Origin of the sequence: Aeromicrobium sp. JJY06 (assembly GCF_044069275.1) — a bacterium.
Taxonomy (GTDB): Bacteria; Actinomycetota; Actinomycetes; order Propionibacteriales; family Nocardioidaceae; genus Aeromicrobium; species Aeromicrobium tamlense.
In genome coordinates this window covers 504356-558023 of sequence record NZ_JBIMRD010000002.1, presented here as the reverse complement: position 1 = coordinate 558023, position 53668 = coordinate 504356, and the positions used below count along the sequence as shown (strand labels likewise).

Sequence of the window (53668 nt, the reverse complement as noted above, 5' to 3'; positions counted from 1 at the left end):
CGTCACCCCAGCCCGCCGGATCGACCAGCACCACGAGGTCGAACTCGAGACCCTTCGCGAGCACGGGTGGGAGGGAGCGGACGCGATCCGTCGCGGAGCGGCCCGGGTCGCCGATGACGCAGACCGTCCCTTCCTCGTGCTCGGACAGCCAGCGGTCGACGACCGCGTCGACGTCCGTGACCGGGACGCGTCGCACGGGGCGCCCGCTGGCGCGGACGGAGTCCGGGACGTTCGCTCCCGGGATCGCCGCGCGGATCAGCGGCCGCGCCTCGGCCATCACCTCACGTGGCGTCCGGTAGTTGACCGAGAGCGCGGCCTCGCGCACCGTCCCGACGCCCACGAGGGCGAGCCGCTCGGACCACGACTCCGGGAAGCCGCGGCGAGCCTGGGCGCGGTCGCCGACGACCGTGAGACTGCGCGAGGGGCATCGCCGGACGAGCATGGCCCACTGGGCATCGGTGAGCTCCTGCGCCTCGTCGACCACGACGTGGGCGAACGGTCCGGCCAGGACGTCGACCTCGCGACTCGGAACCGCGTCCTCGTCGACGAGCGCGTCGCGCAGGGCCTCCTGGCGCAGGGAGGTCCACAGTCCCTCACCGTCGTCGTGCTCCATGGCCGCGAGCAGGTCGTCGACGACGCGGTCCATCCCGGCTCGTTGCTCGGTGACGGTGGTGATGCGCTCGCGTGCCCGGCGCTCGTGCGACGGGTCACCGAGTCGATGCCGCGCCGCGTCCAGCAGGGGCAGGTCGGCGTCCGTCCAGCCGGCCGACTCCTCACGGCGCAGCAGTCCGACCTCGTCGGGCGTGAGCGAGGGTGCGCACCGACGGAGGTACGCCGGAACGGCCCACAGGTCCGCGACGACGTCGGTGGGCTCGAGGATCACCCACGACCGCTCGAGTGCGTCGACCACGTGCTCGGTCTGCTGCAGCACGGCTCTGACGTCGTCCGGATCGACGTCGTCGGCCAGACGGTCGCGGGCGATCTCGGCCAGCGCCTCCCACACCAGCGACCGTGCCTCGTTGTGCGGCACGTGGGGGCCGGGCGCCGCGAACGCCTCGGCCCAGTCGCGTGCCGTGAGCACCACGTCGCCCCACGGGGTCTCGACCTCGCTGTCGATCGTCGGCGGCTCCTCGTACACCGCGACCGCCGCGTCGACCGCGTGCACCAGGGTCAGGCTCGCCTTGAGTGCGGCCACCCTGGGGTCGGTCTCCCGACGTGCCTCGCCGGCCTCGGGCACGAGGTCGTCCGGCGTGCACGTGAGGACGCCGTCCTCGCCCAGGCTCGGCAGGACGTCGGCCACGTAGGCCAGGTACGGGTGGTGCGGGCCGACGAAGAGGATGCTGCCGTGACCGGGCGCGAGCCTCGGGTCGGTGTGAAGGAGGTAGGCGGCACGGTGCAGCGCCACCACGGTCTTACCGGTGCCGGGTCCGCCGTCGACGACGAGCGCTCCGCGACTGTCCGCCCGGATGATCGCGTCCTGGTCGGCTGCGATCGTGCCGAGGACGTCGCGCATCGCGGTGGTCCTGCGGCCCGCCAGTCCCGCCAGGAAGGCGGAGTCGTCGTCCAGGGCGAGGCCGTCCGTCGGTGCGGTGGGGGAGAGGACCTCGTCCCAGAAGTCGACGACCCGACCGTCCGCCCAGCGGTAGCGCCGTCGACTGCTCACGCCGAGGGATTGCGCGACCGTCCCGGCGAAGAACGGTGCGGCCGCGGGGGAGCGCCAGTCCACGAGCAGCCGGCCACCGCGTCCGTCGGACAGCCCCAGCCGGCCGATGTACGTGATCGTCCCGTCCTCGCCGACGATCCGTCCCAGGCACAGGTCGAGGCCGTACCGCCGCAGGAGCCGCAGGCGTGACTCCAGCCGGTGGACGTCCTGGTCGCGGTCCAGGGCGCGCTGGCCGGATCCCGCCGGACGCCGCCGTGCTTCGGCGAGGTCCGCGGCGGCGTGGCGCCGGGCCTCGTCCAGGCGGGCCGCGACCAGACGGAGATGGCGCTCGTCCTGCTGGACCAGAGCGAGGTGGGACGTGTCGGCGAGGTGCGGGCGGAGAGCGAATATGGCTGCCATGGCGGACGATTCTGGACCCGCCCGGGGGGCTTGTGGCAAGCCCCCATCCGCGATATACGTTGAAGAGGGAAGGGCGATCGCCCTTCCCTTCGTCATGCCCCTCCAGACAGGACGCCTCGCTCGTGGCCGTGATCCTCATGTGCGGACCGTCGGGGTCCGGGAAGTCCACCGTCGCGAGGCGACTGGAGGAGTCGGGCTGGACGCGGCTGTGCTTCGACGTCGAGACGTGGCGGCACGACGTCACCTCGCTCCCGGCACCGCGCGAGCTGCTGGCGCAGATCGAGACGGAGCTGCTCGGCCGCCTCGCGTCCACGGTCAACGCGGGGGAGGACGTGGTGCTCGACTACTCCTTCGCCACGCGCGGGCTGCGGGATCGGTACCGTGCCGTGGTCGCGGACCTCGGCGTGACGGCCGAGACCGTGTACCTCCCGGTCGATCGTGACGTCGCGCTCGAGCGTGTGCGGGGGCGACACGACGAGGGACCCGACGACTACTGGCTCGACGACGCCACGGTGCTCGCGCACGTGGACGGGTTCGAGCCGCCCACCTTCGCCGAGCACCCGCTGCGGGTGATCGACGGCGACGTCACCGTCCGCCACGCAGGTGCCGGCGACGTCGGCGCGCTGATGGAGTTCTGGGAGGGCTCGGCCGAGAACGCCGCCCGCCCGCAGGACTCGGCGGCCTTGGTCGAGGCCCTCGTCGGGCGCGACCCCGCAGCGATCCTGGTCGCGGTGCTGCAGGGGCGGATCGTGGGATCGGTGATCGCCGGCTGGGACGGCTGGCGAGCGCACCTCTACCGGCTGGCCGTGGCTCCCGAGGCGCGGGGGCGAGGGCTCGCCCGGCGACTGCTCGGGCACGCCGAGGACCGGCTCCGGTCCCTCGGCGCCACGCGGTTCGACGCGATGGTCCTCGACGACAACGAGGCCGGAGCGGCGCTGTGGCGGTCCGCCGGGTACGCGCCGCAAGGGGAGTGGAGACGGTGGGTCAAGCCCGCCTGATCAGCGACCCGAGAGCACGCAGAACTCGTTCCCGTCCGGGTCGCGCATGACGACCCAGCCGACCTGACCCTGACCGATGTCCGTGCGGGTCGCGCCGAGCGCCTCGAGCCGGGCGACCTCCTCGGCCTGGTCGCCACGCGGCCGCAGGTCGAAGTGCCAGCGGTTCTTGGCGGGCTTCTCGATCAGGGGAGGACCGCCCCAGGTCACCTTCGTGCCCCCGTGCGGCGACTGGATCGCGGTCTCCTCGTCCTGGTCCCACACGAGCGGCCAGTCGAGCGCCTGCTGCCAGAACAGGCCGACCTCACGCGTGCCGTCGCACGAGAGCGCGCCGATCGTGCCGCAGCCCGCCAGGAACCTGTTGCCGGGCTCGATGACGCAGAACTCGTTGCCCTCCGGGTCCTGCAGGACGACGTGCTCGGCGTCGGCCCCCTGACCGACGTCGAGGTGACTCGCGCCGAGCTCGAGCGCCCGTGCCACGGTGGCCTCCTGCGCGTCGGCGGACTCGCTGGTGAGGTCGAAGTGCATCCGGTTGGGGAGCGTCTTGGGATGCCGTGTCGGCTCGATGTCGATCGCGAAGCCGGCGCCGTCGACTGCCGCGAGCGTGATGACGCCGTCGTCGTCCGTGCCGGTGATCTCACGGTCCAGCAGCGCGCTCCAGAACCGGGCGAGGCGCTCAGGATCGTTCGCGTCGATGACCAGGGCTTCCCATTGGCTGCTCATCCACCCACGCTAGTACGCATGAGTGCCCACAGCGTCGTCGTCGGACTGCCGATCGCGGACCGCCGCACGTCACGTGACTTCTACCGCGACGTCCTGGGGCTCGAGGCCCCGGGCGAGCCCGCCGAGGACGGGGTGCCCGAGCCGCTGCAGCTCCGCCTGTCGGACGGCCTCAGCGTGATGCTGGTGCCGACGGGCGGCTTCGGCTGGGCGATCGGCGGGCGAGCGCTGACGCCGGCGGGACACCACGAGTGCGTCCTCACGCTGGCCGCGTCGTCGACGGCCGAGGTGGACGCGCTGCTGGAGCGTGCCCGTGCCGCCGGCGCGGAGATCGTCGTCGAGGCGGGACAGCAGCCGTGGGGCTACACGGGCACGTTCGCCGATCCCGACGGCCACCTGTGGTCCGCGGCGACCGCGTGAGGCATCATCGGCCGGTGGGCTGCACCGAGGAACCGTGGACGTCGGTCGAGGGCGGCTCCCACGACCTGAGTCTGGTCCGGGTGCCGCGCGACGTGCTGCGGGCGCTGGGATGCGGTGACCTCGAGTCGGCCGAGCGGCTGTCCGGCATCAAACTCACGACGTACATCGGAGGTCCGGACTGCCGCTGGCTGTGGGCGCTGCGTGCCGACCAGATCGCGCGGACGCCCGCCGATCACGTCTGGGTCACGCGGCTGGTGGTCGACCAGCGCACCGGCGCCGTCGTCGGCCTGGCGGGCTTCCACGGCGCGCCGGACGAGCGCGGCATGGTCGAGCTCGGGTACCGGATCGATCCGGACCGTCGACGCCTCGGCCACGCACGGGCGGCACTGGAGATCATGCTGGACGTCGCCCGAGCCGATCCACGCGTCGCCGTCGTGCGCGCCACCGTCAGCCCGGACAACCGGCCGTCGCGTGCGCTGCTCGACCAGTACTGCTTCGTCGAGGTCGGCGAGCAGTGGGACGAGGAGGACGGCCTCGAGACGATCCTGGAGATCCCGGCCTGACGCCCCTCTCGACCCGCCTGCGACATTGTCCGATAATGCACATTATGTCAATTACGTACGACGGGCGCGCCGAGAGGGGCTCCCCTGAGCCCCGATGCCTCACCGTGCTCGCGTGTACTCCTCGATGACGAGCCCGGAGCCGAATCGCCGCGTGTCCACGAGGTCGAACGGCAGGATCGACGCCTCGGTCGAGCCGAACAGCCCGATGCCGGCGCCCAGGACGATCGGATACCGCTTGAGGATCAGGCGGTCGATCTCCGGCAGCAGCGATCCGGCCAGCTCGCCACCGCCGCACAGGTAGATGCCCAGGCCGTCCTCCTGCTTGAGTTCGCGCACGGTCGCCACGGCGTCGGCCGTGTAGGTGACGCCGTCCGGTGCCGGGTCGCCCGATCGGGTCGCCACGAACTCGCGCAGGTGGGCGTACGGCCGCTCGACGCCCTCGTCGAGAGCGATGCGGTAACTCCTGCTCCCCTGCATCACCGTGTCGAACCGCGTGCGTGGCGGCTCGATGCCGAGCCCGTCCAGGAACTGCGTCGGCACGGCGTCCGCGAAGTCGCTGGTCAGGACCGCGGCATGGTCGCCCGTGACGGGAAAGGCGCCGAACGCACCGTCGGGCTCCGCGATGAGACCGTCGATCGAGACGGCGACGTAGTAGACGAGCTCGCGCATGACCTTCTCCATTCACTACAGATGTTGTGATCGGGAACGTATCACGACAGATGTCGTGATTGCGATACCCTGCTGCCATGGTCCGCAATCCCGAGCGCCGCGTCCGGCTCGCCGACGCCGCCGTGCGCGTCCTCGCTCGGCAGGGCTCCCGAGGCCTCACCCACCGGGCGATCGACGACGAGGCCGGCGTCCCGAAGGGCACGGCCTCGAACTACTTCTCCTCGCGTGAGGAGATCATCGACGCGATCCTCGCGCGCATCGCCGAGCGGCTCACCCCGGACCCCGCCGTGCATGCCGAGCTCGCGCGGCGCTCCCCCGGTGTCGACCTCTTCACCGACTACCTGCGCGACATCGTGCATCGGCTGACGTCCGACCCGGACTCCACGATCGCCCTGTTCGAGCTGCGCCTGGAGGCCACGCGCCGGCCGCACGTCGCCGCGGCGCTCGCCGAGTGGCGACGGGGAGGACTGGCCGCCGACGTCGAGTTCAACGCGTCGATGGGACTGCCCGGCGACGCCGCGGACATCGCCCTGTTCCACTACGCGATCGACGGCCTGGTGCTCGACCGGCTGACCGTCCCGCTCGACGAGCAGGCTGACGTCGACGCCCTCGTCGCGACGCTCGTTCGGCGGATCCTCGGCGACTAGTGGGAGCCTGCCTTCCCTCCCCCGTCCTCGCCGGGCCGGGTGGTCACGAACGCCCTAGGCTCGGCCTCATGGCGACACGTTCGGCGAAGTCCGCGGCACGCGCGGTCGACGACCATCCGGCTCTCGACCAGGTGGCCCGCATCGGCCTGGTCGCGTTCGGCGTGGTCCACCTGGTGATGGGCTGGCTGGCCATCCGGCTCGCGTTCGGCGACAGCGGCGGCGAGGCGGACAGCGGTGGCGCGGTCCGCGAGCTCGCGCAGCAGCCGTTCGGCGGTCCCATCGTGTGGGCCGTCGGCATCGGCATGGTGATGCTCGCGGTCTGGCAGGCCATCGAGGCCGCCGTCGGCCACCGCCGCGACGACGGCGCGAAGCGCCTCCGGAAGCGGCTGATCAGCCTGGGCAAGGTCATCCTCTACGGCGCGATCGCCGCGACGGCGTTCAAAGTGGTCACCGGCTCGAGCTCCTCCGGTCAGGACGGGACGACGTCGTTCAGCGCCGAGCTCATGGACCTGCCCGGTGGCCAGGTGCTGGTCGGCCTGGTGGCCCTCGGCATCGCCGCCGTGGGCGTCTACCTGGTCTACAAGGGCCTCACCGAGCGCTTCCTCAAGGACATCGAGGTCGGGGGCGCCAGCGGACGCGTGGGCTCGGCCTACGTGTGGCTCGGCAAGGTCGGCTACGTCGCCAAGGGTGCCGCGGTCCTCGGCGTCGCCGCGCTCTTCGGCTATGCGGCGGTCACCCACGAGCCCGACAAGTCCGGCGGCATCGACGAGGCGCTGCGCACCGTGCTGGACCAGCCCTTCGGTCCCGTCCTCACGGGGTTGGTGGGCGCCGGCTTCGTGGCCTTCGGGCTGTTCTGCTTCGCCTGGGCCCGCCACATCAACCGTTGATCCGGGCCGAACCGGCCGAACGTCGAACACCCGTTCTACAGTGGTCCCATGGGTCACAACCGGAGGTACGGCGACCGCCTGTCGGCGCTGGATCCCCCGGCCGTGACTCCCCCGCCGCGCATCCGGCCGCAGCACGTGTGGGTCAACCTCTCCACCGTGCAGCACGCCCCGGCGGTCTACCCGGGCGTGCTGGTCGAGTGGCGGCCGGTCGTGAAGGGCTGGGAGGCGCTGTGCACCTGGGCCTCGCCCGACGGCGTCGTGCACACCGGATGGCTGCCCGCGGCGCGCCTCAAGCCGGCCTCCGGGTGACGGATCCTGATGTGAGGATCCGTCCCCGGGGAGCGGTCAGCGGCGGACGAGGCGACCCGGGCCGCCCTCGCTGAGCGAGCCCTCGACATCGGCGCCGCGCCAGACGAGCAGGTGGCCGACACCGCGCTCGCGGACGCTGCCGTCGATCTCGGCGGCGCGGTAGACGCGGACGTGGCCGCGGTGCAGCTCGGTGACCGTGCCGTCCACGTCACCACTGACGGTGAGGTTGCCGTGGTCGCGCTCGACGATGTTGCCGTCCACCGAGCCGGAGCGCGTGACGGTGACCGAGCCGCGACCCAGCTGGCGGACGTTGCCGTCCACGTCGCCGCGGATCACGATGTTGCCGTGGCGGACGGTGACGTTGCCGTCGACATCGCCGTTGATGACGAGGTTCCCCTTGCGGATCGTGATGTTGCCGTCGATCTCGCGCCCCTTCTTCACCGTGTAGTCACCCGTGCGGTTGATGGTGCGGTCGCGGTCGTCATCGTCGTCCGCATGCGCCGCCGCGGGCAGGCCTGCCAGCAGGACGCCGCCGACCAGGGCGAGGGCGAGAGGCTTGGTCTTCATCGTGCGCTCCTTCGTTCGGTTCGTGGTGTCCCCCATCGTGGCGAGCCGAGGTGAGCCCGAGGTGAACGCAACGTGAGACGGCTCTCATGTTCGGACCCATCCGCTCGGCCGTCGGCGACGAACCCCTCCCATGAATCGCCACGAAGCCGCCCGCGGCGCCCTCGCCGGACTCGTCTCGGCCCTCGCCGGACTCGCCGCCGGGCACTTGGTGGGCGCGATCGTCGCACCGGCCGCCTCGCCCGTCCTGGCCGTCGGCAGCGCCGTGATCGACCGGACCCCCACGGCGCTCAAGCAGGCCGCCATCGAGCGGCTGGGGACGGCTGACAAGCCGGTCCTGCTGGGGACGGTGCTCGTCGCGACGCTGCTCCTGGCCGCGGTCGGGGGCGTCCTGGCGCGGCGCTCCCTCCCCGTGGGCGCCGCGGTCGTGGTGCTGCTCGTCGCGGCGGCCGGCTGGGCGGCGCTCGCCCGGCCCGCCGCGCGGCCGATCGACGTGCTCCCCGCCCTGGCGACGGGCGTCGCGGCACTCGCGGCCCTGCGCTGGCTGACCCCTCAGGACGAGGAGCCCGTGGACGGACCCGGACGGCGACGACTGCTCGTGCGCTCGGGCGTGATCGTCGGCGCCGCGCTCGTCGCAGGGACCGCCGGCCAGTGGCTCGTGGCCCGGGCCCGCGACGTCACGAACATCGCGCTCCCCCGTGCCCTGCGCCCGCTCCCGCCGCTGCCGCGCGGCCTGGAGGCGACCTACCGCGGGATCACGCCGTTCCAGACCGATCGCGACGACTTCTACCGCGTGGACATCAACCTGACGACCCCCGTCGTGGACCACGAGAGCTGGACGCTGCGGATCGACGGGATGGTCGACCGGCCCTACGAGCTGACCTTCGACGAGCTGCTCGCCCTCCCGCTGATCGAGTGCGACATCACGCTGACCTGCGTCTCGAACGAGGTCGGCGGGCCGTACGTGGGTGCCGGCCGCTGGCTGGGCGTCCGGGTCTCGGACCTGCTCGAGCGCGCGGGCGTGCGCTCGGGCGCCGACCAGATCCTGAGCACCGCCGTCGACGGCTTCACCATCAGCACGCCCCTGGCCGCCGCGCAGGACGGCCGCGACATGATCGTCGCCGTCGCGCTGAACGGTGAGCCGCTCCCCCGTGACCACGGCTTCCCCGCCCGCCTCGTGACGCCCGGCCTGTACGGCTACGTCGGCGCCACCAAGTGGCTGACGAGGCTCACCCTCACCACCTACGAGGAGCGCGAGGCGTACTGGACCAAGCGCGACTGGGCCATCGACGGCCCGATCAAGATCTCCTCGCGCATCGACACGCCCGCTGCGCTGAAGGAGGTCCAGGCCGGCCGGATCGTCGTGGGGGGCGTCGCCTGGGCGCAGGGCCGCGGTGTCGCGGCGGTCGAGGTGAGCGTCGACGACGGCGACTGGCAGCGGGCCGAGTTCGGTCCCGACGGCGGCGTCGACTACTGGCGCCAGTGGTACCTGCTGTGGGACGCCGAGCCGGGCCGTCACACACTCACGGTGCGGGCCCAGGCCTCCGACGGCGAGTACCAGACCGAGGAGCGCGCGACGCCTTTTCCCGACGGTTCCAGCGGTCTGCAGCAGATTGTGGTGCGCGTCACATGATTCGACCCATCCGCACGGCCGACCGCGCCGAATCACTGTCAACTTCGTCACCGACCCGAGAGGCACGATCATGAACCGCTTGCTCCCCCGCCGTACCGCCGCCGCAGCCGCCGCCGTCGTCATGTGCTTCGGACTGGCCGCCTGTGGCAGCGACAGTGGCGACGACGACTCGATGAGCAGCAACAGCGAGTCCAGCCCCTCCGCCTCGGCCTCCGAGGACATGATGGACGAGGCCAGCGGCCCGTTCGGTCCCGGCTGCGCCGGCGTGCCGACCGAGGGCGAGGGCTCCGTCGAGGGCATGGCCGACGACCCGGTCGCCACGGCCGCCTCGAACAACCCGCTGCTGACCACGCTGGTCAAGGCCGTCACGGCCGCCGACCTCGTGGACACCCTCAACAGCGCCGAGGCCCTCACCGTCTTCGCGCCCACCGACGACGCCTTCGCCAAGATCCCGGCCGACGACCTGAACGCCCTGCTGGCCGACAAGGACCAGCTGACGAAGGTGCTGACGCACCACGTCGTCGAGGGCAAGATGACGCCGGACCAGCTCGCCGGCGAGCACGAGACGCTCGCAGGTGACACGATCACCGTGGAAGGGTCGGGCGAGGAGTTCACGGTCGGCGACGCCGCCGTCGTCTGCGGCAACGTCGACACCGCGAACGCCAAGGTCTACGTCATCGACTCCGTGCTGATGCCCTGACCCCGTGAACGATTGAGGCCACTGTCGTGAACCACCTGCATGCCGTGCCCTCGGGCGGCGAGGACTCGCCGCCCGAGGCCATCGGCGACACGCTGAGGCGCTGCGGACGCGGCGACGAGGCCGCGTTCGCCACGCTCTACGACCAGACGTCGGCGCGCATCCACGGCCTCGTCCGGCGGATCGTCCGCGATCGGGCGCAGAGCGAGGAGGTCACCCAAGAGGTCTTCCTCGAGGTGTGGCGGCAGGCGGCGCGGTTCGATCCCGCCAAGGGATCGGCCCTGAGCTGGCTCATGACGATCGCCCACCGCCGTGCGGTCGACCGGGTGCGCAGCGCCGAGGCCGCGACGGCACGCGACACCCAGCACGTCCTGCGGGACGTCACGGTGGAGCATGATTCGACGAGTGAGACGGTCGAGGCCCGGTTGGACGCCCAGCGCGTCCGCCGGGCCCTGGCCGGCCTCACCGAGACGCAGAGGGAGGCCATCGACCTGGCCTACTTCCGCGGTTGTACGCACACCGAGGTCGCCTCGATGCTGGACGTGCCGGTCGGCACGGCCAAGTCCCGCATCCGCGACGGCCTCATCCGACTCCGGGACACGATGGGAGCAGACCGATGAGTGACGTGCATGCCCTCTCCGGCGCCTACGCTCTCGACGCCGTCACGGATGCCGAGCGCGAGAGCTTCGAGCGACACCTGGCCGGCTGCGAGGCCTGCCAGGAAGAGGTCGCCAGCCTGCGCGAGACGGCGGCGATCATGTCCGACCTGAGCGCCGAGGAGCCGCCTCCGGCGCTGCGTGCGTCGGTGCTGGCCTCGATCAGCGAGGTCCGCCAGCTGCCGCCCCAGCCCGTCGCTGCCCCCCGACGCCGCCGCTTCGACCCGCGCACCCTGCTGGTCGCCGCCGCGTCCGCCGTGGTGCTCGCCGGCGGGATCGGCCTCGCGGCCACCCAGCCGTGGAAGGACGACACGGCCTCGCAGACGCTGACGGCCGCCGACCGGGTCCTGCAGGACCCGCAGGCCGAGCGCGTGACGCAGACCTTCGACGACGGCGCCCGCGCCACCGTGGTGCGGTCGTCCGCCGAGCGCAAGGCGGTCATCGTCACGCACGACATGCCCGACGCCCCCGAGGGCCACTCCTACGTGATCTGGCTGCAGCAGGGCGACGAGATGGTCAACGCGGGCACGATGCCGCAGGGCCCGGACAACACCCTCCTGCTCGAGGGCGACGCCAGCACGGCGTCGGCCGCGGGCGTGACGGTGGAGACCGAGCCGGACGCGCAGGCGCCCACCACCGATCCGATCGCGCTGTTCGCGTTCTGAGCCGGCATCGGCCATGCTCGGCTCGTGTACGAGTTCGAGGCCACGGTGTGGCGCTGGCGCGAGGACGGGACCTGGCACTTCCTCACGCTGCCCGAGGACGTCACCGACGACATCGACGACCGCACCCCGCAGAAGGCGGGGTTCGGCTCGGTGAGGGTCGAGGTCACGATCGGCTCCAGCACGTGGAGCACCTCGGTGTTCCCGAGCAAGGAGCTCGGCTCGTTCATCCTGCCGGTGAAGAAGGCCGTCCGCGTGGCCGAGGGCTGCGAGGAGGGCGATCGAGTCCGGGTGCGCCTCGCCGTCCAGCCGTAGGCTGGAACCGTGAACGACATCATCACCGACAAGCGCGGGCGGCCGTTCCAGACCGTCTTCGGCTGGATCATCGCGATCGCCACGGCCGGCTACATGCTGCCGTGGGCGATCGCCGCGACGCGGGGGAAGTCCAACACCGGCGCGATCTTCTGGCTCAACCTGCTGCTCGGCTGGACCGTCGTCGGCTGGATCATCGCGCTGGTGATGGCTTGCACGTCGCACCAGGTGCTGGGGATCAGGAACCCCCGCTGAGCCGATGAGCGACGACGCCCGCCGCCGCGCCGCCCGGTACCGACTGGAACCGGACGCCGCCTCGACGGGCGCCGAGGCCGAGGAGGCGACTCCCCGCGCCCGCCGGCCCGAGGACCAGGCGCTGTGGGTCGACCATCAGGTCCGCGCCGCGATCGCCCGCGGCGAGTTCGACGACCTCCCGCTCGCCGGCAAGCCGCTGCCGCACATCGACACCGCCGCCGACCCCGACTGGTGGCTACGCCAGTTCATCGAGCGCGAGAACATCACGGGGGTCCTGCCCGAGGCGCTCCAGCTCCGCAAGGACGACGCGGTGCTGCCCGACGTGCTCGACGGCCTCAGGTCCGAGCGCGTGGTGCGCGAGGCCGTGGCGGAGTTCAACCGCCGGATCATCGCGGCCCGCCGCCAGCTCCAGGGCGGTCCCCCGGTGGTCACGCCGCTGCGCGACATCGAGGTCGAGGTCGCCGCGTGGCACGAGCGTCGGGCCGCCCGCGCCCGACGGCTGGCCGAGGCCGGACCGGCGGACGCCGCGCCTCCGGGTGCTATTCGAAGGGCGTGGGATCGCCTGCGCCGACGCGGGTGACCTCGGCGTAGCCCTCGGAGAGGTCGACCACGGTGGTGGGCTCGGCGATGATCTCCTCGCCGGAGTCCACGATCGCGTCCACGCGGTCGCCGAGCTCCTCGCCGATCTGCCACGCCTGCGTCATCGGCTCGGTCTCGCCGGGCAGGATCAGCGTGGACGACAGGATCGGCTCGCCGAGCTCCTCGACGAGGGCCCGCACGATCCGGTGCGTGGAGATGCGCACGCCGACGGTCTTCTTCTTGGCCTGCAGGAGGCGCTTGGGGACCTCGGGCGTGCCGGGGAGGATGAAGGTGTAGGGGCCGGGTGTCGCGGCCTTCACAGCGCGGAAGACGGCGTTGTCCACGTGGACGAACTGCCCCAGCTGGGCGAAGTCGCGGCACACCAGCGTGAAGTGGTGCTTGTCGTCGAGGCCGCGGATGTCGCGGATGCGGGCGATGGCGTCGGCGTTGCCGACCTGGGCTCCGAGCGCGTAGCCCGAATCGGTGGGATAAGCAATCAACCCGCCTCCCCGCAACAGCGCGACCGTCTGATCGACGGTGCGCTGCTGCGGGTCGACGGGATGAATGTCGAAGTAGCGAACCATGCTCGCCACCCTAGGCGCAGTCTCTTACGTGAAGAGGCTGACGCCGCCCGGCCCGACCAGCAGGGCGATGACGATGAGCACGGCGCCCATCACGAAGTCGCGCTGGACGAGGCGGATGATGCCGAAGATTCCGATGATCACTGCAGCAATCCACAAGATGGTGTCCCACATGGGGTGACTCCCTTCGTTCGGTTCGACTCCACCCTGCCGCTACTTCGCGATGTTCGCATTCTGGACGGCGTGGAAGTTTCCGCGCGCCCGAACGTAATGTCAAGGGGGTGAGCACTTTGAGCTTGGCAGAACGGCGAGAACGCCAGCTGGCCCACGACCGCGAGCGTCGCGATCATCTCGCGGCGCGGCCGGTCCGAGAGCCCCGTTCGCGCGAGGAGCTGAAGGCCCTGGCGGCCTCGGCGGCCAACCGGTTCTCCGACGGACAGACCGACGAGCTGCTCGCGTGGGTGGCCCAGGAGTTCGGTCACCTGACCGCCGTCGCGTGCTCGATGGCCGACGCCGTCCTGCCCCACGTCGTGGCGCGCCACCTCCCCTGGGTGGACACGCTCTTCCTCGAGACCGGCTACCACTTCGCCGAGACCGTGGGCACGCGTGACGCGGTCGAGTCGTCGATGCAGCTGACGATCGTCGACGTGAAGCCGCGCCAGAGCGTGGCCGAGCAGGACGCGCAGTACGGCGAGCGCCTCTACGAGCGCGATCCCGCGCTGTGCTGCCAGCTGCGCAAGGTCGAGCCGCTCACCGAGACGCTCGGCGGCTACGAGGCCTGGATCACCGGCGTGCGGCGCGACGACAGCCCGCTGCGTGCCGACACGCCGTTCGTCACGTGGGACGAGAAGAACGGGCTGGTGAAGATCAACCCGCTCGCGGACTGGACCTTCGACCAGCTCATCGACTACGCGAACGAGCACGACGTGATCCTCAACCCGCTGCTGAACGACGGCTACCCGTCGATCGGCTGCGCGCCGTGCACGCGCCGTGTCGCCCCGGGCGAGGATCCCCGGGCCGGCCGCTGGGCCGGGCTCGACAAGTCGGAGTGCGGCCTGCACACGTGAGCACCTTCCCCCTCGGACTGCGCCTCGAAGGTCGCCGCGTGGTCGTCGTCGGCGGTGGTCACGTCGCCACGCGCCGGGCCTTCGCCCTGCTCGAGGCGGGCGCCGACGTGCACGTCGTCTCCCCCGCCGTCTCGGACTCCCTCGCCTCGGCCATCGGCCGCGGCTCGATCACGTGGCACGAGCGCCCCTACCGCACGGGTGACCTCGACGGGGCGTGGCTCGTGCAGACGGCCACCGACGTCCCGCCGGTCGACGATCTCGTCGCGCACGACGCGGAGGCCGGACAGATCTTCTGCCTGAAGGGCGGCGACCCCGAGCGCGCCACGGCGTGGACCCCGGCGGTCGCGCGCGTGGACGACGTCACGATCGCCGTCAGCGGTGGCGGCGACGCCGGCCGGGCCTCCGCCCTGCGCGACGCCGTGGCCACCGCGCTGCAGACGGGCGACCTGCCGCTGCGCCACCGCACCCATGCGCGCGGGCTCGTCGCCCTCGTCGGCGGCGGTCCGGGCGACCCAGGCCTCCTCACGGCGCGCGGACGCCGGCTGCTGGCCGAGGCCGACGTCGTCGTGTTCGACCGGCTGGCGCCCCAGTCGGTGCTCGCCGAGCTCGCGCCCGACGTCGAGGTCATCGACGTCGGCAAGCAGCCCGATCACCACCCGATCCCCCAGGAGCAGATCAACGCGCTGCTCGTCGAGCGGGCGCAGCAGGGCAAGGTGGTGGTCCGCCTCAAGGGCGGCGACCCCTACGTGTTCGGTCGCGGTGGCGAGGAGCTGCTGGCCTGCCGCGAGGCGGGCGTCGAGGTCGAGGTCGTCCCGGGCGTCACGTCGGCCATCGCCGTCGCGGCCAACGCGGGCATCCCCGTCACCCACCGTGGCGTCGCGCGTGGCTTCTCGGTCATCACGGGCCACGAGGAGCTGGGCGAGCTCCCGCGCCGTGGCGACCACACGCTCGTGATGCTCATGGGCGTCAAGCGCCTGCGCAGCACCGCCGAGGAGCTCATCGCAGCCGGTCACGACCCGCACACGCCCGCGGCCGTGATCGAGCGCGGCTTCGCGCCCGACCAGCGCACGACGATCGGCACGCTCGGCACGATCGCCGACGCCGCCGCGCACGCGAAGGCGCCGGCCATCACGGTGATCGGCGACGTGGTCAGCCTCGCTGCCGCAACCACCGGTTCAGCCGCCGCTCCCCCGACCTCATGACGAGGTCGTGCGCCAGCTCGAACAGCGGGCGCAGAAGACGCTCCGAGCGGCGCATCCACGGTGCCGTGGCGTCCACGTGCCAGTCGATCGTCAGGTCGGTCCGGCCCGGGCTCCCCGCCGCGAAGTCCAGCGCGGCCGAGCCCTCCAGGTCGCCGCGCGAGCGGAAGCGCATCGACGTGGTCGGCTGCAGGTCGAGGTCGTACACCGTGAAGCGCAGCCGGTAGCCGAAAGCGCTGCGGGCGACGAGGTCGATCTCCTCGCCGTGGTGCCCCGTGACGGTGACGGCGTTCCACCACGGCAGCGGGTCGTCCTGCTCGAGGAACTGCTCGAGCGTGCGCCACAGGCGGTCCGGGGGCTCCGCGACGTCCCACACCGAGCGGAACTCGTACGCTCGATCGCTCATGGACCCGTGTCGCTACCGCGATCCCGGCCGGAGCCGGGTTTGAATGGGATCAGCCCCGGGCGGTATGAGCGCACGGGGCTCTCACGTGCTCCGGGTCCGGCGCAGCCACCACAGGCCGACGAACGGCAGCACGAGCGGCACGTAGCCGTAGCCGGCGCCGAAGCCCGACCACACCGTCTCGTCGGGGAACAGCGCGCCGTCGAGGATGCTCAGCAGTCCGACGCCCAGGACGCCCACGAGCTCGAAGCCGATCGCGGCGCCCGCGACGCGGCGGTTGCCGGTGGCCAGCGCCCAAGTGGCGATGCCGTAGACGACGCCGGCGAGCGCGGACAGGGCATAGGCGACCGGGGCCTCGTCGGCCTTCGTCACGAGCTGGTAGACCGAGCGCGCCGTGGCCGCGACGGTGAAGACGGCGTAGACCGCCACGAGGGCGCGTCCGAAGCCGTGCTGGGTGTCGGTGTGGTGCTCAGCCATGTCCCTGCCAGATCTGGTGCGTCCGGATCAGCATGACCGACACCGTGAACAGCGCCACGGCCACCACGCCGGTGCCCCACCGGGTCTTGTCGCCGATCCCCCACAGCACGGATGCCGGCGGGATGAGGACGGTGGTGACCAGGTACGACAGGTACAGCCCCTTCTCGAGGTCGCGGTCGGTGCCGGCGACGGCCACGATCCCCCACACGAGGACGACGACGAGGAGCACCTCGACGACCGCGATCGCGTAGAACAGCGGGTTGCTGAAGCGGAACGACTTCGCCGTGTGCCACCCCGCGAACACGGCGGCGGCGAGGGCGGCGGCGGAGGTCAGGTAGACCAGGGCGTCAGGCATGTCAGTCGAGAGTCTTTCACGCTGGCAGGATGGTCCGGTGAGCACCCCGGTCGTCCTGATCTCCCCCGCGATGGCGGTCCCCTCGTCGTTCTACGGCCCGCTCGTGGCCGCGTTCGTGGAGCGGGGGTGGACCGCCCGGGCACTGCCGCGGCGCGGCTTCGAGCGCGACCTGCCGCGGGCCTCGCGCCGGCACGACTGGTCGTACGCCGACGAGATCGCCGACACGCAGGCCGCGATCGACGCCGCCCGCGAGGAGCACCCGGGCCGACCCGTCGTGCTGTTCGGCCACAGCCTCGGCGGCCAGCTCGGCGGCGCGATCCAGATCGGCCCGCGTCCGGCCGACGGTCTCGTGCTGGTGGGCGTCTCGCTCCCCCACTACCGGCACTACCCGCGCATCGGCCTGCCGCTGGCCGCGATGGCGCTCAGCATGCCGCTGGTGGGCCTCGTGCGCGGTCACGTGCCGAAGCCGTGGTTCGGCGGCCCGGGCGCGCGCACGCTGATGAACGAGTGGGCGCACGTCGTGCGCACCGGACGCCCGCCGTACCCCGTGCAGCGCCGCATGACGCTGCCCACGCTGGCCGTGCACCTCGAGGGCGACGGCTTCTCGATCGCCGCCGCGTCGGAGCGCTTCGAGCGCACGCTGGTCGAGCCCGCGGCACTGACGCGCTGGGAGTACACCCGCGACGTCGTGCCGGAGGGAGGCTCGACCCACCACGTGCTGTGGGCCAAGCACCCCCGTCCGGTCGTCGATCAGGTCGTGCGGTGGTGGACCGATCAGGCGAACGCCTCCACCGGCGGGCAGGAGCAGACCAGGTTCCGGTCGCCGTAGGCGTTGTCGATGCGCCCCACCGGTGGCCAGTACTTGTCCTGCGTGCTGCCGGCGGGGAACACGCCCTCGGCCACGGGGTACGGGTGGGTCCAGTCGACCAGCTCGTGCGCGGCATGGGGCGCGCTGGTGAGCGGGTTGTCCTTCTCGTCGTACTCCCCCGCCGCGACGCGGTCGATCTCCGAGCGGATAGCCAGCATCGCCTCGCAGAAGCGGTCGAGCTCGGCGAGGTCCTCGGACTCGGTGGGCTCGACCATGAGCGTGCCGGCCACCGGGAAGCTCATCGTCGGGGCGTGGAAGCCGTAGTCGATGAGGCGCTTGGCGACGTCGTCGATCGACAGGCCCGCGGTCTTGGTGATCTCGCGCAGGTCGAGGATGCACTCGTGCGCCACGAGGCCGTGGTCGCCCGCGTAGAGCACGGGGAACGCGTCGCCGAGGCGAGCGGCGACGTAGTTGGCCGCGAGCACGGCCACGGACGTGGCGTCCGTGAGGCCGTCGGCGCCCATCATGGCCACGTACGCGAACGGGATCGGCAGGATGCCGGCCGAGCCGTACGGGGCGGCGCTGATCGTGCCAGCGGACTGCCGGCGCTCGGCGTCGGGGTGGAACGGGTGCTTCGGCAGGAACGGCACCAGGTGCTCGCCGACCGCGACCGGGCCGACGCCCGGGCCGCCACCGCCGTGCGGGATGCAGAACGTCTTGTGCAGGTTGAGGTGCGAGACGTCGCCGCCGAACTCGCCGGGGCGGGCGTGGCCGAGCAGCGCGTTGAGGTTGGCGCCGTCGACGTACACCTGGCCGCCGTGCTCGTGCACGATGTCGCACAGCTCGCTGATGCCGTGCTCGTAGACGCCGTGGGTGGACGGGTAGGTCACCATGATCGCCGCGAGGTCGTCGGCGTGGGCCTCGCACTGGGCACGCAGGTCGTCGAGGTCGACCTCGCCGCCGTCGGTGGCCTTGACGATCACGACGCGCATGCCGGCCATGACCGCCGAGGCCGCGTTCGTGCCGTGGGCGGAGCTGGGGATGAGGCAGACGTCGCGCGCCTCCTCGCCGCGGCTGCGGTGGTACTCGCGGATCGCCAGCAGGCCCGCGAACTCGCCCTGTGAGCCGGCGTTGGGCTGCACGGAGACGGCCGCGTATCCGGTGACCTTCGCGAGCCAGGACTCGAGCGTCTCGACGAGCTCGATCATGCCGGCGGCGTCCTGTGCCGGCACGAACGGGTGCAGGTCGGCGAAGCCGGGCCAGCTGATGGGCTCCATCTCGGTGGTGGAGTTGAGCTTCATCGTGCAGCTGCCGAGCGGGATCATGCCGCGGTCGAGGGCGTAGTCGCGGTCGCTCAGCCGGCGCAGGTAGCGCAGCATCTGGGTCTCGCTGCGGTGCTCGACGAAGACCGGGTGCGTGAGGATCTCGTCCTCGCGCAGCCACGCCGGCTCGAGGGAGGCGTCCCCCGCATCGGGCAGGTCGCCCGCGCCGAACGCCGCCAGCACGGCGGCGAGGTGGGCGTCGGTGGTGGGCTCGGACACGGCGATGCCGACGCGGTCGTCGTCGAAGGCCCACAGGTGGATCTCGGACTCGCGCGCGGCGGCGACGACCTCGGCGGCCCGGCCCGGCACGATCGCCGTCACGGTGTCGAAGAAGCGGTCCGAGGCCACCTCGATGCCGGCGGCCCGCAGGCCGGCGGCGAGCCGCGTGGCGCGCTGATTGACCTCGGTCGCGATCGCGCGCAGGCCCTCGGCGCCGTGGTAGACGGCGTACATCGCGGCGACGACCGCCAGCAGCACCTGCGCGGTGCAGATGTTCGACGTCGCCTTCTCCCGGCGGATGTGCTGCTCGCGGGTCTGCAGCGCGAGGCGGTACGCGGGTCGACCGGCGGAGTCGACCGAGACGCCGACGAGGCGCCCCGGCAGGTGCCGCTCGAGACCCGCGCGCACGGCCATGAACCCGGCGTGGGGGCCGCCGTAGAACATCGGGACGCCGAAGCGCTGGGTCGAGCCCACGACGACGTCCGCTCCGAGGCTGCCGGGCGACGTCAGCAGCACCTGGGCGAGCGGGTCGGTGACGACGACGGCCAGGGCGTTCGCCGCCTTGACCTCGTCGATGACCGGAGCGAGGTCGATGACGGTCCCGTCGGCGCGCTGGTAGGCGATGATCACGCCGCTGAACTCGCCCTCGGGCAGTCCCTGGCGCAGGTCGGCCTCGACGAGCGGCAGACCCACGGCCTCGGCGCGCGTGTGTAGCACGGCGAGCGTCTGCGGCAGCAGGCCGTCGTCGACGACCACGGGCAGGTCGGTGCGCTTGCGGTCGGCGCGGCGCACGAAGGTCAGCGCCTCGGCGGCCGCGGTGCCCTCGTCGAGCAGCGAGGCGTTCGCAGTGGGCAGGCCCGCGAGGTCCTCGACCATCGTCTGGAACGCGAGCAGGGCCTCGAGGCGGCCCTGCGAGATCTCGGGCTGGTACGGCGTGTAGGCCGTGTACCAGGCGGGGTCCTCCAGCACGTTGCGCCGGATGACGGCGGGCGTGGTGGTCGGGTGGTAGCCCAGACCGATCATCGAGACGCCCGGGGTGTTGCGGTCGGCCAGCTCACGCAGTCGAGCGGTGGCCTCGGTCTCGCTCGCCGCGGGCGGGAGGCCGTCGAGGGCCGAGCGGATGCCGGACGGCACGGCGGCCTGCATCAGCGCGTCGAGGCTGTCGTACCCGAGCCGCTGCAGCATCGCTGCCTGGTCGGACGCGCGCGGACCGATGTGACGGTCGACGAAGCGGGTGGCGGGAAGGCGGTCGGACTGCGGCATCAGGGGCTGCGACATCAAGGGTCTCCGAGGGCTCGACTACAGGGCCCTCCCCCTCTGTCGTCATGCCCGGCAGGACACGCCTTCAGAGTCGCCTGTGACGTACGGTCCGGTGGCCTGAGAGGTTCCGGGGAGGAATTGCCCCTTCGGCGCCCTGACGGGACTCTCCCGCACGGTTCAAACGGCACCGCCAGCCTACCTCGACCGACGTCGGGGCGTGCGGTGCGTCCGTCAGTTGGCCTTGCGGGCGCGACGCTGGGAGAGCTCGTCGCCGGCGACGGGGACGTCGGCCTCGGCGCGCTCGGTGGGCAGCTCGTGGAGCGTGCCCTCGATCTCCTTCCAGACACCGCCGATGGCGATGCCGAAGACGCCCTGGCCGCCCTGGAGGAGGTCGATGACCTCGGTGGCCGAGCGGCACTCGTAGACGGAGGCGCCGTCGCTCATGAGCGTGACCTGCGTGAGGTCCTCGGTGCCGCGCTCGCGCAGGTGGTCGATCGCGGTGCGGATCTGCTGCAGCGAGACGCCGGCGTCGAGCAGGCGCTTGATGATCTTGAGCAGCAGGATGTCCTTGAAGGAGTACAGCCGCGCGGTGCCCGAGCCGGTGGCCGAGCGGACCGTGGGCTCGACCAGGCCGGTGCGGGCCCAGTAGTCGAGCTGGCGGTACGTGATGCCCGCGGCGTTGCAGGCCGTGGGACCGCGGAACCCCGTGTCCTGGGGCAGGGGCGCGAGGTCGTCGTCGAACAACAGCCCCTGGGCGCTGGCCTGGGCCTGCGCCTCTGCTGCCTCGTCACGAGGTTCGATCATGGTCACGCCTTCCTGGCTGCCGGCTGGTGGAGCCGGCCTCCCACAACAAGAGAACCACACGACTGTGGTCTTGCGTACCCTCAAGTTAGACGTGAGGGTCTCTCGACGCACGTACCGACGGGCGTGTCGGCGCGTTTAAAGTTTGAAGTTCGACTTCAAGGTTTCTCGAAGTCCTCGGGGTCCACGTGGTCGAGGAACTCGCGGAACTTCTCGACCTCCTCGTCCTCGTCGGGCGTCTGGGCGAACCCGGCGACGTCCAGCACGTCCTCCTCGCACACCACGCGCACGCCCGTGCGCAGCGCCAGCGCGATCGAGTCGGACGGTCGCGCGTCGACGACCGCTCCCGAGGCGAACTTCAGCTCGGCGAAGAAGACGCCCTCGCGGACGTCGACGATGCGGACCTCCTCCAGCTCGTCGCCCAGGCCCTCGATGATCGAGGCCATGAGCGCGTGCGTGGGCGGCCGCGGCGACTCGACGCCCTGCTGGGCGAAGGCGATGGCCGAGGCCTCGATCGCCCCCACCCAGATCGGCAGGTAGCGGGTGCCCTCGCGCTCGCGCAGCAGCACCAGCGGCTGGTTGGTGGGCATCTCCACCCGGACTCCGACGATCTCGAGCTCGCGCACGACGATCCTCCCGGTCAGGCGCGCAGGCCGGCGCGCACGAGCACCGTGTGCAGCCGGACGCTCAGTGCGGCGAGCTCGGCGAGGCCGGCCGCGGCACCCGCCTGCTGGCGCGTGGACGGCGGCACGACCTGGTCGAGCAGGCCGACCTCGCGGTCGGCGGCGCTGCGGAACCCGCGCAGGTGGCGGGGCTCGAGACCGAGCTCGGCCAGCTGGCCCACGAGCGACGCGACGACGAGGTCGTCGGTGTCGTAGTAGCGCTGGTTCGGGCGGCGACGGATCAGCTCGAACTCCTCGATCTGGTCGAGGGTGGCGTCGTCGATCCCGGCGGCGTCGACGAGCTCGTCACGCGTCATCCGCGTGGCGCCGGCGCCCTCGGTGATCGACTGGGCCGTGGGCGAGCCGTCGGCGGCCAGCGTGACCTGGGGCACGCGCAGCGTGGCGCGCAGCTCGGTGTCGGGGACCTCGCCCGAGTCCATCTGGTCGAGGACCTGACGGATGTGGCTCAGCGGCCAGTAGCGGTCCTTCTGCATGCGCAGGACGAACCGCAGCCGCTCGACGTCGCCGTAGCTGAACTTGCGGTACCCCGACGGCGTGCGGCGCGGCTCGACCAGGCCCTGCTCGTCGTAGTACCGGATGCGGCTCTGCGAGATGTCCGGAAACTCCTCGGAGAGCTCGGCGATGACCTGGGAGATGCCGAGCAGCGGTTCGCGCCCGGCCTCGGAGGCGGTCACTGACCACCTTCGGAGGCGACCGTGCCGGGGAAGTAGATGAGGCGGTACTTGCCCAGCTGGACCTCGTCGCCGCCGGACAGCGGGATGTCGCCGTCGATGCGGTCGCGGTTGACGTAGGTGCCGTTGAGGCTGCCCAGGTCGGTGACCACGTAGCCGCTGCCGCGACGCGAGAAGGTCGCGTGACGGCGCGAGACGCTGATGTCGTCGAGGAAGATGTCGCTGGAGGGATGGCGCCCGGCCGACACGACGTCCTGGTCGAGCAGGAACCGCGAGCCCGCGTCGGGACCGCGCTGCACCAGCAGCATCGCATTGCCGACCGGCAGGTTCTCGACGGCGAACACGTCGCCCTCGGACATCTCCTCGGTGTCGGCGTCGATGACCGGGATGAAGTTGGTCTCGTCGAAACCGTCCGGCGTCGTCACCGCGATCAACTCCGTCTCAAGTAGAGCTTGAAGGTTGGCTCAAGTGGGGGTTCAGGGTTCCTTCGCCCCCAACCTAACACCCGGGCTCGCGTGGGTCAGCCGGTCACCAGAGCCGAGTACGCCTCGGCGGTGAGCAGGCCCGACGTGACGTCCTCGTCGGCGATGCGGACCTTGAGCAGCCAGCCCTCGCCGTACGGGTCGGAGTTGATGACCTCGGGGGTCGCCTCCAGCGCGTCGTTGCGGGCGATGACCTCACCGGTGACGGGCGTGAAGACGTCCGAGACCGACTTCGTGGACTCCAGCTCGCCGACGACGGAGCCCGCGTCGATCGAGTCGCCCTCGGCCGGCAGGTCGACGTAGACGATGTCGCCGAGCTGGTCCTGGGCGAAGTCGGTGATGCCGACGATGGCGACGTCGCCCTCGACACGCACCCACTCGTGCTCCTCGCTGTAGAACAGGTCCTCAGGAATCACGGTCGTCCTCCATCGTCGCGGTCAGTCGTTCGCGGGTCGAGCGTACTGGGGCTCGGGGGCATCGGCGACAGCGGTCACGCGGATGCGCTGGCGCTTCTCCACGCCCACCTCTCCCCCGCGTCCCTCGACGCGGTCGGCCAGGCCGCCGCGGAACGTCACGGCGTCGGCGAGGGTGTCGGGATCGCCGATGACCTCCATGACGTAGGGCGGCTTCAGGACGCGGCCGCTGACGCGCACGCCGGCGTCGTCGTCGAGGAACCAGGTCTGCGCCACGACGCGCGCGACGCCGTTGAGCGAGATGACCTCGGCGCCCGCGTCGCGCATCTCCTGGACGGCGTCGAGCAGGACCGAGGCGGTGACGGCGCCCGGCGGGGCGGTGATCGTGATCTCGATGCCCTCGCCCTCGGCCCCGACCGTGCCGGCGAGGATCGCCAGCGCGTTGGCGCGCTCGACCGCGGCCTTCCTGGCCTCGGCGGTGCTCTCGTTGGAGTCGCGCAGGTCGTCGCGCGAGGCCCGCAGCGTGTCGATCTGCTGCGACAGGCGCGTGTTGGTGGCGTCGAGCGACTTGAGCAGCTCGGCGAGCTCGACGCCGCGGACGCCGCTGAAGTCGTCGGTCTCGTCGTCCTGGCGCCACTGGACGGTCATCGTGAAGGCCAGCAGCCCCACGAGGAGCGCCACGATCCAGGAGGACCGCCGGCCCAGCTGGTCACGCATGGAAGATCAGCCTGCGGATCGCGGCGGAGTTGGCGAAGATGCGGATGCCCAGGACGACGATGACGCCGGTGGACAGCTGCGAGCCGACGCCCAGCTGGTCGCCGACGAACACCATGATCGAGGCGATCGCCACGTTGGAGACGAAGGAGACGACGAAGACGCGGTCGTCGAAGCGTCCCTCCATGTAGGCGCGGGCGGCGCCCAGCACGGCGTCGAGGGCGGCGATGATCGCGATCGGGACGTAGGGCTGGAGGGCACTGGGGACCGTGGGCTGCAGCAACAGGCCGATCGTGACACCCACGACGAGACCGATGACCGGGATCACGACGCGCTCCTCCTCAGGGGCTCGGCCGAGACCCTCAGCCGCGACTCGGGTGCGGCGGCCAGCTCGACGTCGTCCGATCCTTGCACGTCGTACCGCAGACCATCGGCCTCGGCGCGCGCGTCGAGGTAGCGGCCCGACGGACCGGCCTGCCACTGGGTCTCCAGCGTGGACTCGTCGCCGATCGCCGCGACGACGACCGGCTCGGTGACGGAGCGGTAGTTCACGGTGATCGCCTCCCCTGCGGAGCGGATCGCCGAGGTGGAGGTGAGCCGGTGGCCCCCGACCGAGACGGCCTCGGCGCCGGCCAGCCACAGCCCGTTGACGACGAGCTGGAGGTCGGCGTCGGTGAGGCGGCCGCCGGGGCGGTCCTCGTTCGCCGACGACTGCACCGTGATGGTCAGGCCGGGCCCCTCGACGGGGACGGCGCCGGACGCCACGCGGACCGCCACCGTGCCGGGTCCGTCGACGACCGACTCGGCCTGGAGGTCGGCGATCTCGCCCTGCAGCCCGGCGACGGTCTCCTGCTTGTTGGCCACGAGGTCCTCGCGCAGGCGGATGTTCTCGATCAGCGCGTCGCGCTCGGCCTCGGTGGCGGGGCGGTCGATGCGCGTCTGCACCGCCGCGACGGTGAGCATCGTGGCGATGGTCGCGATCGCGAGGCCGGTGAGCGCCTTCGCGCCGTTGCCCGGAGGCTTCTCGTGGTCGACGTAGTAGTCGTCGTCGAGCGCGGTGGCGGCCAGCCGTTCGAGGATCGACTCGGCCTCGGCGACCGACGACTCCTCGTCGCGCCGGCTGCTCATCGGACCCGTGGCGTGGTGGCCAGCAGGCGGCGCACCTGGATCGCGTAGAGGATGCCGGCCCACCAGTAGAGGCCGACGCCCCACACCGTGAACGCCCAGCCGAACACGCGCGCCAGGTTGGCCACCGCGCCGTCGCCGTCGCCGAGCAGCAGCAGGGGGAAGGCGTAGAGCAGGCCCGCCGTGGCGGCCTTGCCCAGGAAGTGCACGGGCAGGGCGCTGAAGCCGCGGGTGCGCAGGAACGGCACGAGCGAGAACAGGACGACGTCGCGCAGCGGCAGGATGATCGCGAGCCACCACGGGATGATGTCGCGCAGGCCGAGGCCCACGACGACCGCGAGGATGTAGAGCCGGTCGGCCACCGGGTCGAGGACGGCGCCCAGGCGCGTGGTGGCGCCGGTGGCGCGGGCGATCTTGCCGTCGAGGTAGTCGGTGATGCCCGACAGCACCAGCACGCCGATCGCGAGCACGTCGGCCTCGGGGACGAGCACGAGCCACAGGAAGACCGGCACCAGCAGGATCCGGATCGCGCTGAGCAGGTTGGGGATCGTGAACAGCTCGCTGCGCAGCGAGGGCTTGGCGGGCTTCTCAGCGGGCTCGGCCGCCGGCTCCTGCGGGGCCTGCGGCTCGGGGCGCGGCTCCCGCTGGTCGGGCGTCTCACCGCGACGGCCGGGCGGCGGCGACACGGGATCGGGCCGGGCCGCGCGCTCGCGGCTCGGGGCGGTCTCGGAGGCCGCCACGACCTCGGGCTCCTCCTCGCCCTCGATGCGGCGCACGCGCTTGCCTGTCACGCCCACAGCCTACCGGCGGACGTCCCGCGATCCGGGCTGCCCTTGCCCCGGGGAACACAACTGACAGACTGAGGCTTGAACTCAACGAAGACATCAACCACTTCGACGACCAGGAGGACGCGTGGCCGACTACACCCTGCCGGACCTGCCCTACGACTACGGGGCACTCGATCCCCACATCTCGGGCAAGATCATGGAGCTGCACCACAGCAAGCACCACCAGAACTACGTCAACGGTCTGAACACGGCGCTCGAGAAGCTCGAGCAGGCGCGTGAGGTCCAGGAGTTCGACACGATCAACCTGCTCGAGAAGAACCTCGCGTTCAACCTCGGTGGTCACATCAACCACTCGATCTTCTGGAAGAACCTCTCGCCGGACGGTGGCGACAAGCCCACCGGCGAGCTGGCTGCCGCGATCGAGGACAACTTCGGCTCGTTCGACGCGTACCGCGCGCAGTTCGAGCAGGTCGCCCTCGGCATCCAGGGCTCGGGCTGGGCCATCACGGCGTGGGACACGCTGGGACAGAAGCTGGTCATCGTCCAGCTCTACGACCAGCAGTCCAACATCCCCGCGACGCTGATCCCGATCTCGCAGCTCGACATGTGGGAGCACGCCTTCTACCTCGACTACCTCAACGTCAAGGGCGACTACGTCAAGGCGTTCTGGAACATCGCCAACTGGGCCGACGCCCAGGAGCGCTTCACCGCGGCCACGAGCGGCGGCCAGATCCTCTTCTGACCCGCCGCCCCGCCGGGGCGAGACACACGACTGCCCGGTCACCCTCAGGTGGCCGGGCAGTGGTGTGTCCGGGGCCGGTCAGCGGCGTGGCGCGTCGTCGCGCAGGCTCGAGAGGTACGCGTTGTACTGCTCGAGCGCCGCGTCGTCGTCGCGGTCGGCCGCCCGGTCGCTGCGCCTGGCCTCGCGCGAGTCCGAGCGGAACCACTGCACGAAGATCGCGCCGACGACGAGCAGCAGCGGGATCTCGCCCATCGCCCAGGCGATGCCGCCGCCGAGGTACTGGTCGGCGGCGAGGTCCGTGGCGTACGGGCGCTCGAGTGCCTGGTAGTAGGACTCGGCGATGATCACGTCGGACGACATGAGCGCCACCGAGAAGAAGGCGTGGAACGGGACCGACAGCATGAGCACGCCGAACCGGGCCAGCGGGGTGAGGCGTCGCGGCGCGGGATCGACGCCGATCATCACGTAGTAGAAGAGCAGTCCCGAGAACAGGAAGTGCAGCTCCATGAACGCGTGGCCCGAGTGCGTGCGCATCATGGCCTCGAACAGGCCGGTGAAGTAGACGGCGTAGAGGGTGCCGAGGAAGATCACCGCGGCGACGATCGGGTTCGTGTAGAACGCCGAGACCTTCGAGTGCAGCGCGTCGCGCAGCAGGGACCGCGGCGAGTGCTCGCCCGGCCGGCGCGGGCCCGGCAGGGTGCGCAGCGCGAGCGTCATCGGCGCGCCCAGCACGAGGAAGATCGGCGCGATCATCGACAGCATCATGTGCGAGACCATGTGCAGGCTGAACATGACGCTGGAATACACGCCGAGGCCGCCGAACGTGGCCCAGGCGACGACCGCCAGGCCCAGGAACCAGCTGATGGTGCGACCGACCGGCCAGCGGTCGTTGCGGCGACGCAGCACCCGCAGCCCGGTCAGGTAGAACGCGGTGCCGAAGACGACCACGGCGATGCCGATGCCGTCGGGGTAGAACCCGGTCAGGACCCGCGCGAGCGTGGGCTCCGGCGGCAGCGGGCGCCCGAGCAGCAGCTCGGCGGGGCTGGTGAGGACGTCCTCCCCCACCGGGGTGGCCGTGCGGCTCAGGACGACCGCGACGGCGATCGTCACGGTCATCAGCAGGACCTCGAGGACCGCGAAGCGGGCGAAGCCGGCACCGCGGTGGCGCAGGCGGCGCCGCTGGACGACGCCGAAGGCGCCGAGACCGACGAGCGCGGTCGCCTTGACCAGCAGCAGCAGACCGTAGGTGGAGTCGAGGCCGCCGAGCGAGCCGAGGTTCACGAAGCCGCTCACGAGCCCGGAGACCGCGACGGTGGCGAAGCACCACAGCGCGAGGGTGGAGTAGCGCGCGACGGCGTCCTCGAGGCGACGGCTGCGACGCAGCGCGACCCAGCCCAGGGCGATGAGGCCGCCCACCCACAGCACGACGCCCACCAGGTGCAGGACCAGCGAGGCGGTGGCGAGCATGTGCGATCCGGCCGACGCCGAGTGACCGGTCAGTCCGACGGCGGAGATGCCGATCAGGCCGACGGCGACGCACAGCGCGAGCTGACGGACCGAGAACGTCCAGCGGGCCCACAGCGCGACGACGAGGGCGGCGACCGCCTGCACCAGCAGGCCGCGGCCGGTGGCGAACACCGACGCGAAGTCGACGAGCTGGCCGAGCTCGACCTGCGTCATCGGACGTGCGTAGAGGTCGGCGACGTTGGCCCAGTAGAAGACGAGCGCCGCGACGAACCAGCCGCCCGCGGCCCAGGAGGCGATGCGGACGGCCTGGACGGCGAGGCCCTCGAGCCTGTCGCCGGAGGGCAGCAGGACGACCGCCGTCAGCAGGAAGCCGATCGTGACGGTGGCCAGGATGTCCGAGGCGTATCGCGAGATCGGCAGCGCCCAGCCGACGACGGGACCCGGGTCGGGCAGGCCCGGCGGGGGCGGCTGCGGGGTCGCGCCTGACAGCACGACGACCGCGACGAGGGACGCCAGGCCGACGACGCCCAGGACCGCGCCGTAGAGGCGCGGCGAGAGCTCAGGAGCGGTCATGGTCGGACGTGACGGAGCGACGGCGCAGGACGGTGGCGGCGCCGATCGCCAGCACGACCGCGACGACACCCACGCCGAGCAGCAGCGGCGACGACCAGACCGAGTCGTCCTCGGCGTCGGCGGCGGCGTCGTTCGTCGCCGTCTCGGGCGACTGGGTGGCGGTGGGCTCGTCGCCGGCGGGCGCCTCCTCGGTGGCGATGCCGGCCGCCTGGGCGACCTCGAACGAGAGGGTGCCCGTCACGGGGTGCCCATCGGCGGAGATCACGCGATAGTTGATGTCGTACGCGCCCTCGGGCGCGTCCGCGGGCGGCGTGACGACCACCCGGGGTCCGTCGACCTGGAACTCGACCTCGACGGCCTCGCCGTCGACGGCCACGCCGACCTGGGAGGGCTCGCGCAGGTTCTCGCTGAACGTGAGCACGACCTGCTCGGGCACGGAGGCCAGCCGAGCGCCCTCGGTGGGGTCGGTGGAGATGAGAGAGGTGTGCGCTTGCGCAGGCATCGACCACCCGAGCAGAGCTGAAGTGACCAAGAGCACAAGGGAGATCGCACGCACGTTCCCCAGCCTATCCGGCGGGTGTTCGCAGGGTTTCTGGCCCATCGGGACCAGGCGCCGTGGCACGACGGGAGTGACGGCTGGGGATTGTGTGAACAGTGGATGGAGGAGCGTGGTTGACTCACTGATGGAGGTGTCGCACTGATGCGCTGGACTCGGGTCTTCGCGGGGGTGACGGTCCTGGTCGCCGGCCTGGCGTTCCCGACCGCCGCTCATGCCGTCGACCCCACGACTCCCCCGTCCACCGGGGCCCCGTCGGCCACGTCCTCCGCCCCCTCGCTCGACGTCCCCGACGTCCCCGATCCGCTCGCCATCGCGCCGAGCGCCATCACCGAGCTGACCACCCTGGCGCTGCGCTACGAGGCCAACCTCAGCGTCGCGGAGGACCGTCGCAAGGAGGCCGCCGAGCGCACCCGCGACGCCGACCGCCAGCGCCGGGTCGCGCGGGCCTACGTCGCGCAGGTCGTCGACTACGCGATGTCCCCGAGCGGCGATCCCTTCGCGCGCAAGCTCACGGCCCTCGCCGCGGCGGAGAACCCCGAGGACCTCATCACCGGCATCTTCAGCACCGAGCAGGTCACGGAGGCGCAGGAGGGTCACCTGGGCGACGCCAAGCGGGCCTTCGAGGCGGCGCAGAAGCTCCAGCGCCGCGCCGACCGGGCCACCGCCATCGCCGAGAAGGCCGAGAAGGCGGCGGCCCGCCAGCTGGCGCAGGTCGGCAAGCTGGCCGAGCAGCTCGGCCTCGGCGCCTCCTCCACGCCCGAGGGCCTGCCGCAGACGCGGGTCGAGCAGGAGGCGTGGAACGACCGGGTCGCCACCGCGTGGACCTCGTACCGCAAGCGTCTCGCCCGGCTGGGGGTGAAGGCGCCGTCGGCCGCCCGCCTGAAGGCCACGAAGGGTGTCGGCACCGCCACCGTCGGCTCGCGGACCGTCCAGGTCCTGCCGGCGCAGACGATCCGCATGATCGACGCGCTCGTCGGGCGCATCGGACAGGACTACTCCGCGCGGAACGCCTCTCCCGCGTGGAGCTGCGGCGGCGTCGTGAACGTCAAGAACGGCTACGACCTGCGGGGCACGCCCGCGCAGCTCTACGCCCGCACCGTGAAGGTGCCCACCGACGAGATCCTGCGCGGCGACCTGGTCTTCTCCGCGAACAAGAAGTCGGGCATCCACCACGTCGGCGTCTACGTCGGCGACGGCCTGATGATCGACGCGCCCGCCACTCGCGCGCAGGTGGGCGTCTCGGAGGTGCCCGCGAAGCCGTACGCGGTCACGCGGCCCTCGCTCGGCACCGGCCGCAACACCCCGCCCAACGGCTCGGCCGACTCCCCCACCACGGTCTGCAACGCCACCCGTCCGGTCGCGGCCACGCGGCAGGGCTGGACGTTCCCGCTGAAGCAGGGCTCCTACTCGATCTCGGCCGGGTTCGGCATGGGCGGCAGCATGTGGCAGTCCACCCACACCGGCCAGGACCTCGCCGCCCCCACCGGCACCCCGATCTACGCCTCGCGCGGCGGCACCGTGAGCCTGCAGGAGGTCGGCTGGGCCGGCACGCTCATCACGATCTCGCACCCCGACGGCACGGCCGAGCGCTACGCGCACTCGTCCAAGGTGCTCGTCGAGGACGGGCAGACGGTGAGCTCGGGCGACGAGATCGCCCTGGTCGGCTCGCGCGGCAACTCCACCGGCCCGCACCTGCACTTCGAGATCCAGGTCGACGGCCAGTTCATCGACCCGATGCCCGTGCTCGTGCAGTTCCTGACGAACAACGGCGCCGGCAAGGGCTGGGGCGGCTACAGCAACGGCCAGGTGCCTCGCGGCGTGCTGTGCGCCGTCGGCGACACGATGCTGCGCTGCGACGTCGCGAAGCGCGCCAAGCGCCTCGCGGCCGACTACGCCCGCGAGTTCCGCGGCGAGCGCCTCGACTTCGCCACCGGCTACCGCGACATCGTGGGCCAGATCCAGCGCGGGCCCGAGGGCACGCTGGTCGACATCCCGGGCACCTCGCCGTTCGGCTGGGGCACCCGCTTCGAGCTCGGCGACCTCAGCAAGGCCCAGTCCGCCTGGGTGGCCAAGCGCGCCGCCAAGCTCGGGCTCAAGGGCGAGGGCAACGGCACCTGGTCGCTGCCCACCGCCTGAGCGGACGCCCGCGCCGTCTTTGTCCGGATCCCTGCGGGTGATGGCAGTCGATCGGTGGTGAGTCGTCGGACCCTGCGGGTTGAATGAGTGTCAGGACCACGAGGACAGGACGGTCATGACAGCGCACCCCGCCACCACCCCGCAGAGCGACGTCTCCCCCGGTGCGATGTGGTTCGCGCTGGTCGTGGTCTACGTCGCCTGGGGCTCGACCTACCTCGGCATCCGGATCGTCGTGGAGGACATGCCGCCGCTGCTCTCGGCCGCGGCCCGGTTCCTGACGGCCGCGGTGCTGATGGGGACCTTCCTCGCCGTCCGGTCCGGGCTCGGGGTGCTGCGGGTCAGGCCGCGCGAGCTCCGCGGCGCGGCGATCGTGGGGATCCTCCTGCTCGCCGGCGGCAACGGGGGCGTCGTCCTCGGCGAGCGCACCGTGCCGTCCGGGCTGGCGGCGCTGCTCGTCGCGATGGTCCCGCTGTGGCTGATCCTGTTCCGCTTCGCCGGCGGCGAGCGTCCGCGGCTGCTCACCTGGATCGGCGTGCTGGTCGGATTCGTGGGCCTGGGCGTACTGGTCCTCCCCGGCGGCGGCGCCGGCGGGACGACCACCGGCATCGTGTTCATCGTCGGGGCGACGCTGTGTTGGTCGGTCGGCTCGTTCCTGTCGCCGCGGATGCCGATGCCGGCGAACCCGTTCGTGGCCACCGTGTGGGAGATGCTGTCGGCGGCGATCGCGCTGGTGGTCCTCGGGACCGCGCGGGGCGAGCGTCCGAGCGACTTCGCCGAGGCGTCGACCTCCTCGTGGATCGCGCTGGGGTACCTGGTCGTCTTCGGCTCGCTCGTGGCCTACACGGCCTACGTGTGGCTGCTGCAGAACGCTCCGCTCTCGCTCGTGTCGACCTATGCGTACGTGAACCCGGTGGTCGCCGTGCTGCTCGGCGCCGTCATCCTCGCCGAGCCGCTCACCGGTGCCATCGTCACCGGTGGCGCGATCGTCGTGGTCGGCGTGGCCCTCGTCGTGCAGGCGGAGCGGCCCCGGTCCCCCGTCGAGGAGCGCGAGACGGCCCGGACATGACGAAGGGGCCCACCGCTCACGCGGTGGACCCCTTCGCTCGGTGCGTCAGGCCTCGTCGAGAGCCTGGGCGACGCGGCGGTGCGCCTCCCAGATGCGCTCGGGCAGTCCGCCGAACTGCTCGAGGTGCGACTCGCGCAGGCCGATCTCCTGCTTCCAGCGATCGACGTCGATCGCCAGCAGCTGGTCGAGGACGGCGTCGTCGATGTCCAGGCCCTCGAGGTTCAGCTCGTCCTTGCTCGGGACGACGCCGACGGGGGTCTTCGTGCCGGTGACACGACCCTCGCGGTAGTCCATCATCCACAGCAGGGCGCGCAGGTTCTCGCTGTAGCCGGGCCACAGGTAGCCGCCGTCGGCGTCACGCTGGAACCAGTTCACGTGCGCGAACAGCGGCTTGTCGGTGACCTGGTCGAGGATGTCGAGCCAGTGCTGCGCGTAGCGGCCCTCGGGCAGCGCCAGGAACGGACGCATCGACATGGGGTCGTAGCGCAGCTGGCCGGCCACGCCCTCGGCCGCGGCGGTGGCCTCCGCGCCCAGCGTCAGGCCGTCGTAGACGCCCTCGGCCGGATCCTCGATCGCGCGGATCAGCGGCTCACGGTCGCGGGTGCGGCCGCCGTAGATGATGCCGTCGATCGGCACGCCCGCCGGGTCGTCGTAGTCGGGCGACTCGTTCGGGACGTTCGACATGGTCGACGTGAAGCGGCAGTTCGGGTGCGCCCACACGTGGTCCTTGGAGCGCTGCTCCTCGACCGGGCGCTCGGAGATGAGGTGGCCCTTCCAGTCGCGCCAGCCCTCGACGTCGGTGGGGTAGTCGGGCGACTTGCCCTCCCACCAGGTCTCGTGCGTGTTCACGTTGTACGCCGTGTTCGTGAAGATCGCGCCGGTGCCCTCCTGGACCGCGGCGAGCGCGTTGGGGTTGGTGATCGCGTTGGTGTCGATCGCCACGCCGAACACGCCGTACTCGGGGTTCATGCCGTAGAGCTTGCCGTCGTCGCCGACCCACAGCCACGCGATGTCGTCGCCGAAGAACTCGACGTAGTAGCGCTCGCCCAGGACGCCCGGGGCGACCATCATCGCGAGGTTCGTCTTGCCCGAGGCGCTCGGGAAGCCACCGGCGATGTGGTACTTCTTGCCGGTCTCCTTGTCCTGGATCGCGATGAGCATGTACTGCTCGGCGAGGAACTTGCGCGACGCCCAGCCGTCCCAGTTCGCCTGGCGCAGGCCGTGGGCGATCTTGCCCAGCAGCGCGTTGCCGCCGTAGGACGAGCCGAAGTGCAGGATCGTGCGCTCGTCGGCGACGGTCACGAAGTAGCGCTTGTCGTCGGGGGTGCCCTGGCCGAGGTTCTCCAGGTCGCCGGTGACGTGGACCGCGCGCACGAAGCTCTCGGGGTCCTGCAGGTTCTCGAACAGGTCGACGCCGACGCGGGCCATGCGGATCATCTGCAGCACGACCGAGCGGTTGTCGGTGAGCTCGATGCCGGCGGCGTAGGCCTCCAGCGGCGAGCCGGGAGCGGCCATCAGGTAGGGAATGACGTACATCGTCTTGCCCTGCGAGGCGCCCGTCATGTTCCCGATGACGACCGGCTTGATCTCGTCGGCGTGGCGCCAGTTGTTGTAGACGCCCTTGTCCGCGGGGTCGCTGGTGGCCACGATGGTCCGCTCCTCCGAGCGGGCCGTGTCCTTGTGGTAGCTCTGCGAGTAGTACAGGCCCTCACCGGCCGGTTCGAGCTCGCCGGCCTCGAGGGCCTCCTGCAGCAGTCGGGCGTCGTCGCTGGCGCTGACGACCTCGATGCGCTCGGGCTGGGTGACACCCGCCCAGTGCTTCACGAACTCATGGACATGGGGGTTCTTCAACCCCGCCTCGTCCAGGACCTTGTCCACGTCGACCATAGGTCTGCCTTGTCCTCTCCTGGACCAGCCCGCCGGCCGGTCCGGTCACGTCGATGTTCCGTCCCGTGTCGACGGCGTTTCCGACGACACGATCCCGGAGATTACCGTGACCCTACCGCGCTTCGGGTGCCACTCTCCGGCGGGCCCTGTGGCACATGTCACAGCACGAATGGGTCACAGTCGCGTGACGACACGGTCGCGGTCGAAGCGCCGGACGGCCAGGTGGAACACCGCGAGATCGCCCACGAGGGCGGCCACTCCGACGCCGATCACGACCCCGCCGTCGAACGCGAGAGCGCCCGCCGCCTGCGACACGATCAGCACGATCACGGGCAGCACCAGCAGTCCCGCGACCGCCTGCGCGCCCTGGAGCGTGGAGGCGCGGTGCGAGATCAGGACGATGCAGCCGATCGCGAGGAAGGACACGAGCGGGGCGATCACGAGGGCCAGAACGAGCCACGTGCCGTTCGGGAACGCCCACCCGTGCTGCCACGGCCGCGCCAGGCCGTTCACGACCAGCGCGTAGACGGCGGTCGACAGCCACGTGACCCCCACGGCCGGCACCCACGAGACGAGGATCTTGCCGATCACGAGCTCGCGGTCCGTGAGCGGCGTGAACAGCAGGCCCTCGAGGGTGTCGCGCTCCTTCTCCCCGACGAACGCCGCCGTGGCCAGGACGGTGGCGACCACGATCGGGATCATCAGGAAGACCGGCGCCATGAAGTACTGCACGACCGCCCGCGTGGGGTCGGCGGCGACGCCGGCGGGCAGCCCGTCCAGGTAGGACGTGAGGAAGTCGAGCCGGGCCAGTGCGTCCGGCTGCCGCGTCGCGGCGATGAGCGTCGCCGGGAGGACGAGCGCGAACACGATCGGCAGCATGACGATCGGCAGCAGCGTCTGCCGGTTGCGGCGCAGCTCGATCCAGTCCTTGGCCACGAGGGCGCGGACGCGGTCGGCGTTCAACGCCCCTCCCCCTGCAGCAGCGCGAAGTAGAGGTCGTGCAGCGAGGGCTCGACCGGCTCGGGGTCCGGGACGGCGTGGCCGGCCGCGCGGAGGTCGGCGACGGCCTGCTCGGCGGCCGCGCGATCGGCGACACGGACGAGGTACTCGCGCTCGGGCCAGTGCGCGGCGACCAGCTCGTCGACCTCCCCCGAGGCCACGACGCGCCCGCGGTCGAGCATCACCACGTCGTCGCACAGCTCCTCGAGCCCGTGCAGCTGGTGCGTGCACAGGACGATCGTGGTGCGGCCGTCGGCGCGGAGCTTCGCGAGGTGGCCCAGCACGTCGAGGGCCGAGGCCGGATCGAGCCCGGCGGTGGGCTCGTCGAGGAACAGCAGCTCAGGCTCCGCCAGCAGGGCACGGGCGATCTTGGCCTTCTGACGCAGGCCCTTGCTGAGCGATCCGACCGGGGCGTCGCGGCGGTCGGCCAGGTGGACGACGTCGAGCACCTCGGAGATCCGCTCGGCGGTGTGCCGACGGGGCAGGCCGTGCAGCGCGCCCCACGTGCGCAGGTTCTCGGCGACGGTGAGCCGAAGGTAGAGGTTCGCCTCGGTCTGGACGCCGATGCGGGCGCGCAGCCGGGGCGCGGTCTCGGGGGTCACCGGCTCGCCGAACAGCTCGACGGTGCCGGCGGTCGGACGCAGCAGCCCCGTGAGCAGCCGAACGGTCGTGGACTTCCCCGAGCCGTTGGGCCCCAGGACGCCGAGCACGCGGCCCTGTCGCACGGTGAGGTCGAGTCCGGAGACGGCGACGCGGTCGTCGAAGGCGCGCGTCAGTCCGACCGCGCGGACCTGGGGCTCGCCCGTCATCGCACTCCCTCGTCTCGTGCCCGCTCGCGACCCGCCGAGCGGCGGACTCGGACCCAGAGTGCCTGACGACCGCGCTCGTCCGGGCGTCTTCGGCCGTGTCGCAGCGCTGACTCCGGGCTGGACGTCGCTCGGCGGCGACGGCTTGGCAGACGCGGGTGCACCCGCGATGATGTGGGGCGCCCCGGGCTCGCGCCGTCGTCGAAGCCCTGGAGGGGTCGAGAGCGAAGGACCGAAGCCGTGGACGCAGCGCGATCTCGCCGAGCCGCGACGCCGGCGAGGGCATGGCACGCCCTCACGGCAGGGACGGCGGCGGTGGCGCTGCTCCTGCAGCTCGCACTGGTGTTCTCGGGGGCGTCCGTCCTGGCCGAGACCGAGGGCCCGGACCTCGGCGTCCGGCTCGCTCGCTTCATCGCGTACTTCACGATCCAGAGCAACCTGCTGGTCCTGGTCTCGGCGGTGGTCCTCGCGCGCGACACGCTGGCGGACGGGCCCTGGTGGCGGGCCGTGCGTCTGGCCGGCGTCATGGGGATCACGGTGACGGGTCTCGTGCACTTCTTCCTGCTCCGGCCGCTTCTCGACCTCGAGGGGGCGAGCCTCGTGGCCGACCGCCTCCTTCACCTCGTGGTGCCGCTGCTGGCCGTGGTGGGCTGGCTGGTGTTCGGGCCTCGCGATCGGATCGATCGTCGAGCCCTGCTCGTGGCGTTCCTGTGGCCGGTGGCCTGGCTCGCGGTCACGCTGACGGTCGAAGCGGTGACGGGCTGGTACCCCTACCCGTTCCTCGACGTCGCGGCGTCGGGCTGGTCGGGCGTGGCCATGACGTGCGCGGGCATCGCCGCGCTCGTGATCGGCTGCCTGGCTGCCCTGACCCTGGTCGACCGGCGGCTGGGTCGGCGCGGCGCGCTCAGCCTCGAGAGCTGACGCCCGCCCACGGGCTCAGCGCAGCCCGGACGACCTGACGCACTCGACGCCGGCGGGTCGCTCGGGAACCGGCCGCCGGACGTCGTTCCGCACCCAGATCCGATACGCGCACACGCCGGCGACGAGCCGGTAGCGACGCTTCAGCTCGCGCTCGGCGGTGTCACTGGTCAGTCCCCACGTGCCGAGGGTCCCGTTGCTCACGACCCAGGTCGGCGCGTCGGAGCCGGAGAGGACGCGGGTGAACTCCCGTAGCGCCGGGTCGTCCGTGCGCACCGGCAGGCTCCAGAGGTGCTCGTAGGGCGACCCGAGCCCCGTGGCCCGGACGAGGTCCGGCCTGCCCCAGGCGCTGACGACCGTGTCGCCGGGATCCGCGACCCGTCCGACCATGCGTCCGGCCGCCACGGCGCCGTCGACCGTCGTGAGGGCCGGGTGGATCAGCACCCCACCCACCACACCGGCCGCGACCGCATACGCGACGACGACCGGCACGACCCGCCCGGTGCGCGCCGCGATCAGCCCGGTCGCCACGGAGACCGGCACGGCGAACTCGACCAGGTAGTGACTCCACCAGCTGCCGCCGGCCAGGACCGAGGCCGCCGCGAACAGGGTCATCGCGCTCAGCGCCCACCACACGGGAGCGCGGCACCACCGGAGAGCCGGCGCGGCGACGGTCGCCAGCACGAGCAGCAGCTGGCCCGAGACCAGCGAGCGTCCGAGGAGCTCGTACTGCCGTCCGTCGGCGGAGTCGGAGCGGTCGGTCGCCATGACCGCGTCCGCGCGCAGCCGGAACGCGAACAGGGCGTCGGCGAGGGCGGCCGGATCGGTGCCCCGGGCCCAGGCCCACAGCAGCAGCATGGCCGCCAGCGCGAGCGCGCCGGCCGCGGCGACCCCGGCCATGGCGAGAGCACGCCGTGCCGGCACGTCCCGCGCGATCACCGACGCCACGAGCAGCACCACCGCGAAGACGGCGGCGTCGGCGTGGTTCTGCTTGGTCATCACCGCGGCCATCCCCGCGGCGCCGGTGAGCACCGACCAGCGCAGGGAACCGTGCTCCACCGCTCGGACGGCGGCGTACACGCCGACGGCGAGCCACGGTGCCGCCAGCAGCTCGGCGTTGACGCGGTCGGCGCCCAGCCAGGGGCTGACCGTGAGGACCGCGGCCGCCACCGCGGCCCAGCGCGCGGCGCGATCGCCCGCGAGGCGGTGCGCCGTGGCGGCGCAGGCGACGACCGTGACCGCGACGGCCACCAGGCCGAGCAGCCGCAGTGCGACCACTCCCCCGGTGCTCGCCGCCAGCTCGGCGAGCGCCATCAGCAGGGGCGGCCGGTCGACCCAGTAGTCGCCGTAGAGCGAGGTGCCGTCGTGCCACTGGCCACCGACGATCAGCAGGCCCGCCTCGTCGGGGCTGGGCAGCACCGTCAGGAACGGCAGCCGCGCCAGGATCGCCAGCGCCACCACGAGCAGCACGAAGCGCCGCGTCGTCATCGGTCGACTCGGTCAGTCCTCGACCCGGGTGGCCGGATCGCCGTCGAACAGCCGGCCGTCGGGACGGCCGAGCGCCGTGAGCCGCTCCACCGCGGCTGGATCGAGGACGTGGCCCACCGCGGCGAGGTTCTGGCGCTGGCGCTCCTGCGAGGACGCCTTCGGCAGTGGCACGGCGCCGACGGCCGCGTGCCACGCGAGCACCGCCTCGGCCGGGGTCAGGTCGTGCTGCTCGGCGACCTCGACGACGACCGGGTTCGTCAGCAGGTCGCTCTTGCGGCCGAGCGGGCTCCACGCCTGGGTGACGATGCCGCGACGCCGGTGGTCGGCGAGCGCCTCGACCTGCGGGAAGTAGGGGTGCAGCTCGATCTGGTTGACGGCGGGCAGGACGCCCGTCTCGCGCTCGAGCCGGTCGAGGTGCTCGGGCAGGAAGTTGCAGACGCCGATGTGGAACACCAGGCCGCGCCGCTGGGCGTCGACGAGCGCCTGCCACGCCTCGACGTAGAGGTCGTGCGACGGGTTCGGCCAGTGGATGAGATGCAGGTCGAGGCGGTCGAGGCCGGTGCGCAGCACGCTCTCCTCGATCGAGGTGACGGCGAGGTCGTAGGCGTGGTGGCGCCCGGGCAGCTTGGAGGTCACCACGATCTCGTCGCGCGGCACGTCGGAGCGCCGCACGGCCGTGCCGACGGCGCCCTCGTTCTCGTAGTTCATGGCCGAGTCGAGCAGCCGGTAGCCGACGCGCAGGGCCGAGATGACCGTGTCGACGCCGCTCAGGCCGTTCAGCTGGTAGGTGCCGAAGCCCACCGGGGGCAGTGCGAGGCTCACCCTCGCACCCTAGGGCCAAAGTCAGCCGGGCAGCAGTTCGTACTCGCGCGCCACGCGAACCGCGGCGTTGCGGCGGGTCACGCCGAGCTTGCGCAGGATGTTGCGGACATGGGTGCGCACGGTGTTGACCGAGATGTACATCTCCGCGGCGATCTCGTCGGTGGTGAGCAGCGCGGCGAGGTGCCCCAGCACCTCCATCTCCTTCTCCGTGAGCTGCTCGACGGGTGCCGGCTGGCGTGACTCCACCCCCGAACCGGGCCGGGGCCGGGCGGCGGCCGGACCGGTGCGCTCGAAGAGCCACGCGTGCGCCGTCGCGAGCTGGCGGTCTTGCTGGATCAGCTGGCGCACGGGCACGCTCGCCTCGTGGAACGGCCGTCGCAGGGTGGACGGCCGAGCCAGCTGCAGGGCCTCGACGACGGCTCGGTGGGCCTGGACGGGAGCGCCGGCACGCAGCAGGCGCGCGCACTCCGCGAGGGACCCGGCGACGCGGACCGGCACCGGTGCGTGCTGGTCGCGGGACCGCGCGTAGGCCGTGGCGGCCGCGACGTCGTCCCCCTGGGCGAGCCGGACCTGGCCCGCGGCGAGGGAGACCGCGGGCCCGGCCAGCTCGTCGTCCACCCGGGCGAGCTCCTCGTTCGCCTCGGTGGTCTCGCCCCGGGCGAGCAGCCACGGGACCAGCTCGAGGCGCAGTCGCGCGACGAGCCACGCGTCCTGCGTCCCGAGACGCTCCAGTGCGGCGCCGATCGTCGCGATGGCGGTCGCGCGATCGCCCTGTGCGGCACGCAGGCGCGCGGTGACGAGGGCGAGCATCGCGTTCGAGACCGGATCGCCGAGGACGAAGTCCGCGCGGGCCGCGACGTCGACGTGCTCGCTCGCGGCGCGGAGGTCGAACTGCTCGAGGGCGACCCACGCCTGCGCGATCCGCGGCGCGCGGGGCAGGACGCAGACGGTGAGACCCGCGTCGGAGGCGGTCCGCGCCGCGCGCGCCGCGAGGGTGGCGGCGCGGGTCGTGTCGCCCTCGCAGCACGCGATCAGGGCGAGCAGGCCGAGGCACTCGACCAGCAGCGCGAGCTCGCCGGCACGGTCGGCCGCATCGGCGCCGAGGCGCAGCGCGTCGCGGGCGCCGGGCACGTCGCCCTCACGGAGGTGACCCAGACCCTGCATCGCGCAGACCAACGGGACCAGCCCGGGGTCGGACTCCGCCCGGCCGCCGGTGCTGACCAGCGCCAGGCCGGCCGCGTCGGCGAGCGCCGCCGACTCGCGCGGGTCCGCGGCGTCGCGGCCGCGGACGGCGAGCAGCAGAGCGAGTGCGCGCCGGACGTCCTCTCCCGGATCCGTCGCGCCGGAGAGCCGGGCGACCTCGCGGTCGAAGGCGGCCGGGTCGCGCTCGGCGAGCGCCAGCGCCGCCCGGACGAGGACGACGTCCGGGTCCTCCAGCGCGGTGGGGATGGCGCGCAGCTCCTGGACCAGCGGGTGCGTGCCGTCCGCCAGCAGCAGCTGGCGCCACGCGTCGTGGTCGGTGACGAGCCCCGCGAGGTCGGTCCACGCCTCGATCGCTGCGTAGTGGCGCGCGGCCGGGGTGAGCATGCCCTCCCGGGCGTACCAGTCGGCCGTCCGGCGCTGCAGGTCGAGCAGCGTGCCGGGCGCTCGGTACCCCAGCTCGGCGCGGAGCAGGTCGCGGAAGAAGGGGTGGAAGCGATAGTGCTCGGCGTGACCCGGCACGCGCTCGATGAAGACGTTGACCCGTGCGAGGGAGGACAGGCCGCGGACCGCGCTGTGGCCGCCCAGCGCGACGGCCAGACCGGGCTCGACCGTGTCGGGCACGCTCATCGTCATCAGCAGGTCGAGGACCTCGGGCGAGTGCGCCGCGAGCACCTCCCCCATGAGGTACTCCGCGATGCTGCCGCTCTCGCCCATCACGTCGCCCACGTCGGCGTCGGGGTCCTCGTGGTCGCCGAGGAACTTGCCGGCGAAGCGGGTGCCGGTGACCCAGCCGCGGGTGCGGGCGTTGAGCAGGTGCACCGAGTCGGCGCGCAGCGGCACGCCCATGAGGTCGAGGACGGCGGCGGCCTCCTCGTCGGTGAGCGCGAGGTCGGCCATCCGGACCTCGGTCATCGACTCCTCGAGCCGGTAGCGGTAGAGCGGGAGCACCGGGTCGGCCCGGGTCAGCAGCACCAGGCGCAGGCGGTGCCCCGTGTGGCGGAGCACGAAGTCCAGGTCGTCGGCGACCACGGCCGAGCTGACGTCGAACCCGTCCATCACGATCGTGATGGCCTCGGGCTCGGACGCGATCGCGACGGCAAGCTCGCGGCGCACCCGCGAGTCCAAGGGCGCGTCCCCGGGCGGGAGCGGTCCCGCGGGAACGGCGATCCCGAGACGCCCGAGCGCCTCGACGAACGCGGGCCACAGCACGTCGCCGGCGTCGAAGGTGATCCACTCCAGGCGCTCGGGCGCACGCGTGGTGGCCCAGTCGACGACGAGCGAGGTCTTGCCCGTCCCTGCGGGCGCGCTGACCAGCACGAGCGAGCAGCCGGGGTCGGCGTCGATCAGGTCGAGCAGTCGCGCGCGGCTGACGAACTGGCGGGGGCGGTCGGGGATTCCCGGCCAGCCGCCGGTGGCGGGGGCGGCCCGGTAGGACTCGTGATCTGCGGACGAGGGCTCGTCCTGCGAGCGTCGCACCATAGCCCTCACCTCCCCTCCCAGCACGCTAGTGAGCGGCCGCAGCCGCGCAGATCACACGAATCGTGTGAAGGACCGTGTGCTCCCAGTGCCTCCGAAGGCGTCTACTGCCCCAGCAGCCCCAGCACGGTGGCCCGCGCGACCGCCGCACCCCGGGTGCTCACCCCGAGCTTGCGGTAGATCGACGCGATCTCGGAGTTGGCGGTGTTGCGCGAGACGAACAGCCGCTCGCCGATCTGCGCGATCGTCAGGTGGGTCTGCAGGTACGGCAGGACACGGAGCTCCGCGGGGGTCAGTGGCGCGGTCACCCCGTCGTCGCGGTCGCCGCCGTCCACCATCGCGACGAACTCGGCCAGCTCGGCGCCCAGGACGCCGAGGTCCGGACGCTCGCGGGCGAGGTCGTGCAGCTCGCGCAGCAGCTCGCGGGCACCACCGTGGTCGCCCGTGGCCCAGAGCAGCTTCGCCACGGCGAGCCGGCCCTTCACCGCGAGCAGGGGCCGCGCGGACGTGCTGACGTGACGCGACTCCATGGCCTCGCCCAGCTCGTGCAGGGCCGCCGCCCGGTCACCGACGCGCAGGTGCAGGCGTGCCGAGGCCGCCAGCGTCAGCACGGTCGCCGGGTGAACCGGCAGGCCGGACTCCTCGGTCGCGCGGACCGCCGCGCGCACGTGCTCGCCCCCGGCGCGCCAGTCGCCACGGTCCATCGCGATCCAGCCCAGCAGGGCGAGCGCGCCCACGGCGATGTAGTGGTGACCGCCTCGCGTCGCCTCGCGCGCCGCCTCCTCGAGGCACGGGAGCGCCTCGTCCACCTGCCCGAGCATCAGGTGGGCCTCGCCGCACAGGGCGATGGCTCGGACGCGACGGAAGCTCCACGGATCGACGTGCGTCAGGGCGTACCGCGCGTCGCGCAGCGCCCGGTCGGGACCGTCCGGTGCCATCGCGGAGCGGAGCAGGGCACGGTCGGCCTCCAGGGAGGAGGTCGGGTCCGCGGTCGACTCGAGGAAGGACAGCCAGCGCTGTGCCGTGCCGGGGTCCCCCGTCAGCGCCGCCACCCACCCCTGCACGACGGCCAGCCGCGGGTGCGCCGCCAGCTGCAGCTCGCCCAGCGTCGTCAGCCAGCGCTGGACCACGGCGGACTCGCCCCGCTCCCACGCCGCCGGCGCCGCGGCGTCGACCAGGGCCGCGGTCCGCTCGTGCCGGGATGTGGAGAGAAGGTGCTCGATCGCGGCCTCCTGCTCGCCGCGCGCCTCGTGCCAGGTGGCGGCCCGTGTGTGCAGGCGCTCGACGAGCTCGGGGTCCTCGCGGCGCAGCTCGGCGAGGAGGAACTCGCGGAACAGGCGATGGTGGCGGTACCACGCGCGCCCGCGTCCGGTGGGCATCACGAAGCGGTTCGCGTCCTCCAGCTCGCGCAGGCGCGCGGTGGAGTCCGTGCGGTCGAGCACGGCGTCGCACAGCTCGCCGCCCAGCCGGTCGAGGATCGCCGTCCTGAGCAGGAACTCGCGCTGGTCGGCGTCCAGCGGACCCAGCACCTCGGACGCGAAGTAGTCCGCTACGAACCGGTCGTCACCGGCGACGTCCAGCCCACCGTCCGGGGAGGCCTTCGCCACCGCGGCCGCCAGGGCGACGCCGGCCGCCCACCCCTCGCAGTCGCGCGCGAGTCGGGCCGCCGTCTCGGGCTCCACGTCCAGCCCGGCGCGCGCGAGGATCGCGCGGGCGATGGTGCCGTCGACGGCGAGGTGACACTCGTCGAGCTCCAGCGCCTCGTGCTCGGCACGCAGCCGCGGCAGGTGTGGCTGAGCGCGCCGACTCGCGGTCACCAGCTGCGAGCCCGACGGGATGCGCGCGGCGATCAGCCGCACGACGTCGTGCGCCTCGTCCGACCGCAGGACCTGCAGGTCGTCCACGAGCAGCACGAATGGTCGGGGGCGCGCGCTGACCGCGGCGACGAGTCCGCGCAGCGTGGGCCGCCGCGGAGCGGTGGTGCCGTCCGCGACGGCGAAGGCGTCGGCGAACGTGGCGACCAGGGCGTCGGGATCGTCGTCGGAGGCTGCCAGGGACGCGACGACCACGGTGCGGTGGTCGCAGGTCGCCCAGCGGCGCAGCAGCGTGGTCTTGCCGTACCCCGCGGCGGCCGTGACGGCGACGACGCGGGACGGCGCGCACCGGGCCGCCGCGATGATCTCGCCGCGACCGACCCCCTCCGGCGCCCCGGTCATGGACTGAGGGTAGCCACCGCGGGGTCGACGACGACGACGGATTCCAGTCGCAGTCCGAGCGCGTGGATCACGGCGACCAGCGCGTCGACATCCGCGGCGGTCACCGCGACGAGCGTCGTGCACGTGCGGGTGCGCGCCACGAGCTCGGGTCCGAGCGCGTTCCGCAGGACGGGCCCCAGCCCGCTGTCGATCGTGAGCTCGTACTCCATGGTCGGCCCGCCACGTCCGGTCACGGCTCCCCGGCCTCCGGCTCGTCGTCCGGCGTGACGATGCGGCGCACCTCGACGACCTCGAGGCCGTACGTGCGCAGCTGGGCCAGGAATCCGTGGAGCTCGGACTGGTCGCGGATGCGGGCGCGCAGCGAGGTGCGCAGCTCGCGGCCGACCACCTGGATGTCCGCGAGGTCCCCCAGGACCTCGTCGGGAACGGCGCCCTCGATCCTGACCTCGAACACCTGCTGGCGCGGGTGCTCCGTCGTCATGGCCCACCTCCCGAGTGGTCGTCGTCCTGCGTGCAGTCTCGTCGGATCGGCACCGGCTCTCCTCGTCACGACGTGATGAGTTCGCCTGCCGATCGTTCCGGCCGTGGGACGGCACTTCGTCCCCGCAGGATGAGGCCGCTCCCCCGGCCGCGCTCCTACCGTGATCGGGACACGCACGCCGCGCGTCGCCACCGTGAGGAAGGACGGCACCGCCATGGACGAGGTCGAATGGGGACCGGTCGGCTACCTGATCGTGGAGTTCCCCGGTGCGAGGATGACCGGCGAGGGACTGCAGGAGCTGGTCGCCCTCACGGACAGCGGCACGATCCGCATCCTGGACCTGGCCTTCGTGCTGAAGGAGGCCGACGGGTCCGTCAGCGCGTTGGAGATCAACGACCTCGACGGCGACGGCGCGTTCGACCTCACGGTCTTCGAGGGCGCGTCGTCGAACCTGCTGGGCGAGCACGACCTGCGTGAGGCGGGCGACGTGCTGACCGACGGCAGTGCCGCGGCGATCCTGCTCTTCGAGAACCGCTGGGCCGCCCGATTCGTCCATGCCCTGCGCCGCAACGGCGCGGAGCTGGTCGCGGCCGGCTTCATCCCCCTGGACGACATCGCCGAGGCGCTGGACGCGACCGAGGCCGCGGGCTGAGCCCCCGCACCACCCGAGCGAAGGAGCACGACATGCCAGGACTACTGAGGGGCGTCGCACGCACCGCCGTCGTCGCCGGAACGGCCACGGCCGTCTCGAACCGCGTCTCGCGTCGCCAGGCCTCCCGCTGGGCGGCCGAGCAGCCGCAGTACCAGCAGGGCTACGACCAGCAGTACGAGCAGGCGCCGCCTCCGCCCCCGCCGCCCGCCGCCCCGCCGGCGGACGATCCGATCGCCCTGTTGAGCCAGCTCGGGCGCCTGCACGAGGCCGGAACGCTCACCGACGAGGAGTTCGCCGCGCAGAAGGCGCGGATCCTCGCGCAGATGTGAGTCATGACCCGTCCGAGGCCGGACCCGGCCCGCCGACAGGCGTGGGCGCTCGTCCGGCGGGCCGCCGTGCGCGTCGTGCTGTCGGTGACGGTGCTGCTCTGCGCCTACTTCCTGTTGCCGGCGCGTGACTCGGGATCCGACCTGCCCTGGTTCCTGCTCGCGCTGCTCGTGTTCAGCGGCGTCGTGGCCGTCCAGGTGCCGCTGATCGCGCGCTCGACGTTCCCGGTGATCCGGGCCGTCGAGGCGCTCGCGCTGGCGATCCCGGTGTTCCTGCTGATGTTCGCGCGCGCCTACCTCACGGTGTCCCTCGCGGACCCGGACGCCTTCAGCAGGCCGCTCACCCGGGTCGACGCGCTCTACTTCACGGTCTCGACGTTCGTGACGGTGGGCTTCGGCGACATCACCGCCACGTCGCAGGGGATGCGCGTGGCCGTCACGGCGCAGATGATCCTGGACCTGGTCATCCTCGGCGCCGTCGTGAAGGTCTTCGCCTCGGCCGCTAGGCGTGGGCTGTCGGGGCGTGATCCCGGGACGCTGCCTGACTGACGGCCCGGCCCGCACCCGCCAGCACCTGGAGCACGGCGAGCAGGACCAGCGCGAGGGCCAGCGACCACCACCAGCGCTCGGGCGAGATCTCGTTGCCCCAGGCCAGCACGACCACCGCCGCGCCGACGGCCACGACCCGCAGCCACGCGACGTTGTCCGTCACCCAGCGCCAGCCGAGGCCGAGCTGGCCGTGAACCACGCCGGCGCCGAACCGCTCGAGGGCACCGCGGATCGCCGTGCGCACCGCCGTGCCCGACCGGTTGGAGCCGGTGAACCAGCCGGCCACGACGAGCGCGAGGCCGAGCATCAGCACGACCTGCCGGCCGCGCTCGAGGTACGCCGACAGCGTCTCGTAGAAGACGGTGCTGGCCGGGCCGAAGGACGTCTCGGCGAGGGCGTTCGAGAAGAGCTGGCGGCCGACGCCGAGCGCGATCGCGAGCACGACGGCGTTCACGGCGATCGCGATCCCGACGGCCACCGTCATGCGGGGCCGGCGCCGCGCGAGCAGGACGGCGCCGAGGTAGAGCACCCCGACGACCGGCAGCGCCCAGCGGGCCACGGGGTCGCTGAAGGCGTAGATCGTGCGGATCTGCTGCACGCGCGGCGCCTCCATCAGCACGATCGTGCGATCGGTCTCGGGGATGGGAGCGTTCTCGACGAACGTCATGCCGCGGTCGACGAGCCGTGCCTTGACCTCGTCGATCACCTCGCCGACGTCGAGCACGACGTCGTCGCCCTGGAGGCTCACCGCTCCCCCGCCGCGGCCCTCGAGGATCCGCTGGAACGCTTGCTGCGCGCGGACGTTGAGCCGGGTCCACAGGTCCGCGAACGCGTCGGAGGCCAGGAAGGCGCGGACCTGGCGGTCGATCGCGCCGTTGATGGCGGCCGACAGCGGCGCGGCGAGCAGCTCGAGGCGGGGTGCCTCGTCGCTCAGCCCCGCGAACGCCTGGTCGAGGAGGCCCTCGATGTCGACCTGCTGGGAGATCGCCGTGGTCACCCGGGTGGCGAGCACCTCCTGGATCTCGGGCGACTGCACCAGCGGGCCGACGGTCTCGACGTACCGCTCGCCGTCGTTCAGGGTGCGCTGGCCCCAGTAGGCGATCGCCGCCGGGGTGGTCAGGAGGGCGGCCAGCACGAGGCACACGACCGCGCCGGCCGTGCGGCCGCGGGAGGCGTTCGTGGTCGTGGCGGGCATGGGTGTGGTGGAGTCCTGGGTCATCGGACGCTCCTTCCGGTGTCGCGATTCTCGTCATCGGGACCGGGCCGGGCATCATGCTCCGGGGGTGAGCCGGGGTCGCCCCGCAGCCAGGCGCCGGCCCGTCCTTCGTCGCTCACCAGGACCTGCCCCAGCACCGCGGTGCCGATCAGGATGAAGGCCACCACGTAGAGCCAGGCGAGGTAGGTGAAGGCCATCCCGATCGGGCCGTAGCGCCCGGCGCTCACGTCGAGCGCCCACGGCAGCCACACCTCCGCGGCCGGGCGGACGATGGCCATGGCGATCCCGCAGGCGACCGCGCCGGGCAGCAACCACCGCGCCGCGATCCGCCCGGCGAGCAGGACCCACGGGACGAAGACGGCCACCGCGACGTCGGTGGCCATGGACAGCGCGGCCGGCCACAGCGAGCGGGGTGGGAGCGCGCTCGTGCGCTGGGTGAGGTTCTGGACCACGACGACCGCCATCATCAGCACGACCACCACCGCGAACCAGCGCCAGGCCGACCTCAGGTCCACCCGCGGCCGGTCGACCTGCCAGACCACGGCGAACGCGCGACTCAGCGCGCGGGACAGGCTCGTCGCGGACACGAGGACGAACAGGACGCCCACGACGCCGAACGCCGCGGCGCCCTCGCCGCGGGTGGCCTCGTCGATGAGCTCGCTGGTCTCCCCCGATGCGCCGACGACCTCGGCGATCTGGTCCGAGCCGGCTCCGAGGAAGGTCACCGCGACGATGAGCAGCGGCAGGATCGAGGTGAAGAACTGCGCGGCGATCGTCATGGCGCGGTCGAAGATCTCGACGCGCACGGACGCGGCCGCCAGCCGCATCAGGGTGCGGCCGATCCACGTGGACAGCACCCACTGCACGCGCTCGCGCGCCCAGGGCGGCAGTCGCTCGACGGCCGTGTCGATCCGCTCGGTCGACTGACTGACCGGTGCGAACGGCTCGTCCCGGCTGCTGTCCTGGTCCATCGTGGCCTCAGTCCGAGGTCTCGGGTCTTCCCGAGATGAGCGGCAGCGCCCACGACAGGCGAGGATCCGCCTCCACGAGCATCGCCTTCATCAACAGGCTGAGCGGCACCGCGAGCAGCGCGCCCAGCGGACCGAGCAGCCAGGCCCAGAACACGAGCGACAAGAACGTGAGCGTGGGCGAGAGCCCGACGCTCTCCCCCACGACCCGCGGCTGGATGATCGACTGGATCACGAAGTTCACGACGCAGTAGACGACGATGACCGCGAGCATGAGCCCCGGTCCGTCCTCCAGCAGGGCGATCAGCGCCGGCGGCACGAGACCGATCACGAAGCCGATGTTGGGGATGAAGTTCGTGACGAACGCCAGCACCGCCCAGACGAAGGCGCCCGGGACGCCGATGACGTACAGCGCGACGCCGTCGACGATCGCCACGATGAGGCCGAACGTCGCGGCGACGACCATGTACGTGCGGGTCCCGTCGGCGAAGTGCCCGACGGCCGTGACCACGTCGCCGAAGCGACCGCCCAGCAGGTGCAGGTTCCGGCGGGCGGCGTTGGTGTCGAACGCCATGAACAGCAGCACGGTGAACAGGAAGAAGACGTCGGTCAGCGCTCCCAGCGTGCCGCCCAGGATCGACGCGACCAGCTCCACGAGCCGCGCCGGGTCGATCGCGGCGGCCACCTTGTCGAGCTGCGCCTGCTCGACGCCGAAGCCCTCCAAGGTCGCGACCGCGTCGTTCACGGTCTCGGTGAACTCCGTCGTGTACTTCGGCAGCAGCGCGGCCAGCTGGGCCACCGACACCACCAGGGCGAGGGTCATCACGACGATCAGCAGGTACGCCGCGATCAGCATGACCGTCGAGGCGGCCCACTCCGGCAGCCGCGTGCGCTCCAGCGCGCGGCGGGCGGGGTGCACCGTGACCGTGATGACCAGGGCGAGGAAGACCGGCCCGATGATGCTGGCGACGGCGTGCACGCCGCCGAGCACGATCGTCAGCGCGGCCGCGCCGACGACGAACGTCAGGACGCCCGACACGGTCCGCCCGCTGGGTCGCGCCCCCGGGCCCTGCTCGATCGTCATGCGGCCTCCTCGGTCCTGGCCCTCACAGACCGCGCGTGGTGTCCCGGACCGGGAAGTCGGGGCCGTGGTCGGCCAGCGCCCAGATGACGCACACCGCGATCGCCATCACGAGCAGCGACCAGATCGGGTAGTACGGGATGAAGGCGAAGTTCAGCAGCATGCTGAGCGCCGCGACGGCGATGCCGACGCCGCGCGCCCACCCCTGCCCGCTGAACACGCCGAACCCGGCGATGACGACGACGACGCCGGCGATCAGGTGGATCCAGCCCCAGGCGGTGACGTCGAACTCGAGGAGGTACTGGGGGCCCTCGACGTAGATCTCGTTCTCGGCGAGGGCCACGATGCCCATGAAGGCGTGGAAGACGCCCATCAGGATCATCATCACTCCGGCGAACGCGATGAAGCCGAAGGCGGCTCCCTGGGAACGGCGTGGTGCCGTGCGTGAGTCGGTCATGTCGCTGGTCCTCCTGCGTCCGGGCCCGAGGGGCCGGGGCCCGAGCGGGCCCTCCTGCCATGCAAGCGCGCATGGACCGGTGTGCGGATCATCCGTGCAGGGTGAGGCGACCCGCTCGCGCGCGCTCGGACACTGAGGCTGCTGCCCTGACAGAAAGGCACGATCATGTCTCGCACCGCAGAGCCCGCCGGGCCCGCCACGACCCCCACTTCCGGCCAGTACCAAGCCGTTCAGCCCAGCCCGGTCTCCGGCTGGGTGGGCTGGGTCTACTTCGCCGCCTTCATGATGGTGCTCCTGGGAGCACTGCACGCCATCACGGGCCTCGTCGCCCTGTTCAAGGACCAGTACTTCCTCGTCGGCAACGACGGCCTGGTCGTCACCGCGGACTACACCGCGTGGGGCTGGGCCCACCTGATCGGCGGTGTCATCGTCGCCGCGGCCGGCGTCGCGCTGCTCACCGGCAAGGTGTGGGCCCGCGTGATCGCCGTGCTGGTCGCGATGCTCAGCATCCTGGTGAACTTCGCGTTCATGGCGGCCTATCCCCTGTGGTCGGTCGTGATGATCTCGATCGACGTCCTGGTGATCTGGGCCGTCATCGTGCACGGCGACGAGCTGCGCGACGCCTGACCTGGGCTCACTCGCCCGCGAAGACCTCGCGCAGCGCGGTCTCCTGCTCGGAGCTGAGGTTCGTGAACACCAGCTCCGAGGGGCCGAGGTCGGCGAACGCGTCGGTGACCTTGTCCAGGACCGCGTCGGACGTCATGACGAACAGGGCGGAGGTGCCGGGCGTCACCTCGTCGCGGATCCGGTTGATGAAGCCGTCGTCGATGCCGACGTCGGCCAGGGACCCGGCGAGGGCGCCCGTCGCCGCGCCGATCGCGGCGCCGAGCAGCGGCACGAAGAAGATCAGGCCGAACAGCATGCCCCAGAAGGACCCGCCGAGCGCGCCCGCGCCGGTGGTCGAGTGCAGCTGGTGGGTCTTCGGCCGCTTCGCGCCCTCGGCCCACGAGACGGTCGCGGCGTCGTGGACGGTGATGAGGTTCTCGCGGCTCAGTCGCTGGAGCGTCTCCGACGCACGGTCGGCTCCCTCCGGCGAGGCGAACTTCCAGACGGTCAGGGTGGCTTGGGCCATGATGCGATCTCCTGTGGTGCGAACGGGGGGGCGGGAGTGCCCCCACCGAGTGCACCCCGACGCGGCGTGCTCCGCTTCACCCGTCGAGGATGAGGCGTCGCCGCACGCGTGCGGGGATGCTCGCGCCATGACGATGCAGAGCACGCCCACGGACCGGGTGCCCACCGACCTCGACCCCGTGGGGTCCTCGGCAGCGGCCGTCGCGCGGACGCTCGGCGTCGTGCCCGCGACGGGCCTCACCGACGAGGAGGCCGCCCGGCGGCTCGCCTCGGTCGGACCGAACCGCCTCGCCGAGGGAGCCAAGGAGTCGGGTCTGCGCGCGTTCCTGCGCCAGTACCGCGACTTCATGCAGCTGATCCTGCTCGGCGCCGCCGTCATCAATCAGGTCGTGACGGGCGACACCGGGACCACGGTCGTGCTGGCGGGGCTGACGGTGCTCAACGCCGTGATCGGGCTGCGCCAGGAGGCCAAGGCCGAGGAGAGCGTCAAGGCGCTCTCGCAGATGATGAAGACGATCGCGCGCGTCCGGCGCGGCGACCGGGCCGTCGAGGTCGACGCCGAGCAGCTGGTGCCCGGAGACATCGTCCTGGTGGAGGCCGGCGACCGCGTCCCCGCCGACGGCCGCGTGTGGCTCGCGGCGACCCTGGAGATCGAGGAGGCCGCGCTCACCGGAGAGAGCCTCCCCGTGGGCAAGTCCGACCAGCCCGTGCCCGGCGACGACGTGCCGCTCGGCGACCGCACCTGCATGGCCTACATGAACACGTCGGTCACCCGGGGCCGCGGCGAGATCATCGTCACCGCGACCGGCATGGACACCGAGATCGGTCACATCGCCGACCTGCTCGCCGGCACCTCGGTCGGCAAGACGCCGCTGCAGCGCCAGCTGGACTCCCTGTCGAAGATCATCGCCTCCATCGCGGGCGTCGCCCTGGTGCTGGTGCTGCTGCTCGGCCTCGCCCGCGGCCAGTCCTTCGACACCCTCTTCGTCACGGGCGTCGCGCTCGCGGTGGCGGCGATCCCGACGGGCCTGCCCGCCGTCGTGACCGCCCTGCTGTCGATGGGCACGCGCGAGATCGCCAGCCGCCACGCGATCGTGAAACGGCTGCCGGCCGTGGAGACGCTGGGCTCCACCTCGGCGATCTGCTCGGACAAGACGGGCACGCTGACGCTCAACAAGATGACCGCGCGCGAGCTCGTGATCCCGGGCCACCACCGCTTCAGCGTCTCGGGCGAGGGCTACGGGACGGCCGGCGAGATCAGCCGCGTGGGCGGCGGGGCGGTCGACCTCGACCCCTACCTGCTGCCCATGGTGCTGTGCGCCGACGCGGTGCTGGACGGTGAGAGCCTCATCGGCGACCCGACCGAGGGCGCGCTCATCGTGCTGGGCGCCAAGGGGGGCCTCGACATCACCGACACGCGCGCGGCCCACCCCCGCGTCGCCGAGGTCCCGTTCGACTCCGAGTACAAGTTCATGGCGACGTTCCACGACATGACCGCGGACGACGGCACGCCGGTCGTCCGCTGCTACGTCAAGGGCGCGCCCGACGTGCTGATCGCGCGCGCCGCGACGTTCCGGCAGCCCGACGGGACGCTGGTGACCATCAGCGACGAGAACCGCCACCTGGCGCTCGAGGCCAACGACCGGATCGCGGCCGCCGGCGAGCGCGTCATGGTCGTGGCGCAGCGCGACCTCGAACCCTCGGTCGTGCGCGACGGCACCGACCTCATCGGGCAGGTCCAGGAGCTCACGCTGCTCGCGATGGTCGGCATCGTCGACCCGCCGCGCGCCGAGGCGAAGGCCGCCATCGCCGAGTGCCGAGAGGCCGGGATCCGGGTGCGCATGATCACCGGCGACCACGCGTCCACGGCGGCGGCGATCGCGACCGAGCTGGGCATCGAGGGCGAGGCCGTCACGGGCAGCGAGTTCGCCGCGATGTCCGACGAGGAGCTCGACCGGCGGGTCGACGACATCGGCGTCGTCGCCCGGGTGGCGCCCGAGGACAAGGTCCGTCTGGTGCGGACCCTGCAGCGGAACGGTCAGATCGTCGCCATGACGGGCGACGGCGTGAACGACGCCCCCGCGCTGAAGTCGGCCGACATCGGCGTCGCGATGGGCATCACCGGCACGGAGGTCTCGAAGGAGGCCGCCGTCATGATCCTCACCGACGACAACTTCGCGACGATCGTCGAGGCGGTCTCGTACGGCCGCACCCTCTACGACAACCTGCTGAAGTACCTGCGGTTCCAGATGTCGACCCTCGTCGCCTACATCGCGGTGTTCCTCGTGGCCGGGGTGCTGGGCATCGCCGACGGCTCACCGCTGAATCCGCTGCAGATCCTGTGGCTCAACATGGTCGTCGACATCCCGCTCGCGATCGCGCTGGGCTTCGACCAGCCGGCCCGCGGCCTCATGGCGCGCCCGCCGCGGCCGGTCGGCGCCCCGGTGCTGT

General features: G+C 72.2%; 60 protein-coding genes and 1 riboswitch (2 of these 61 cut by a window edge). Of the genes, 25 read left to right on the top strand and 35 right to left on the bottom strand.

What is annotated here, in order from left to right; translation table 11 throughout:
- On the bottom strand, positions 1–2062 hold the 5' portion of the coding sequence (helR, locus tag ACGWYL_RS14185; protein WP_395487513.1) for an RNA polymerase recycling motor ATPase HelR. 71 nt of this gene lie to the left of the window's left edge; only the first 2062 of its 2133 coding nucleotides appear in the window; its start codon is at positions 2060–2062; its stop codon lies off the left edge, out of view.
- A gap of 122 nt (positions 2063–2184) precedes the next feature.
- Between helR and ACGWYL_RS14180 the strand changes: the two genes are divergently transcribed.
- Entirely contained in the window at positions 2185–3060 is an 876-nt protein-coding gene (locus tag ACGWYL_RS14180) for a GNAT family N-acetyltransferase (RefSeq protein ID WP_395487512.1), read from the top strand.
- Here the strand turns inward: ACGWYL_RS14180 and ACGWYL_RS14175 are convergent, their stop codons facing one another.
- A complete protein-coding gene (locus tag ACGWYL_RS14175; RefSeq protein ID WP_395487511.1) occupies positions 3061–3780 on the bottom strand; it encodes a VOC family protein in 720 nt (239 codons plus the stop codon). It lies immediately after the preceding gene.
- Between the two features lie 18 nt (positions 3781–3798).
- Between ACGWYL_RS14175 and ACGWYL_RS14170 the strand changes: the two genes are divergently transcribed.
- Both ACGWYL_RS14170 and ACGWYL_RS14165 read left to right on the top strand, forming a co-directional pair.
- Entirely contained in the window at positions 3799–4197 is a 399-nt protein-coding gene (locus ACGWYL_RS14170) for a VOC family protein (RefSeq protein ID WP_395487510.1), read from the top strand.
- Positions 4198–4211: 14 nt separating this feature from the next.
- Positions 4212–4760, top strand: a complete 549-nt coding sequence (locus ACGWYL_RS14165; protein ID WP_395487509.1) for a GNAT family N-acetyltransferase — start codon at positions 4212–4214, stop codon at positions 4758–4760.
- 99 nt (positions 4761–4859) lie between these two features.
- On the opposite strand, the gene ACGWYL_RS14160 is transcribed toward ACGWYL_RS14165, so the two are convergent.
- Positions 4860–5429: a dihydrofolate reductase family protein gene (locus ACGWYL_RS14160; RefSeq protein ID WP_395487508.1), complete on the bottom strand. Its 570-nt coding sequence runs from the start codon at positions 5427–5429 to the stop codon at positions 4860–4862.
- Between the two features lie 77 nt (positions 5430–5506).
- Here ACGWYL_RS14160 and ACGWYL_RS14155 point away from each other — a divergent pair, with 77 nt between their 5' ends.
- The 3 genes from ACGWYL_RS14155 to ACGWYL_RS14145 all read left to right on the top strand — a co-directional run bounded on the left by ACGWYL_RS14155 (position 5507) and on the right by ACGWYL_RS14145 (position 7272).
- Positions 5507–6076 carry a TetR/AcrR family transcriptional regulator gene (locus tag ACGWYL_RS14155; RefSeq protein WP_395487507.1) on the top strand — a complete coding sequence of 190 codons (570 nt, stop codon included), beginning with the start codon at positions 5507–5509 and terminating at the stop codon, positions 6074–6076.
- A gap of 68 nt (positions 6077–6144) precedes the next feature.
- Positions 6145–6963: a DUF1206 domain-containing protein gene (locus ACGWYL_RS14150; RefSeq protein ID WP_269302244.1), complete on the top strand. Its 819-nt coding sequence runs from the start codon at positions 6145–6147 to the stop codon at positions 6961–6963.
- Between the two features lie 48 nt (positions 6964–7011).
- Positions 7012–7272 carry a hypothetical protein gene (locus tag ACGWYL_RS14145; RefSeq protein ID WP_179424339.1) on the top strand — a complete coding sequence of 87 codons (261 nt, stop codon included), beginning with the start codon at positions 7012–7014 and terminating at the stop codon, positions 7270–7272.
- 36 nt (positions 7273–7308) lie between these two features.
- Here the strand turns inward: ACGWYL_RS14145 and ACGWYL_RS14140 are convergent, their stop codons facing one another.
- Complete coding sequence (locus ACGWYL_RS14140) at positions 7309–7839, bottom strand: polymer-forming cytoskeletal protein (RefSeq protein WP_179424340.1); 531 nt, start codon at positions 7837–7839, stop codon at positions 7309–7311.
- A 130-nt stretch (positions 7840–7969) separates the two neighbouring features.
- Here ACGWYL_RS14140 and ACGWYL_RS14135 point away from each other — a divergent pair, with 130 nt between their 5' ends.
- The 7 genes from ACGWYL_RS14135 (at position 7970) to ACGWYL_RS14105 (ending at position 12631) form a co-directional block, all read left to right on the top strand.
- Positions 7970–9469: a molybdopterin-dependent oxidoreductase gene (locus ACGWYL_RS14135; protein WP_179424341.1), complete on the top strand. Its 1500-nt coding sequence runs from the start codon at positions 7970–7972 to the stop codon at positions 9467–9469.
- Between the two features lie 70 nt (positions 9470–9539).
- On the top strand, positions 9540–10169 hold the full coding sequence (locus ACGWYL_RS14130; protein WP_179424342.1) for a fasciclin domain-containing protein: 630 nt from the start codon (positions 9540–9542) through the stop codon (positions 10167–10169).
- Positions 10170–10195: 26 nt separating this feature from the next.
- On the top strand, positions 10196–10786 hold the full coding sequence (gene sigK / locus ACGWYL_RS14125) for an ECF RNA polymerase sigma factor SigK (protein WP_395487506.1): 591 nt from the start codon (positions 10196–10198) through the stop codon (positions 10784–10786).
- Positions 10783–11487, top strand: coding sequence for an anti-sigma factor domain-containing protein (locus ACGWYL_RS14120; RefSeq protein WP_395487505.1), 705 nt, complete (start codon positions 10783–10785; stop codon positions 11485–11487). Before sigK ends, ACGWYL_RS14120 begins: the two co-directional genes overlap by 4 nt.
- A gap of 24 nt (positions 11488–11511) precedes the next feature.
- Positions 11512–11799 carry a DUF1905 domain-containing protein gene (locus ACGWYL_RS14115; protein WP_269302236.1) on the top strand — a complete coding sequence of 96 codons (288 nt, stop codon included), beginning with the start codon at positions 11512–11514 and terminating at the stop codon, positions 11797–11799.
- Between the two features lie 9 nt (positions 11800–11808).
- The gene (locus ACGWYL_RS14110) at positions 11809–12051 is read left to right on the top strand and encodes a superinfection immunity protein (RefSeq protein WP_218845750.1); all 243 of its coding nucleotides are present in this window, start codon (positions 11809–11811) and stop codon (positions 12049–12051) included.
- A 4-nt stretch (positions 12052–12055) separates the two neighbouring features.
- Positions 12056–12631 (top strand): DUF1992 domain-containing protein, encoded by a 576-nt coding sequence (locus ACGWYL_RS14105; RefSeq protein ID WP_395487504.1) that lies wholly within the window; start codon positions 12056–12058, stop codon positions 12629–12631.
- On the opposite strand, the gene ACGWYL_RS14100 is transcribed toward ACGWYL_RS14105, so the two are convergent.
- Together ACGWYL_RS14100 and ACGWYL_RS14095 are read right to left on the bottom strand one after the other, a co-directional pair.
- Positions 12591–13214, bottom strand: a complete 624-nt coding sequence (locus ACGWYL_RS14100) for an L-threonylcarbamoyladenylate synthase (protein WP_179424346.1) — start codon at positions 13212–13214, stop codon at positions 12591–12593. The two genes, ACGWYL_RS14105 and ACGWYL_RS14100, sit on opposite strands and share 41 nt — an antisense overlap.
- A gap of 24 nt (positions 13215–13238) precedes the next feature.
- On the bottom strand, positions 13239–13385 hold the full coding sequence (locus tag ACGWYL_RS14095; protein WP_179424347.1) for a GPGG-motif small membrane protein: 147 nt from the start codon (positions 13383–13385) through the stop codon (positions 13239–13241).
- A gap of 218 nt (positions 13386–13603) precedes the next feature.
- Here ACGWYL_RS14095 and ACGWYL_RS14090 point away from each other — a divergent pair, with 218 nt between their 5' ends.
- Together ACGWYL_RS14090 and cobA are read left to right on the top strand one after the other, a co-directional pair.
- Positions 13604–14278, top strand: a complete 675-nt coding sequence (locus ACGWYL_RS14090) for a phosphoadenylyl-sulfate reductase (RefSeq protein WP_179428079.1) — start codon at positions 13604–13606, stop codon at positions 14276–14278.
- A complete protein-coding gene (cobA, locus tag ACGWYL_RS14085) occupies positions 14275–15480 on the top strand; it encodes a uroporphyrinogen-III C-methyltransferase (RefSeq protein WP_395487503.1) in 1206 nt (401 codons plus the stop codon). Before ACGWYL_RS14090 ends, cobA begins: the two co-directional genes overlap by 4 nt.
- On the opposite strand, the gene ACGWYL_RS14080 is transcribed toward cobA, so the two are convergent.
- The 3 genes from ACGWYL_RS14080 to ACGWYL_RS14070 all read right to left on the bottom strand — a co-directional run bounded on the left by ACGWYL_RS14080 (position 15428) and on the right by ACGWYL_RS14070 (position 16712).
- Positions 15428–15883, bottom strand: coding sequence for an SRPBCC family protein (locus ACGWYL_RS14080; protein WP_179424349.1), 456 nt, complete (start codon positions 15881–15883; stop codon positions 15428–15430). The genes cobA and ACGWYL_RS14080 overlap by 53 nt on opposite strands.
- A gap of 81 nt (positions 15884–15964) precedes the next feature.
- Positions 15965–16357, bottom strand: coding sequence for a hypothetical protein (locus tag ACGWYL_RS14075; protein ID WP_179424350.1), 393 nt, complete (start codon positions 16355–16357; stop codon positions 15965–15967).
- Positions 16350–16712 carry a hypothetical protein gene (locus tag ACGWYL_RS14070; RefSeq protein ID WP_179424351.1) on the bottom strand — a complete coding sequence of 121 codons (363 nt, stop codon included), beginning with the start codon at positions 16710–16712 and terminating at the stop codon, positions 16350–16352. Before ACGWYL_RS14070 ends, ACGWYL_RS14075 begins: the two co-directional genes overlap by 8 nt.
- Positions 16713–16749: 37 nt before the next feature.
- Between ACGWYL_RS14070 and ACGWYL_RS14065 the strand changes: the two genes are divergently transcribed.
- A complete protein-coding gene (locus ACGWYL_RS14065; protein ID WP_395487502.1) occupies positions 16750–17541 on the top strand; it encodes an alpha/beta fold hydrolase in 792 nt (263 codons plus the stop codon).
- Here ACGWYL_RS14065 and gcvP read toward each other — a convergent pair.
- From gcvP to ACGWYL_RS14015, 10 genes are all read right to left on the bottom strand, one after another.
- A complete protein-coding gene (gene gcvP, locus ACGWYL_RS14060; RefSeq protein WP_395487501.1) occupies positions 17487–20339 on the bottom strand; it encodes an aminomethyl-transferring glycine dehydrogenase in 2853 nt (950 codons plus the stop codon). The genes ACGWYL_RS14065 and gcvP overlap by 55 nt on opposite strands.
- A gap of 77 nt (positions 20340–20416) precedes the next feature.
- Positions 20417–20502: riboswitch (glycine riboswitch) on the bottom strand.
- Between the two features lie 50 nt (positions 20503–20552).
- The gene (locus ACGWYL_RS14055) at positions 20553–21125 is read right to left on the bottom strand and encodes a MerR family transcriptional regulator (protein ID WP_179424354.1); all 573 of its coding nucleotides are present in this window, start codon (positions 21123–21125) and stop codon (positions 20553–20555) included.
- A 155-nt stretch (positions 21126–21280) separates the two neighbouring features.
- The gene (locus tag ACGWYL_RS14050) at positions 21281–21748 is read right to left on the bottom strand and encodes a bifunctional nuclease family protein (protein ID WP_179424355.1); all 468 of its coding nucleotides are present in this window, start codon (positions 21746–21748) and stop codon (positions 21281–21283) included.
- 14 nt (positions 21749–21762) lie between these two features.
- Positions 21763–22479, bottom strand: coding sequence for a MerR family transcriptional regulator (locus ACGWYL_RS14045; protein ID WP_179424356.1), 717 nt, complete (start codon positions 22477–22479; stop codon positions 21763–21765).
- Positions 22476–22901, bottom strand: coding sequence for an FHA domain-containing protein (locus tag ACGWYL_RS14040; RefSeq protein ID WP_395487500.1), 426 nt, complete (start codon positions 22899–22901; stop codon positions 22476–22478). The genes ACGWYL_RS14045 and ACGWYL_RS14040 overlap by 4 nt, the downstream gene beginning before the upstream one ends.
- 95 nt (positions 22902–22996) lie before the next feature.
- Complete coding sequence (gcvH, locus tag ACGWYL_RS14035) at positions 22997–23374, bottom strand: glycine cleavage system protein GcvH (protein WP_179424357.1); 378 nt, start codon at positions 23372–23374, stop codon at positions 22997–22999.
- A 21-nt stretch (positions 23375–23395) separates the two neighbouring features.
- Positions 23396–24088: a DUF881 domain-containing protein gene (locus ACGWYL_RS14030; RefSeq protein WP_179424358.1), complete on the bottom strand. Its 693-nt coding sequence runs from the start codon at positions 24086–24088 to the stop codon at positions 23396–23398.
- The gene (locus ACGWYL_RS14025; RefSeq protein WP_179424359.1) at positions 24081–24413 is read right to left on the bottom strand and encodes a small basic family protein; all 333 of its coding nucleotides are present in this window, start codon (positions 24411–24413) and stop codon (positions 24081–24083) included. The genes ACGWYL_RS14030 and ACGWYL_RS14025 overlap by 8 nt, the downstream gene beginning before the upstream one ends.
- The gene (locus ACGWYL_RS14020) at positions 24410–25213 is read right to left on the bottom strand and encodes a DUF881 domain-containing protein (protein ID WP_179424360.1); all 804 of its coding nucleotides are present in this window, start codon (positions 25211–25213) and stop codon (positions 24410–24412) included. Before ACGWYL_RS14020 ends, ACGWYL_RS14025 begins: the two co-directional genes overlap by 4 nt.
- On the bottom strand, positions 25210–25779 hold the full coding sequence (locus ACGWYL_RS14015) for a CDP-alcohol phosphatidyltransferase family protein (RefSeq protein ID WP_179428083.1): 570 nt from the start codon (positions 25777–25779) through the stop codon (positions 25210–25212). The genes ACGWYL_RS14020 and ACGWYL_RS14015 overlap by 4 nt, the downstream gene beginning before the upstream one ends.
- A gap of 343 nt (positions 25780–26122) precedes the next feature.
- On the opposite strand from ACGWYL_RS14015, the gene ACGWYL_RS14010 reads away from it, so the two are divergent.
- A complete protein-coding gene (locus ACGWYL_RS14010) occupies positions 26123–26740 on the top strand; it encodes a superoxide dismutase (RefSeq protein ID WP_179424361.1) in 618 nt (205 codons plus the stop codon).
- 78 nt (positions 26741–26818) lie between these two features.
- Here the strand turns inward: ACGWYL_RS14010 and ACGWYL_RS14005 are convergent, their stop codons facing one another.
- Both ACGWYL_RS14005 and ACGWYL_RS14000 read right to left on the bottom strand, forming a co-directional pair.
- On the bottom strand, positions 26819–28780 hold the full coding sequence (locus tag ACGWYL_RS14005; protein ID WP_179424362.1) for a bifunctional copper resistance protein CopD/cytochrome c oxidase assembly protein: 1962 nt from the start codon (positions 28778–28780) through the stop codon (positions 26819–26821).
- A complete protein-coding gene (locus ACGWYL_RS14000) occupies positions 28767–29282 on the bottom strand; it encodes a copper resistance protein CopC (RefSeq protein ID WP_395487499.1) in 516 nt (171 codons plus the stop codon). The genes ACGWYL_RS14005 and ACGWYL_RS14000 overlap by 14 nt, the downstream gene beginning before the upstream one ends.
- Before the next feature lie 198 nt (positions 29283–29480).
- Here ACGWYL_RS14000 and ACGWYL_RS13995 point away from each other — a divergent pair, with 198 nt between their 5' ends.
- Together ACGWYL_RS13995 and ACGWYL_RS13990 are read left to right on the top strand one after the other, a co-directional pair.
- Complete coding sequence (locus ACGWYL_RS13995; protein ID WP_395487498.1) at positions 29481–31475, top strand: peptidoglycan DD-metalloendopeptidase family protein; 1995 nt, start codon at positions 29481–29483, stop codon at positions 31473–31475.
- Between the two features lie 115 nt (positions 31476–31590).
- Positions 31591–32541 carry an EamA family transporter gene (locus ACGWYL_RS13990; protein WP_395487497.1) on the top strand — a complete coding sequence of 317 codons (951 nt, stop codon included), beginning with the start codon at positions 31591–31593 and terminating at the stop codon, positions 32539–32541.
- A gap of 45 nt (positions 32542–32586) precedes the next feature.
- On the opposite strand, the gene ACGWYL_RS13985 is transcribed toward ACGWYL_RS13990, so the two are convergent.
- From ACGWYL_RS13985 to ACGWYL_RS13975, 3 genes are all read right to left on the bottom strand, one after another.
- Positions 32587–34428: a phosphoenolpyruvate carboxykinase (GTP) gene (locus ACGWYL_RS13985; RefSeq protein WP_179424366.1), complete on the bottom strand. Its 1842-nt coding sequence runs from the start codon at positions 34426–34428 to the stop codon at positions 32587–32589.
- A gap of 174 nt (positions 34429–34602) precedes the next feature.
- Positions 34603–35391, bottom strand: a complete 789-nt coding sequence (locus tag ACGWYL_RS13980; RefSeq protein ID WP_269302202.1) for an ABC transporter permease subunit — start codon at positions 35389–35391, stop codon at positions 34603–34605.
- The gene (locus tag ACGWYL_RS13975) at positions 35388–36236 is read right to left on the bottom strand and encodes an ABC transporter ATP-binding protein (protein ID WP_395487496.1); all 849 of its coding nucleotides are present in this window, start codon (positions 36234–36236) and stop codon (positions 35388–35390) included. Before ACGWYL_RS13975 ends, ACGWYL_RS13980 begins: the two co-directional genes overlap by 4 nt.
- Positions 36237–36548: 312 nt before the next feature.
- Between ACGWYL_RS13975 and ACGWYL_RS13970 the strand changes: the two genes are divergently transcribed.
- Positions 36549–37154, top strand: coding sequence for a Pr6Pr family membrane protein (locus ACGWYL_RS13970; protein ID WP_395487495.1), 606 nt, complete (start codon positions 36549–36551; stop codon positions 37152–37154).
- 15 nt (positions 37155–37169) lie between these two features.
- On the opposite strand, the gene ACGWYL_RS13965 is transcribed toward ACGWYL_RS13970, so the two are convergent.
- From ACGWYL_RS13965 to ACGWYL_RS13940, 6 genes are all read right to left on the bottom strand, one after another.
- Positions 37170–38639: a glycosyltransferase family 39 protein gene (locus ACGWYL_RS13965; protein WP_395487494.1), complete on the bottom strand. Its 1470-nt coding sequence runs from the start codon at positions 38637–38639 to the stop codon at positions 37170–37172.
- A gap of 12 nt (positions 38640–38651) precedes the next feature.
- Positions 38652–39461, bottom strand: a complete 810-nt coding sequence (locus ACGWYL_RS13960) for an aldo/keto reductase (protein WP_395487493.1) — start codon at positions 39459–39461, stop codon at positions 38652–38654.
- Between the two features lie 21 nt (positions 39462–39482).
- Complete coding sequence (locus ACGWYL_RS13955; protein ID WP_395487492.1) at positions 39483–42143, bottom strand: LuxR C-terminal-related transcriptional regulator; 2661 nt, start codon at positions 42141–42143, stop codon at positions 39483–39485.
- 101 nt (positions 42144–42244) lie between these two features.
- A complete protein-coding gene (locus tag ACGWYL_RS13950; RefSeq protein ID WP_395487491.1) occupies positions 42245–44356 on the bottom strand; it encodes an AAA family ATPase in 2112 nt (703 codons plus the stop codon).
- The gene (locus ACGWYL_RS13945) at positions 44353–44565 is read right to left on the bottom strand and encodes a hypothetical protein (protein WP_395487490.1); all 213 of its coding nucleotides are present in this window, start codon (positions 44563–44565) and stop codon (positions 44353–44355) included. The genes ACGWYL_RS13950 and ACGWYL_RS13945 overlap by 4 nt, the downstream gene beginning before the upstream one ends.
- A 20-nt stretch (positions 44566–44585) precedes the next feature.
- Positions 44586–44837, bottom strand: coding sequence for a hypothetical protein (locus tag ACGWYL_RS13940; RefSeq protein ID WP_179424374.1), 252 nt, complete (start codon positions 44835–44837; stop codon positions 44586–44588).
- 160 nt (positions 44838–44997) lie between these two features.
- Here ACGWYL_RS13940 and ACGWYL_RS13935 point away from each other — a divergent pair, with 160 nt between their 5' ends.
- From ACGWYL_RS13935 to ACGWYL_RS13925, 3 genes are read left to right on the top strand one after another with little or no spacing between them, the layout of a single operon-like run.
- The gene (locus ACGWYL_RS13935) at positions 44998–45489 is read left to right on the top strand and encodes a DUF6325 family protein (RefSeq protein WP_218845751.1); all 492 of its coding nucleotides are present in this window, start codon (positions 44998–45000) and stop codon (positions 45487–45489) included.
- Positions 45490–45521: 32 nt separating this feature from the next.
- On the top strand, positions 45522–45818 hold the full coding sequence (locus ACGWYL_RS13930) for an SHOCT domain-containing protein (RefSeq protein ID WP_179424375.1): 297 nt from the start codon (positions 45522–45524) through the stop codon (positions 45816–45818).
- Positions 45819–45821: 3 nt separating this feature from the next.
- Entirely contained in the window at positions 45822–46364 is a 543-nt protein-coding gene (locus ACGWYL_RS13925; protein ID WP_179424376.1) for a potassium channel family protein, read from the top strand.
- Here ACGWYL_RS13925 and ACGWYL_RS13920 read toward each other — a convergent pair.
- The 4 genes from ACGWYL_RS13920 to ACGWYL_RS13905 are packed head-to-tail and all read right to left on the bottom strand — an operon-like array spanning position 46318 to position 50086.
- The gene (locus tag ACGWYL_RS13920) at positions 46318–47583 is read right to left on the bottom strand and encodes a hypothetical protein (RefSeq protein ID WP_395487489.1); all 1266 of its coding nucleotides are present in this window, start codon (positions 47581–47583) and stop codon (positions 46318–46320) included. The two genes, ACGWYL_RS13925 and ACGWYL_RS13920, sit on opposite strands and share 47 nt — an antisense overlap.
- Positions 47580–48551 carry a YhjD/YihY/BrkB family envelope integrity protein gene (locus ACGWYL_RS13915; RefSeq protein ID WP_395487488.1) on the bottom strand — a complete coding sequence of 324 codons (972 nt, stop codon included), beginning with the start codon at positions 48549–48551 and terminating at the stop codon, positions 47580–47582. The genes ACGWYL_RS13920 and ACGWYL_RS13915 overlap by 4 nt, the downstream gene beginning before the upstream one ends.
- Before the next feature lie 7 nt (positions 48552–48558).
- A complete protein-coding gene (locus ACGWYL_RS13910; protein WP_395487487.1) occupies positions 48559–49632 on the bottom strand; it encodes an AI-2E family transporter in 1074 nt (357 codons plus the stop codon).
- Positions 49633–49654: 22 nt separating this feature from the next.
- A complete protein-coding gene (locus tag ACGWYL_RS13905) occupies positions 49655–50086 on the bottom strand; it encodes a hypothetical protein (protein WP_179424380.1) in 432 nt (143 codons plus the stop codon).
- Between the two features lie 165 nt (positions 50087–50251).
- Between ACGWYL_RS13905 and ACGWYL_RS13900 the strand changes: the two genes are divergently transcribed.
- Entirely contained in the window at positions 50252–50713 is a 462-nt protein-coding gene (locus tag ACGWYL_RS13900; RefSeq protein ID WP_395487486.1) for a hypothetical protein, read from the top strand.
- A gap of 7 nt (positions 50714–50720) precedes the next feature.
- On the opposite strand, the gene ACGWYL_RS13895 is transcribed toward ACGWYL_RS13900, so the two are convergent.
- Positions 50721–51218: a DUF1269 domain-containing protein gene (locus ACGWYL_RS13895; protein ID WP_269302177.1), complete on the bottom strand. Its 498-nt coding sequence runs from the start codon at positions 51216–51218 to the stop codon at positions 50721–50723.
- Between the two features lie 127 nt (positions 51219–51345).
- Here ACGWYL_RS13895 and ACGWYL_RS13890 point away from each other — a divergent pair, with 127 nt between their 5' ends.
- Positions 51346–53668 carry the 5' portion of an HAD-IC family P-type ATPase gene (locus tag ACGWYL_RS13890; protein WP_218845752.1) on the top strand. It continues 410 nt past the right edge of the window, so the window shows 2323 of its 2733 coding nt (coding positions 1–2323); it begins with the start codon at positions 51346–51348; the stop codon falls past the right edge of the window.

Coding starts and splice junctions, on each gene's coding strand:
- ACGWYL_RS14175 (WP_395487511.1), bottom strand. CDS start 3,780: ATGAGCAGCCAATGGGAAGCCCTGGTCATCGACGCGAACGATCCTGAG.
- ACGWYL_RS14170 (WP_395487510.1), top strand. CDS start 3,799: ATGAGTGCCCACAGCGTCGTCGTCGGACTGCCGATCGCGGACCGCCGC.
- ACGWYL_RS14160 (WP_395487508.1), bottom strand. CDS start 5,429: ATGCGCGAGCTCGTCTACTACGTCGCCGTCTCGATCGACGGTCTCATC.
- ACGWYL_RS14155 (WP_395487507.1), top strand. CDS start 5,507: ATGGTCCGCAATCCCGAGCGCCGCGTCCGGCTCGCCGACGCCGCCGTG.
- ACGWYL_RS14150 (WP_269302244.1), top strand. CDS start 6,145: ATGGCGACACGTTCGGCGAAGTCCGCGGCACGCGCGGTCGACGACCAT.
- ACGWYL_RS14145 (WP_179424339.1), top strand. CDS start 7,012: ATGGGTCACAACCGGAGGTACGGCGACCGCCTGTCGGCGCTGGATCCC.
- ACGWYL_RS14140 (WP_179424340.1), bottom strand. CDS start 7,839: ATGAAGACCAAGCCTCTCGCCCTCGCCCTGGTCGGCGGCGTCCTGCTG.
- ACGWYL_RS14135 (WP_179424341.1), top strand. CDS start 7,970: ATGAATCGCCACGAAGCCGCCCGCGGCGCCCTCGCCGGACTCGTCTCG.
- ACGWYL_RS14130 (WP_179424342.1), top strand. CDS start 9,540: ATGAACCGCTTGCTCCCCCGCCGTACCGCCGCCGCAGCCGCCGCCGTC.
- ACGWYL_RS14120 (WP_395487505.1), top strand. CDS start 10,783: ATGAGTGACGTGCATGCCCTCTCCGGCGCCTACGCTCTCGACGCCGTC.
- ACGWYL_RS14105 (WP_395487504.1), top strand. CDS start 12,056: ATGAGCGACGACGCCCGCCGCCGCGCCGCCCGGTACCGACTGGAACCG.
- ACGWYL_RS14100 (WP_179424346.1), bottom strand. CDS start 13,214: ATGGTTCGCTACTTCGACATTCATCCCGTCGACCCGCAGCAGCGCACC.
- ACGWYL_RS14095 (WP_179424347.1), bottom strand. CDS start 13,385: ATGTGGGACACCATCTTGTGGATTGCTGCAGTGATCATCGGAATCTTC.
- ACGWYL_RS14080 (WP_179424349.1), bottom strand. CDS start 15,883: ATGAGCGATCGAGCGTACGAGTTCCGCTCGGTGTGGGACGTCGCGGAG.
- ACGWYL_RS14075 (WP_179424350.1), bottom strand. CDS start 16,357: ATGGCTGAGCACCACACCGACACCCAGCACGGCTTCGGACGCGCCCTC.
- ACGWYL_RS14070 (WP_179424351.1), bottom strand. CDS start 16,712: ATGCCTGACGCCCTGGTCTACCTGACCTCCGCCGCCGCCCTCGCCGCC.
- gcvP (WP_395487501.1), bottom strand. CDS start 20,339: ATGTCGCAGCCCCTGATGCCGCAGTCCGACCGCCTTCCCGCCACCCGC.
- ACGWYL_RS14055 (WP_179424354.1), bottom strand. CDS start 21,125: ATGATCGAACCTCGTGACGAGGCAGCAGAGGCGCAGGCCCAGGCCAGC.
- ACGWYL_RS14030 (WP_179424358.1), bottom strand. CDS start 24,088: ATGCGTGACCAGCTGGGCCGGCGGTCCTCCTGGATCGTGGCGCTCCTC.
- ACGWYL_RS14020 (WP_179424360.1), bottom strand. CDS start 25,213: ATGAGCAGCCGGCGCGACGAGGAGTCGTCGGTCGCCGAGGCCGAGTCG.
- ACGWYL_RS14005 (WP_179424362.1), bottom strand. CDS start 28,780: ATGACCGCTCCTGAGCTCTCGCCGCGCCTCTACGGCGCGGTCCTGGGC.
- ACGWYL_RS14000 (WP_395487499.1), bottom strand. CDS start 29,282: ATGCCTGCGCAAGCGCACACCTCTCTCATCTCCACCGACCCCACCGAG.
- ACGWYL_RS13995 (WP_395487498.1), top strand. CDS start 29,481: ATGCGCTGGACTCGGGTCTTCGCGGGGGTGACGGTCCTGGTCGCCGGC.
- ACGWYL_RS13990 (WP_395487497.1), top strand. CDS start 31,591: ATGACAGCGCACCCCGCCACCACCCCGCAGAGCGACGTCTCCCCCGGT.
- ACGWYL_RS13985 (WP_179424366.1), bottom strand. CDS start 34,428: ATGGTCGACGTGGACAAGGTCCTGGACGAGGCGGGGTTGAAGAACCCC.
- ACGWYL_RS13975 (WP_395487496.1), bottom strand. CDS start 36,236: ATGACGGGCGAGCCCCAGGTCCGCGCGGTCGGACTGACGCGCGCCTTC.
- ACGWYL_RS13965 (WP_395487494.1), bottom strand. CDS start 38,639: ATGACGACGCGGCGCTTCGTGCTGCTCGTGGTGGCGCTGGCGATCCTG.
- ACGWYL_RS13955 (WP_395487492.1), bottom strand. CDS start 42,143: ATGGTGCGACGCTCGCAGGACGAGCCCTCGTCCGCAGATCACGAGTCC.
- ACGWYL_RS13950 (WP_395487491.1), bottom strand. CDS start 44,356: ATGACCGGGGCGCCGGAGGGGGTCGGTCGCGGCGAGATCATCGCGGCG.
- ACGWYL_RS13945 (WP_395487490.1), bottom strand. CDS start 44,565: ATGGAGTACGAGCTCACGATCGACAGCGGGCTGGGGCCCGTCCTGCGG.
- ACGWYL_RS13940 (WP_179424374.1), bottom strand. CDS start 44,837: ATGACGACGGAGCACCCGCGCCAGCAGGTGTTCGAGGTCAGGATCGAG.
- ACGWYL_RS13930 (WP_179424375.1), top strand. CDS start 45,522: ATGCCAGGACTACTGAGGGGCGTCGCACGCACCGCCGTCGTCGCCGGA.
- ACGWYL_RS13925 (WP_179424376.1), top strand. CDS start 45,822: ATGACCCGTCCGAGGCCGGACCCGGCCCGCCGACAGGCGTGGGCGCTC.
- ACGWYL_RS13920 (WP_395487489.1), bottom strand. CDS start 47,583: ATGACCCAGGACTCCACCACACCCATGCCCGCCACGACCACGAACGCC.
- ACGWYL_RS13915 (WP_395487488.1), bottom strand. CDS start 48,551: ATGGACCAGGACAGCAGCCGGGACGAGCCGTTCGCACCGGTCAGTCAG.
- ACGWYL_RS13910 (WP_395487487.1), bottom strand. CDS start 49,632: ATGACGATCGAGCAGGGCCCGGGGGCGCGACCCAGCGGGCGGACCGTG.
- ACGWYL_RS13905 (WP_179424380.1), bottom strand. CDS start 50,086: ATGACCGACTCACGCACGGCACCACGCCGTTCCCAGGGAGCCGCCTTC.
- ACGWYL_RS13900 (WP_395487486.1), top strand. CDS start 50,252: ATGTCTCGCACCGCAGAGCCCGCCGGGCCCGCCACGACCCCCACTTCC.
- ACGWYL_RS13895 (WP_269302177.1), bottom strand. CDS start 51,218: ATGGCCCAAGCCACCCTGACCGTCTGGAAGTTCGCCTCGCCGGAGGGA.